Here is a 53,852-nt window from a genome sequence, read left to right on the forward strand (position 1 = left end):
TGCAAGGCAGCGGCTTCATGGCCCAGCGCAGCGGCAGCGGCTACGTGCTGCGCGCCGTACCGCAAGGCGACAGCTCGCTGGAACTGGCCCCGACCAGCGTGACCGGACGGGTGCTGGGCGCGACCACCGAAGGCACCGGCGCCTACACCACCGGTGCGACGGCGACCGCCACCAAGCTGCCGCTGTCCATCCGCGAAACCCCGCAATCGGTCAGCGTGATCACCAGTCAGCGCATCCGCGACCAGGACATGAACAGCCTCGAAGACGTGCTGGCCGAGGCGCCGGGCGTTCTCTACAAGAAGAAGAGCACCTCCTCCGACGAGGAAGTCGGCATCTTCTCCCGCGGCATGAAGATCGAGACCTTCCAGGTCGACGGCATCCCGACCATCTTCGAGCCGTCGATGAGCAGCCAGTCCAACGATCTGGCGGTCTACGACCGGGTCGAGATCGTGCGCGGTGCCACCGGCCTGCTCAGCGGCACCGGCAATCCGTCGGCCACCATCAACATGGTGCGCAAGCGCCCGACCCGCGAAGTCCAGGCCTCGATCCAGGGCACCGTCGGCTCCTGGGACAACTACCGCACCGAGTTCGACGTGTCCGGCCCGCTGAGCGAAACCGGCAACGTGCGTGGCCGCCTGGTGGGCGCCTACCAGACCGCCCACTCGTTCATCGATCGCCTCAGCACCGAGCGCCAGGTCGCCTACGGGGTCATCGAGGCGGACCTGAGCGAACGCGACACCATCAGCCTCGGCATCGACTACCAGGTGCGCAACTGCGACGCCTGCGCCTACTTCGGCTTCCCGGCGTTCTACAGCAACGGCGAGCGCACCGACTTCAAGCGCTCGTTCAACTCGGCGGCGGACTGGAGCTATGCGGACCGCCAGCGCACCTCGATCTTCGCCACCTACGAACACCGCTTCGACAACGACTGGCTGGCCAGGGTGGCCTACACCAACATGCGCGACGACAACGACGTCGAGTACGGCTGGTTCAGCAGCTACGGCTACCCCGACCCGCAGACCGGCGCGGGCAGCGGCCTGTTCATGGCCAAATGGCCGAGCAGGCCGGAGCAGAACTCGGTCGATGCCTATGCCACCGGCCCGTTCAGCCTGTTCGGTCGCGAGCACGAACTGGTGGTGGGCGTCAGTGCGAACAAGTACCGCAGCAACACCGGGGCCTATCCGCTGTGGTACGACTACAGCGGCAGCGGCTGGGACCCGGCGATTCCCAACGTCCACGACTGGCACGGCGACATCGAAAAGCCGCCGCTGGATCGCCTGGGCGACATCGAGTACGCCCAGCGCCAGTACGCCGGCTACACCTCGGCACGCTTCAGGCCGACCGACGATCTCTCGCTGCTTCTCGGCGCGCGGGTCAGCTACTACAAGGTCGAGCAGTCGCAGATCTACTACGGCGACCCGACCGACTACGCACCCGGTGACGGCAAGAAACAGGAGAATGGCGAGATCACGCCCTACGCCGGCCTGGTCTACGACCTGGATCGGCACCACTCGGTCTATGCCAGCTACACCAGCATCTTCAAGCCGCAATCGAGCAAGACCCCGGAAGGCGCCTTCCTCGATCCGACCGAGGGTGACAGCTATGAGATCGGGGCCAAGGGCGAGTACTACGACGGCCGCCTCAACGTCAGCGGCGCGCTGTTCGAGTCCAAGGTCGGCAACTACCCGGTCGGCACCGGCTTCTACTTCGACAATGGCGAGGAAGCGGTACGGGCCGCCGATCTCAAGGTGCGCGGCGTGGAGCTGGAGGTCACCGGCGAACTGCTCCCCGGCTGGCAGATGCAGGCCGGTTACAGCCACGTGAACACCTATTACCCGCAGGGTGTGGACGTCAACGTCGGCTTCCCGCGCAACAGCGTCAAGCTGTTCACCACCTACAACCTGCAGGGCGAATTGAACCGCCTGACCCTCGGTGGCGGTGTGCGCTGGGAGAGTGAAACCAGCTACGGCAACACCGAGGTCATCCCCGGCACCACGCTGGAAGCCACGCAGGGCAGCTACGCCATCGTCGACCTGCTGGCGCGCTACCGCTTCGACGAGCACTTCACCGGCACGCTCAACGTCAACAACCTGTTCGACAAGGAGTACTACGCCAGTACCAGCGTCTACAGCGACCTGTATGGCGAGCCGCGCAGCCTGAGTGCCACCCTGCGCTGGGAGTACTGAGGTCGCAGGGTGGACGGGAACAGCGGGGTGCGGGGTACCGTCTCGAAACAGCCGGTGATCGGCTTCCGTACCTGAGCGGAACCGGAGGCATAGATGGAGAGGCGTGGGCGCGGCGTGCGCCCGCCTCAGTCTTCCAGCCGGGGGAAGCGACTGGCGATCTCGTCGCCGGTGACCTGGGCCGGATTGTCGAACAGGCGGATCGCCACAAGGTGCGGGAACTCACCCATGTCGAACCAGTGGCGGGTACCGGCCGGCACCGAGATCAGGTCGTGCTTCTCGCACAGCACGGCGTACACGTAGTCGTCGATGTGCAGGGTGAACAGGCCGCGTCCGGTGACGAAGAAGCGCGCCTCGCCCTCGCCATGGTGCTCGTCGAGGAAGCTGGCGCGCAGCTCGTCCTTCTGCGGGTGGTCCTTGTTCAGGCTGACCACCTCGACGGTGGCGTAGCTGCGCTCGCTCATCAGCCTGTCGATCTGTGGGCGGCAGGCGGTGACCACCTCCTCCTGGCTGGCGCCCGGCCGGACCGGCACGTCGGCCTGCCAGCGCTCGAAGCGCACGCCGACCTCGGCGAGCGTCGCGGCGATGTCCTCGACATGGGTCAGCACCTTGTTCGGCACCTCGGGGCTGGACTGGTGGTAGACGGTCAGGCTGCTCATGGTCGATCTCCTACCCAATCGGGCTCTCATGTTCCGTGGGGTGCGCCATGCGCACCGTGCTGGCACCCCAGCGTTACAAGGCACGCATCTGGCGCCTGGCCTCGACGAGCTGTCGGGCCAGTCGCTCGCGGTTCATGCCCGCCGCTCGTGCAAACGGACGGCAATGATAAGAGCCGCGGCCAGCGCCACCAAGCTGGCGATGGCGAAGGTCCAGGCCGGGCCGAGGTCGGCCCAGCTGTAGCCGGCGTACAACGCGCCGAGGGCGCCGCCGGTGCCGGCCAGGGCGGCGTACAGGGCCTGGCCCTGGCCCTGCTGGTTGGGCCCGAAGCTGCGCTGGACGAAATGGATGGCGGCGGCGTGGAAGCTGCCGAAGGTGGCCGCGTGCAGCAGTTGGGCGAGCAGCAGCACGGCCAGGTGCTCGGCCAGGGTGCCCAGCAGCAGCCAGCGCAGCGCGGCCAGCAGGAAGCTGGCCGCCAGCACCTGGCGCACCGAGAAGCGGGTGAGGATGCGCGCCATGAACAGGAACAGCACGATCTCCGCCACCACGCCCAGCGCCCACATCTGGCCGATGAAGCCGCGCTCGTAGCCCAGGTGTTCGAGGTGCAGGGTGAGGAAGGTGTAGTACGGGCCGTGGGACAGCTGCATCAGGCACACGCAGAGGAAGAACGCCGGCACGCCCGGGCGCAGCAGCTGGGCGAGGAAACCGCCCTCGCCGCCCTGCCCGGCCCGCGCCTGCGGTACCGCGTTGGGCACCCACAGGGTGCCAACCAGGATGCCGGCGAGGATCAGCGCCACCATGGCGGGGAACAGCCCCGGGCTGAAGCGCTGGAACAGCTCGCCCAGGCCGATCACCGCGACGATGAAACCGATCGAGCCCCACAGGCGGATCTGCGAGTAGCGCGCCGTCTGCTCCTGCAGGTGGGCCAGGGTGATCACCTCGAACTGCGGCAGCACCGCGTGCCAGAAAAAGGCATGCAGCGCCATCACCAGGGCCAGCCAGGCGTAGCCCTGATCGACGAAGATCAGGCAGAAGCTGAGCAGCGTGCACAAGGCGCCGAAGCGCACGATGCGCAGGCGCTGGCCGCTGCGGTCGCCGAGCCAGCCCCACAGGTTGGGCGCCAGGCAGCGCATCAGCATGGGAATCGCCACCAGCTCGCCGATGCGCGCCGGCGAGAAGCCCAGGTGCTGGAAGTACAGCGGCAGGAAGGGCGCGGTGGCGCCCAGCATGGCGAAGTAGAAGAAGTAGAACGCGGACAGCCGCCAGTACGGCAGCGGCTGGTCGGTCACAGCTGCGGCAGTACCGGGGTGTCGACACGTACGCCGGCGTTCTGCGCGCGATGGCGCAGCAGGTGGTCGAGCAGCACGATGGCCAGCATCGCCTCGGCGATCGGCGTGGCGCGGATGCCGACGCAGGGGTCATGGCGGCCTTTGGTGATCACCTCGACCGGATTGCCGTCGACGTCGATGGAACGGCCCGGGGTGGTGATGCTGGAGGTCGGCTTGAGCGCCAGGTGGGCGACGATCGGCTGGCCGCTGGAGATGCCGCCGAGGATGCCGCCGGCATTGTTGCTCAGGAAACCGTCCGGGGTCAGCTCGTCGCGGTGCTCGGTGCCGCGCTGGGCGACGCTGGCGAAGCCGGCGCCGATTTCCACGCCCTTGACCGCGTTGATGCTCATCAGCGCGTGGGCCAGGTCGGCGTCGAGGCGGTCGAAGATCGGCTCGCCCAGGCCGGGCATCACGCCTTCGGCGACCACCGTGATCCTGGCGCCCACCGAGTCCTGGTCGCGGCGCAGCTGGTCCATGTAGGCCTCCAGTTCGGGCACCTTGTCCGGGTCGGGGCTGAAGAAGGCGTTCTGCTCGACGCTGTCCCAGGTCTTGAACGGGATCTCGATCGGGCCGAGCTGGCTCATGTAGCCGCGCACCCGGATGCCCAGGCCGGCCAGCACCTTCTTGGCGATGGCGCCGGCGGCGACGCGCATGGCGGTCTCGCGCGCCGAACTGCGGCCGCCACCACGGTAGTCGCGGATGCCGTACTTGTGGTGGTAGGTGTAGTCGGCGTGGGCCGGGCGGAACAGGTCCTTGATCGCCGAGTAGTCCTTGGACTTCTGGTCGGTGTTGCGGATCAGCAGGCCGATCGGACAGCCGGTGGTCCTGCCCTCGAACACCCCGGAGAGGATTTCCACCTCGTCCGCTTCCTGGCGCTGGGTGGTGTGGCGGCTGGTGCCCGGCTTGCGGCGGTCGAGGTCGCGCTGCAGGTCTTCCAGGGACAATTCGATGCCCGGCGGGCAACCGTCGACGATGGCGACCAGGGCCGGGCCATGGCTCTCGCCGGCGGTGGTGACGGTGAACAGCTTGCCGTAGGTGTTGCCGGACATGCAGGGCGCTCCGCGAAATCTGCCGCTAACAAAGGTCGGCGAGTATACCCCCGGCGCCCGGCCAGTTCACCTGCGCCGGGTAAATGGCCCGGGGCGATCAGGGAAGGCCCTCTATAGGACAAGGTCGGCAGGAAACCCACGTCATTCCCGCGCAGGCGGGAATCCAGGCGCTGACACCGTGTATCTGGGTCCCCGCCTGCGCGGGGACGACGGGCATTGGCGCAGAATCGCGGCCCCATCCCATCCGATTACCCTGGCAAATGACCCAAGCGGACTGCAGTTGCCGGCAAAGTTGCCGATAATGGCTTTACGTGCACAGAAGGACGCCGTGATGACCGATACCGACGCCCAGCCGACCGAAGAACAGGCCGAGCAGGCTCCGCCGCCGCCCCATCCCTGGGAGGGGCTGGAAGCAGAGCATTTCCAGCTGCTGCGCCTGGCGCCGCTGCCGGCGGACCGCAATACCGGGCTGCGCCCCCTGCGCTTCGTCCGCCTCGGCCGTGCCGAGCGCCAGGGCAGCGAGCAGAGCCTGCTGCGCCTGTCGGTGGACATACCGGGCCAGCGCCTGCGCCGCGAACAGAACCTGCTGGAAGTGTGGGCCGACCACCGCACCCGCGAGGTGCGCTTCGGCGCCGACAAGGGCCTGCTGGTCGAACCGCTCAACCGCGGCCTGGGCCGCTTCCTGCTGGCCCAGGGCATTGCCTGGGCGCGCCAGCGCTGGGGCAGCTACACGGTCGAGGGCGGCGTGCTGCCGAACAAGGACGTGCTCAACGAGGACGCCCGCCTGCGCCGCGACCATTTCCTGCGCATCCAGGGCTTCGAGGTGACCTACCAGGACCTGGCCCAGGTCAAGGCGACCTATGGCGCCAGCCGGGTGAGCGTGCTCAATCCGGAGTGGAACCGGGAGAAAGTGCAGGTCATCGACCTGCTGGACTGCGCCGCCATGCTGCAGCAGGCCGACCAGAACCTGCACGAGCAGGAGGTGAAGATCAGCAAGCTGGAGCGCCGCATCGACGCCTTCAAGCGCGAGGACAGCGGCCTGCGCTTCACCATCGCCTGCCTGGTGGCGCTGGCGCTGTTCCAGGCGGGGCTACTGATCTGGATCGCCACCCGGTAGCACGCACAGTGCCGGTGCGCGCGGCGCACCCTACGGCTTCAGCTCCCTAGGCGGGAACGGAACAGCTTCTGGTACTCGCGGCACTGGGCGGCGGCCAGCAGGAACACGCCATGGCCGCCCTGCTCGAACTCCAGCCAGGTGAAGTCCACCTCCGGGTACAGCGCCTCGACATGCACCTGGCTGTTGCCGACCTCGACGATCAGCACGCCCTGCTCCGTGAGGTGATCGGCGGCTTCGGCCAGCATGCGCCGCACCAGGTCCAGGCCATCGTCGCCGCAGGCCAGCCCCATCTCCGGCTCGTGATGGTATTCGGCCGGCATGTCGGCGAAATCCTCGGCGTCCACATAGGGCGGGTTGGATACGATCAGGTCGAAGCGCTGCTTCGGCAGGCCATCGAAGCCATCGCCCTGAATGGTGTAGACCCGCTCCTCCAGGCCATGCCGCTCGATATTGTGACCGGCCACCTCCAGCGCCTCGAAGGACAGATCGCCCAGCGCCACTTCCGCCTCGGGGAAGGCATAGGCGCAGGTGATGCCGATGCAGCCAGAGCCTGTGCACAGGTCGAGGATGCGCATGGGCTCCGCCGGCAGCCAGGGCTCGAAGCGTCGGTCGATCAGCTCGGCGATGGGCGAGCGCGGCACCAGCACGCGCTCGTCGACGATGAACGGCAGGCCGCAGAACCAGGCCTCGCCCAGCAGGTAGGCGGTCGGCACGCGCTCCTCGACGCGCCGGCGGATCAGCGCCAGCAGGTGCTGCTGCTCGTCCTCTTCCAGACGGCAGTCCAGATAGCCCTCGGCCATCTCGAACGGCAGATGCAGGGCGCCCAGCACCAGCTGCCGGGCATCGTCCCAGGCATTGTCGGTGCCGTGGCCGAAGAACAGGTCGGCTTCATGGAAACGGCTGACGGCCCAGCGGATATGGTCGCGCACGGTGCGCAGGCGGGATGGGGACACGGTTCGTACCTCGGAAAACGATGCGCGATTCTAGCAGGACAACGCGCAATGGCTCGCCCGGTGGCGGTTTCGGGCCAGCGAGCCCGGCCCGCTAACGCACAAAAGGTTCACAGATCGGGCCAGCGAGCAGAGAATAGACGCATCGCCGCCAAAGGAGCCCTCCCATGTCCGATCCGAAAACCCTGTTCCAACTGCTCGGACGCGGTTATGCCCCGGCCACTCTCGGCAAGGCCACCCTGCTGATCATCGACGCCCAGGAAGAGTACCGCAGCGGCGCCCTGCAGTTGCCGGACATCGAGCCGGCGATCGCGGAAATCTCCACCCTGCTCAACGCCGCCCGCAGCCTCGGCGCGCCGGTCGTGCATGTTCGGCACCTGGGCATTCCCGGTGGCCTGCTCGACCCGCAGGGCCCGCGTGGCCACTTCATCGATGGCCTCGCGCCACTGCCCGACGAGCAGGTGGTGGAGAAGCGCCTGCCCAACGCCTTCGCCGGCACGGAGCTGCATGAACACCTGCAGCAACTGGGGCACCTGGACCTGATCATCTGTGGCTTCATGACCCATTCCAGCGTGAGCACCACCGTGCGCGCGGCCAAGGACTATGGTTATCGCTGCACTCTGGTGGATGCCGCCTGCGCCACCCGCGACCTGCCCTACGACGGCGAACTGATCCCGGCCAGCGCCCTGCACCGCATGACGCTGGCGGCCCTGGCCGACAACTATGCGATGGTCGTGCCGCAGGTGCGCGCACTGATCTGACCGCCCCTCAGGAACCCGGGCCGACAGCGCCGGTCATAGCGCCGATAGTCAGGAGGAAGAATCGGGATGAAGTTGTCGGAAGATGGTTTCGATGCACGCCGCTTGCGGCCTCGCGGCTCCGGCGGTTGGCGCTGGCGCTGCCTCGGCGCGCTCGCGGCCCTGTGCGCGGCGCTGGGGGTGATGCTCGGCATGGCCGGGGCGGCCACCCTGCTGGGGCGCCCAACGGCCCTCGGCCCGTTGAACGACAGCATGGGCGCGGCCTTCATGCTGTTGCTGTTCGGCCTGTTCCTGCTGTGGGGCGGGGTCAGCGTCTGGCGGCGATGCCGGCGCCGCCTGCGTCGGCGCCATGGTGACGAGCTCAGCCTGTCGCCGCATCTGCTGAAAAAGCACGACTGAAGCCGGTAAACTGGTCTCTTCCGTGGAGGCCATTCATGCAAGACGACGATTTTTCCCTCTTCCAGTCCGCCGTGCGCGGGGTCAAGCCGATCAGCCATGATCGAGCCGACACCGGCAAGCCCAAGGCCGACCGCCAGCGCCTCCAGACCCTGCGCCAGGCGGCGACGGTCAAGACCGACGAGACCCGGGTGGATGGCCTGTCCGATCAGTTCGTCATCGACGTGGGTGCCGAGGACGAACTCTTCTGGGCCCGCGACGGCGTGCAGGACGGCCAGATACGCAAGCTCAAGGCCGGCCAGGTCGCCTTCGAAGGCAGCCTGGACCTGCACGGCATGAACGTCGAGAAGGCCCGCGAGACGCTGTGGAGCTTCTTCGCCGAAGCCGCCCGCATGGAAGTGCGCTGCGTGCGCGTCACCCACGGCAAGGCGGTGCGTACCGACGGCAAGCGACCGATGATCAAGAGCCACGTCAACACCTGGCTGCGCCAGCACCCGCAGGTGCTGGGCTTCACCTCCTGCCTGCCCAGGCACGGCGGCACCGGCGCCGTGTATGTGCTCCTCAAGCGCACCATGCTGGAAGGGCGTGACGAGTTCTAGGTAAATGCGGTGCACAAAAAAGCCGGCCACGAAGGCCGGCTTTTCTTTTTCTGTTCGACGCCCGGCCAGGAAGGCCATGACGCCGGAGATTGGTGCCCGAGGCCGGGGTCGAACCGGCACGACGGTTAGGTCGGGGGATTTTCGTACCACTTCGACTTTCGCCGCCAGCTTGCGCTGTTCGTGGTCTGGAGCACGCCTTCACCATAGCCACAGGCCGTAGGTGCCCGCCGTCTGCTCTCTACACCTTCCCGAATCGTTCGATCCAGGCTTGGCTCGGCGTTGGCTCGAATGCGGGGCACTCAGGGCGTTCGCCGAATTTGACGGGCTTCACCTCCGGGGTTTCCCCCCGAGGGCTCAAATTGATTCAAGTCCCCTGTGTCTACCAATTTCACCACTCGGGCATCTGCGTTGGCAGCCCTGCACGCCCCCGGAAACGGGAGCGGTGCAGCGAGGGCAGGACTATATACACCCTGCCCCGAGCGGGCAAGGTTATCGGCAGGCAAATAAAAACCTCAGCAGATCAAGGACATCCTGTGTGTAGGTGCAACGCCTCTGCGTGCGCATGGCTACAGACAAGACTTCGCGAGCAGAAACTCGCGTCTACCGGAAACGACAGGACAAAACACGCTCCGGAAAGAAAAAAGGCCCGCAATACGGTAATGCTGTTCACTTATGGCTGCCCCGTGGGGGCGGCCTTGGCCGCGAAGCCTTGCTATCAACCCCGTTCGCGGACAAGTCCGCTCCCACAGCCACAGGTCAATGGCGCTCGCCAACCATGGAAATGCCTTAACCGACTGGCATTACCGCGATGCGGGCCCTTTTCGATCAGCGGACCGTTACAGGCTCAGCTCGCGATCGGACGCCTTGAGGAACTCGCGCTTGAGGTCTTCGTAGGTGTGGACTGCCGGGAATTGCGGGAATTCGCGGATCACGTTGTCCGGCGCATGGAACAGGATGCCGGCATGGGCCTCGGACAGCATGGTGGTGTCGTTGTACGAGTCGCCCGCGGCGATCACGCGGTAGTACAGGCTCTTGAAGGCGATCACCGACTGGCGCTTCGGGTCCTTCTGGCGCAGCTGGTAGCCCACAACCCGATCGCTCTCGTCGGTGATCAGCCTGTGGCACAGCAGAGTCGGGAAGCCGAGCTGGCGCATCAGCGGCTGGGAGAACTCGTAGAAGGTGTCGGACAGGATCACCACCTGGAAACGCTCGCGCAGCCAGTCGACGAACTCCACCGCACCCTCCAGGGGCTTGAGGGCGGCGATCACCTCCTGGATGTCGCGCAGCTTCAGGCCGTGCTCATCAAGGATGCGCAGGCGCTGCTTCATCAGCACGTCGTAGTCGGGAATGTCGCGGGTGGTGGCCTTGAGCGCGTCGATGCCGGTTTTTTCGGCGAAGGCGATCCAGATTTCCGGAACCAGTACACCTTCAAGATCGAGGCAGGCGATTTCCACGGGCGTCTCCTAAATGCGATGGGGCTGTCGAGGGCCGGCACTCTAGCAGCATGGCGAGGCGCCGGTAAACCGGGCGGGCCGGTGGTTGAGGGCGTCACAGGCTGGTAACATCGTCGCCCTCGCATTCACTGCCCACAGGACCGCTCAGATGACGTTCGATCTGGCCACTATCAACGCCGAACTCGGGAAAGACGCCGAAAAGCTCGTGGAATGGGCCCTGGGACTGGGCAAGACGGCCATCTGCACCACCAACTTCCGCCCCTTCGAAGCGGTCATCCTGCACATGGTCACCCGGGTGAAGCCCGACACCCAGGTGATCTGGATGGACAACGGCTACAACACCGAGGCGACCTACAGGTTCGCCGACGAAGTGACCAAGCTGCTCGACCTGAACCTCAAGACTTACCTGCCGCTGCGCTCGCGCGCCCACCGCGAAGCCGTCGACGGCCCGGTACCGGCGCTGGACGATCCGCGCCATGCCGCCTTTACAGAGGAAGTGAAACTGGAGCCCTTCGCCCGCGCCCTGCGCGAAGCCGCCCCGCAGGTCTGGTTCACCGCCCTGCGCGCCAGCGACACCGCCGTGCGCGCGCAGATGGACCCGGTAAGCATCAACCCGGACGGCCTGATCAAGGTCGCCCCGCTGCTGCACTGGAGTTCCAAGGAGCTGTACCAGTATCTGGTGCAGCACAACCTGCCGAACAACTTCGACTACTTCGACCCGACCAAGGGCGAGGAAAACCGCGAGTGCGGCCTGCACCTCAGTCACTGAAGCAATAAAAGGCATCACCTCGAATGCCGTTCACCGGGCGCCGGTGAGCGGCATTTTTCTTATCGCCCTCAGAAAGCCTTCATCTATTGAAGAGGCTCAGAGCCCGTCCTTCGCCAGGTGATCGAAGTCCACCGTCTCGCCCGGCTTGGCGCCCAGCTTGTCGCGGATGTCCTCGAACATGCGGTCGAACTCGTTGTGGCCGCGCATGATCAGCGAATGGTTGGTGGGCAGGCCGTGCTTGGCGGCCATGCGGGTGGCCACGCTGGCGAAGTTGAAGGCGGTGTCGCGGTGCAGCTCGAACTCGTCCTTGAACGCCTTGCCGGCGATCTGCCCTTCCATCCGGAAGTGGATCATCTGACCCTCGCTGGGGTCATTGCGCACCTCGTAGAACAGGTCTACAGCGAAGTCGGTCTGGCCAGGCAGGCTGGCGCGGTGCAGATGGCCCGGTTCGAACATGATGGCTCTCTCCCTGCGGATCGGAAGCTGATTCTAGACCAGCTTCGGCGAAGCGATCTTGCCCTCGATCAGTGCATCGTCGCACCAGTGGCGCGCTCCTGGATCAGTACCCAGGGCGATACCACCACGGCCCACAGCTCGGGATCGCGCGCCAGGTAGTCCTGGGCGTGGCTCTCGTCGACCCTGGCCACCCGCCCCTCCTGCAGCCAGGCGGCGACCTTGCCGCTATCGTCGTCGGCCACGGCCAGCGCGACCTCCACTAGGTCCGTCGAGGATTCGACCCAGAGCAGCTGACCCCTGGCGAAGAAGGGCTGGAGTTCCTGCCAGGAAATCCTGGCCGTTTCGCCAAGTAGTTTGGCATAGAGGGTGCTAGTTTTTTCTTTCATGACTCGCTCTGTGTAGAAAGCACACACCGAAGGGCGGCCGCCATCATAGCGCCGCTCTTTTCGCAGGCAAGTCGAACCCTCCACCTCCCTTTCCTGTAGAAGGACTGCTTAGTAACCAAAAGACGCGCCGTTATTCTGTACGTTTATTTCAAACAAGCGACAAACACCCTTCAGGCTTCCCAATGTGCGCTTTCCAAGCCGCAAAACAGAGTTCTACACTGTGCCGGTACAGTTGCCGGGGGAGCATGACCGGGTACCCCTACCGGTCCAGCAGCTTCTGGCCGCATGGATTACAAAAACGAAAACACTATAAGAGTGGAGCACTATGAAACAGGCTACCAAGCAAGTGACCAAGCTGTTCGTCGCCATGGCCCTGGCTGGCGCCGCCAGCTATTCGATGGCCGCCGATACCATCAAGATCGCTCTGGCAGGCCCGGTGACCGGTGCCGTCGCCCAGTATGGCGAGATGCAGTTCATCGGAGCCCAGATGGCCATCGAGCAGATCAACAAGGCCGGCGGCGTGAACGGTGCGCTGCTCGAAGGCGTGAAGTACGACGACGCCTGTGATCCGAAACAGGCCGTGGCCGTGGCCAACAAGATCGTCAACGACGAAGTGAAGTATGTCGTTGGCCACCTCTGCTCCAGCTCCACTCAGCCGGCGTCCGACATCTACGAAGACGAAGGCATTCTGATGATCACCGCGGCTTCCACCAGCCCGGACATCACCTCTCGCGGCTACCAGCTGATCTTCCGCACCATCGGCCTGGACAGCCTGCAGGGCCCAACCGCCGGCAACTTCATCGCCGACCACATCAAGCCGAAGGCCGTTGCCGTCGTTCACGACAAGCAGCAGTACGGCGAAGGCATCGCCACCGCGGTCAAGCAGACCCTGGAAGGCAAAGGCACCAAGGTCGCCCTGTTCGAAGGCATCAACGCCGGCGACAAGGACTTCTCCGCCCTCATCGCCAAGCTCAAGCAGGCCAACGTCGACTTCGTCTACTACGGCGGCTACCACCCGGAACTGGGCCTGCTGCTGCGCCAGGCTTCCGAGAAGGGCCTGAAGGTCAAGTTCATGGGGCCGGAAGGCGTGGGCAACTCCGAAATCTCCGCCATCGCCGGCCCGGCCTCCGAAGGCCTGCTGGTGACCCTGCCGCGGTCCTTCGACCAGGATCCGAAGAACCAGCCGCTGGTCGACGCCTTCAAGGCCAAGAAGCAGGACCCGAGCGGCCCGTTCGTGTTCCCGGCCTACGCCGCCGTGCAGGTCATCGCCGACGGCATCAAGAAAGCCGGCGAGAACGATCCGGCCAAGGTCGCCGAAGCCCTGCGCGCCAACACCTTCGAGACCCCGACCGGCACCCTCGGCTTCGATGAGAAGGGGGACCTGAAGGACTTCAGCTTCGTGGTCTACGAGTGGCACCAGGACGGTACCAAGACCGAAGCAGCCCACTAAGAAGGGGCTTCCCGCCTGAACCCAAAGCCCACTGCGCGAGCAGTGGGCTTTGTTTTATCGAGTCTTTCCGGCCATCCGTCGCGTCACAAGCGCCGCTTCACGGACCGCGCCGAGGAGTTAGGTAATGCCTGAGCTCTATCACTACCTGCAACAGCTGGTCAACGGCCTCACCGTTGGCAGCACCTATGCCCTGATCGCCATCGGCTACACCATGGTCTACGGCATCATCGGCATGATCAACTTCGCCCATGGCGAGGTGTACATGATTGGCTCGTACGTAGCCTTCATCGTCATCGCCGGGCTGACCCTGATGGGTCTGGACAGCCTTCCCGTGCTGATCGTCTGCGCCTTCGCCGCGAGCATCGTCGTCGCCAGCGCCTACGGCTACAGCATCGAACGGGTGGCCTACAGACCGTTACGCGGCAGCAACCGCCTGATCCCGCTGATCTCCGCGATCGGCATGTCCATCTTCCTGCAGAACGAAGTGCTGCTGGCGCAGGACTCCAAGGACAAGGCCATTCCCAACCTGCTGCCGGGCAACTTCGTGTTCGGCGAGAGCACCATGAACGGCGTGGTGATCTCCTACATGCAGGTGCTCATCTTCGTCGTCACCATCGCGGTGATGTACGGCCTGACCATGTTCATCTCCAGGTCCCGCCTGGGCCGCGCCTGTCGGGCGTGTGCCGAGGACATCCGGATGGCCAACCTGCTGGGCATCAACACCAACAACATCATCGCCCTGACCTTCGTCATCGGCGCCACCCTGGCCGCCGTGGCCGCGGTGCTGCTGGGCCTGCAGTACGGCGTGATCAACCCGCACATCGGCTTCCTCGCCGGCATCAAGGCGTTCACCGCCGCCGTGCTCGGCGGCATCGGCAGCATCCCCGGCGCCATGCTCGGCGGCCTGCTGCTCGGCGTGGCCGAGGCCTTCGGCGCCGATATCTTCGGCGACCAGTACAAGGACGTGGTGGCGTTTAGCCTGCTGGTTCTGGTGCTGCTGTTCCGTCCGACCGGCATCCTCGGCCGTCCGGAGGTCGAGAAAGTATGATGACCAAGAACCTCAAGACCGCCTTCTTCAGCGCCCTGCTGGTGCTGGCCGTGGCCTACCCGGTGCTCGGCCTGAAGCTCACCGTGGTGGGCATCAAGCTGGAAGTGCACGGCGCCAGCCCGGCCGTGCTCTGGACCATCGCCGGTGCCGCCATCGCCATGTTCTTCTGGCAGCTGTTCCGCGACCGCCTGCGCAGTGCCTGGGCCGGCGCGCCCAGCCTGCCGAAGATGCCGGCCGGCGCCAGCAACTTCCTCACCCTGCCCTCCACCCAGCGCTGGGTCATCCTCGCCCTGGTGCTGGTCGCCCTGGCCTGGCCGTTCTTCGGCAGCCGCGGCGCCGTGGACATCGCCACCCTGATCCTGATCTACGTGATGCTCGGCCTCGGCCTGAACATCGTGGTCGGCCTGGCCGGCCTGCTGGACCTGGGTTACGTCGGCTTCTACGCCGTAGGCGCCTACAGCTACGCGCTGCTGTCGCACTACTACGGCCTGGGCTTCTGGGTGTGCCTGCCGATCGCCGGCCTGATGGCGGCCTTCTTCGGCTTCATCCTCGGCTTCCCGGTGCTGCGCCTGCGCGGTGACTACCTGGCCATCGTGACCCTCGGCTTCGGCGAGATCATCCGCATCCTGCTGCGCAACCTCACCGGGATCACCGGCGGCCCCAACGGCATCAGCAACATCGAGAAGCCGAGCCTGTTCGGCCTCTCCTTCGAGCGCCGCGCGGCCGAGGGCATGCAGACCTTCCACGAGTACTTCGGCGTCGCCTACAACTCGATCAACAAGGTGATCTTCCTCTACGTGATCGCCCTGCTGCTGGTCCTGCTGACCCTGTTCGTGATCAACCGCCTGCTGCGCATGCCGATCGGCCGTGCCTGGGAAGCGCTGCGCGAAGACGAGATCGCCTGCCGCGCGCTGGGCATGAACCCGACCGCGATCAAGCTCTCCGCCTTCACCCTGGGCGCCTGCTTCGCCGGTTTCGCCGGCAGCTTCTTCGCCGCCCGCCAGGGGCTGGTCACGCCGGAGTCCTTCACCTTCATCGAGTCGGCGATCATCCTCGCCATCGTCGTGCTGGGTGGCATGGGCTCGCAGCTGGGCATCATCCTCGCCGCGGTGGTGATGATCCTCATGCCCGAGCTGATGCGTGAGTTCAGCGAGTACCGCATGCTGTTCTTCGGCGCCCTGATGGTGCTGATGATGATCTGGCGTCCGCAGGGCCTGCTGCCCATGCAACGCCCGCACCTGGAGTTGAAGTCATGAGCCGCCCGATCCTCGAAGTCAGCGGGCTGACCATGCGTTTCGGCGGCCTGCTGGCCGTCAACAATGTCGCCCTCACCGTCCAGCCGAAGCAGGTGGTGTCGATGATCGGCCCCAACGGCGCCGGCAAGACCACCGTGTTCAACTGCCTGACCGGCTTCTACCAGCCCACCAGCGGCGTGATCCTGCTCAACGACGAGCCGATCCAGCATCTGCCGGGGCACAAGATCGCCCGCAAGGGCGTGGTGCGCACCTTCCAGAACGTCCGCCTGTTCAAGGAAATGACCGCGGTGGAGAACCTGCTGGTCGCCCAGCATCGTCACCTCAACACCAACTTCCTCGCCGGTCTGCTGAAGACCCCAGCGTTCCGCCGCAGCGAGAAGAAGGCCATGGAGTACGCGGCGCACTGGCTGGAAGAAGTCAACCTCACCGACGTGGCCAACCGCCCGGCCGGCACCCTGGCCTACGGCCAGCAGCGCCGCCTGGAGATCGCCCGCTGCATGATGACCCGGCCGAGCATCCTGATGCTCGACGAGCCGGCCGCCGGCCTCAACCCCAAGGAGACCGAGGACCTCAAGCAGCTGATCGGCCTGCTGCGCAACGACCATGACGTGACCGTGCTGCTGATCGAGCACGACATGCACCTGGTCATGAGCATTTCCGACCACATCTACGTGATCAACCAGGGCACGCCCCTGGCCGACGGTACGCCGGAGCAGATCCGCAACAACCCGGATGTGATCAAAGCCTATCTGGGGGAGGCGTAAGCATGCTGAATTTCAACAACGTCTCCACCTTCTACGGCAAGATCCAGGCCCTGCACGGCGTCAGCATCGAGGTCGAACAGGGCGAGATCGTCACCCTGATCGGCGCCAACGGCGCCGGCAAGTCGACCCTGCTGATGACCCTGTGCGGCTCGCCGCGCGCGGCCAGCGGCAGCATCCGCTACATGGGCGAGGAGCTGGTCGGCCAGGAATCCTGCGACATCATGCGCAAGAGCATCGCGGTGGTGCCGGAAGGCCGCCGCGTGTTCGCCCGCCTGACCGTCGAGGAGAACCTGGCCATGGGCGGCTTCTTCGGCACCAAGGAAGACAACCAGGAGCAGCTGGACAAGGTCCTGCACCTGTTCCCGCGGCTGAAGGAACGCTTCGACCAGCGCGCCGGCACCATGTCCGGCGGCGAACAGCAGATGCTCGCCATCGGCCGCGCGCTGATGAGCAAGCCCAAGCTGCTGCTGCTCGACGAGCCGTCCCTGGGCCTGGCGCCGATCATCATCCAGCAGATCTTCGACATCATCGAACAGCTGCGCGAGGACGGCGTGACCATCTTCCTGGTCGAACAGAACGCCAACCAGGCGCTCAAGCTGGCCGACCGCGCGTATGTGCTGGAGAACGGTCGGATCGTCATGCAGGGCACCGGCGAGGCGCTGCTCACCGACCCGAAGGTGCGCGACGCCTACCTCGGCGGCTGACCCATGCCGGCGTGAAGGAAACGGCCCTCACGGGCCGTTTTCATTGGTACCGACGGATGGCCAGCGGGCCTCTGTCCAGGGCTCCACGGAGCCACCTTTTTCATCTACGCCCACCGCAACCCGGAGGGCCAGGAACCGGTCGCCGCACCATCCGGCGACCGTCTCGCGGCCCGCGCCCACCGGCGCGCCGCGCACCACAGGAGAACCAGCATGACCCTTCGTCCCCTGCTGCAGCTGATCACGCGCACCAGCCTGGTCCTGCAGATCGCCATCGGCCTGATCGCCGGCATCCTCTTCGCCCTGCTCTTCCCGCAGGCCACCGCCAAGGTCGGCTTCCTCGGCGAGCTGTTCATCGCCGCGCTCAAGGCCGTGGCGCCGGTGCTGGTGTTCATCTTGGTGGCCTCGGCCATCGCCAACCACAAGCCGGGGCAGCCCACTCACATCCGCCCGATCCTGGTGCTGTACGTGATCGGCACCCTGTCCGCCGCCATCGTCGCGGTCATCGCCAGCAGCCTGTGGCCATCCACCCTGGTGCTGACCGAAGCCGCCACGGGCACCACACCGCCAGGAGGCATCGCCGAGGTGCTCAAGAGCCTGGCGCTGAACGTGGTGGACAATCCGGTCAACGCGCTGATCAAGGGCAACTTCATCGGCATCCTGGCCTGGGCCATCGGCCTCGGCATCGCCATCCGCCATGGCAGCGAGAGCACCCGGATGGTGTTCGCGGACCTGGCCCACGGCGTGACACTGATCGTGCGGGTGGTGATACGTTTCGCCCCGCTCGGCGTATTCGGCCTGGTCGCCACCACCTTCGCCGACGCCGGCCTCAAGGCCCTGCTCGGCTACGCCCACCTGCTCGCGGTGCTGGTCGGCTGCATGCTGTTCGTCGCCCTGGTGGTCAACCCGCTGATCGTGTTCAGCCAGATCCGCCGCAACCCCTATCCGCTGACACTCACCTGCCTGCGCGAGAGCGGCATCACGGCCTTCTTCACCCGCAGCTCGGCGGCCAACGTGCCGGTCAACATGCAACTCGCCGAGCGCCTGGGCCTGCACGAGGACACCTACTCGGTGTCGATCCCGCTGGGAGCCACTATCAACATGGCCGGCGCAGCCATCACCATCAGCGTGCTGACCCTGGCGGCGGCCCATACCCTGGGCATCGTCGTCGACCTGCCGACCGCGATACTGCTCTGCGTGGTCGCCTCGGTCTGCGCCTGCGGCGCGTCCGGCGTGGCCGGCGGCTCGCTGCTGCTGATCCCACTGGCCTGCAGCCTGTTCGGCATCCCCAGCGAAACCGCCATGCAGGTGGTCGCCATCGGCTTCATCATCGGCATCCTGCAGGACAGCGCCGAGACCGCGCTGAACTCCTCCACCGACGTGCTGTTCACCGCCGCCGTGTGCCTGGCACGGGACAAGGACTGAGCCAGGGCGCGTAGGGCGGGTGACACTCTCCCGAGAGAACGCACAAGGCTGTGCAGCTCTGGTGGGATTGACGGCACGATCTCCCGTGTACCGAGAACACATACTGTAGGAGCGGCTTTAGCCGCGAACCGAGATGGCACAGAAGGCTTCGCGGCTAAAGCCGCTCCTACAACTGCGCCTGTCTGCTGCTCTCGCGAGATCGTGGACGGATTCTCAGGCGTTGCCGGCCAGTTTCAGCCGCGCGGCCTGGGTGAAGTCGAGCATGCGCTTGAGCGGGCGTACCGCGCGCGGGATCAGCGCCGGTTCCACGAAGATTTCGTTGCTGCCCTCGCGCAGGCACTGCAAGGTGCGCTGCAGGGTGTTCATCGCCATCCACGGGCAGTGGGCGCAGCTGCGGCAGGCAGCGCCGTTGCCGGCGGTGGGCGCCTCGACGAATTTCTTGTCGGGGCACAGCTGCTGCATCTTGTAGAAGATGCCGCGGTCGGTGGCGACGATGAAGGTCTTGTTGGGAAGGGTCTGGGCCGCCTTGATCAGCTGGCTGGTGGAGCCCACCGCGTCGGCCAGCTCGATCACCGCCTCGGGCGATTCCGGGTGGACCAGGATGGCGGCCTCGGGGTGCAGCGCCTTCATGTCTTCCAGCTGCTTGGCCTTGAACTCCTCGTGGACGATGCAGGCACCGTCCCACAGCAGCATGTCGGCGCCGGTCTCGCGCTGGATGTAGCGCCCCAGGTGCTGGTCCGGCGCCCAGAGGATCTTCTCGCCGTTGTCCATCAGGCTCTCGACGATCTCCAGCGCGCAGCTGGAGGTCACCACCCAGTCGGCGCGCGCCTTCACCGCCGCCGAGGTGTTGGCGTAGACCACCACGGTGCGGTCCGGGTGCTGGTCGCAGAAGGCGGAGAATTCGTCGACCGGGCAGCCGAGGTCCAGCGAGCAGGTGGCGTCCAGGGTCGGCATCAGCACGCGCTTTTCCGGATTGAGGATCTTCGCCGTCTCGCCCATGAACTTGACGCCCGCGACCACTACCGTCTGCGCTTCGTGCTGGTTGCCGAAGCGCGCCATCTCCAGCGAGTCCGACACGCAGCCGCCGGTTTCCTCGGCCAGGGCCTGGATCACCGGGTCGCAATAGTAGTGGGCCACCAGCACGGCGTTCTGCTTCTTCAGCTCGGCGGCGATCTCGCTCCGGTAGAAGGCTTCCTCTTCCGGGGTCAGCACCCTGGGCTGCTTGGCGGCGAGGTGAGCCTGAACCAACAGGCGCTCGGAAATCTGGGTCATGTCATCAGGCTCTGAATATGCTTTCAGTGCGCCGATTATACGCGCCAACCACGCCGCCGAGCGAAGCCCGACGGAAAGAGCCCCGGCGCCAGGCGAAATCCAGGCAGGAAAAGGCCCGCCGCCCTCGCGGACGGCGGGCCGGGTGCCGCGTCAGGCCACTTTCAGGCTGTGGTCGTCGAGCAGGCCGTTGATGACGGTCGCCGCATCCGTGCTGCTGTAGTAGGCGGCGCTGGACAGGTCGATGCCGTCGACCACTACGGACATGTCGACCGAGCTGCCGCCCTCGGCGCCGTTCTTGTCGACGCTGATGGTGGTCGCGCTCGCCGAGAAGCTGAACGTCAGGTAGCTCGACAGCTCGTCGCCATCCGGGCTGTCAGACAGCCCGGTGAGCAGCTGCGACAGGTCCAGCACATCGGAGGTGACGCCATTGACGGCGAAGCTCAGATGATCGGCGACCGGGTTGTCGGCCCCCTGCTCGGCAAGAAGCACCTGATCCTCTTCCTGCTCCAGCGGAGCCGTGGACAGCGCAGGGTCGTCCTCGGCAACCAGGGCGACCAGTGTCTCGTCCCCTGCCGGGGCCTGAGGCTCGCCATCGTCGTCGACCACCGGCTGATCCTGCGGGCCCGCATCCGCCACGACCATAGCCCTGAGCGTGGTGCCCGTGGACTCGAGGCCGATCACCAGTTGCGCGGTATCGCTGTCGCCATCGGGCTGGGTCAGCTTGTAGCTGAACACGTCCTCCTGTCCAACGCCGTCGAGCGTGGGGTTCGGCGTGTAGGTGTAGGAGCCGTCCTTGTTGATCAGCAGGCTGCCCCAGTCCCCCGCGACCGAGGTACCAATGCCCACCTCGACATAGGCGGTGCCGTTCCAGATGCTGAGGACCGCGCCCTCGCTGCCCTTGTCGTCCACCGCGCCCAGGGGGTCGCTGCTGGAGGACCAGGTGTTGGGATCGGCCAGCACGTTGCCGGACACGGCGGTCACCTCGATCGTGGGGATGGCGGCCGCGATCGTCGTCAGCGTGATGTTGTCCACGCGGATACGGTAGCTGTTGCTGTTGTTGGTACGGTCGTTGGCCTCGAAGAACAGGCGGTAGACACCTTCGCCGAAGGAGTCGGTGGTCACCGTGGTAGCGCCGCTCGTCCCGTGGCTGCCGCTGTCCACCAGCGTCCACGAGGCACCGTCCTGCCGGTAGAGGACCCAGTTGAACTGGTCGTTGGTGGCGTGGTTGTTGATGCTGCCGAGCTGGAACGAGACGCTGCCCGTCTCCCCTGCCGCGATCTCGAACGTGGGTGTGGCGACCTTGCTGCTGATGCCGCCGTTGCTGCTGGTGTCTATCAGTTGCAGCGCGGTGCCCTGGACGCGCACCCCGTTGGCGTTGGTGCTGCCAGCGATGGCGGATACGCCCCACCTGTCGTCCGCGGCGGTCATCACATCGGCCAGGGTCGACACCGTCACGCCGCTGCCCTCCGTGTCGAAGATCCACGGGTTCGGCGACGAGGTGCTGTTGCTGGTCGTGGAGAAGTTGGCCAGCACTTCGCTGCCGGGCGGCGGTGTCACCATCGTCTCCTCGACCGAGGCCGAGCCGTGGTTGTCGTAGGCATACACCTCGCTGCTGTCAGTGGTGGTCAGGCTCAGGGTGGCCGATACCCCGTCGCCGTCGGCATCGACGAGGGTGTAGACGAAGGTCTCGGTCAGGTCGTCGGCCACGTCCTTGTTCAGGCTGTAGCTGTACTCGCCGGTCTGCAGGTTGATGCTGAAGCTTCCGCCTTCGGCGGTGGTGAAGACCAGCTTGTGGGTGGCGCCGTCGTATTCCGGCGAACTCGCGTCGTAGGTCTTCGCTCCATGCTGAATGGAAACCACCGGCAGGTCCGCCGGGCCATCCGCGCCGAAGCCGTTGGCGCCCTCCGCCAGCAGGTTGCCGGTGATGGTCGGCGCGCTGACGGTGCCTTGCAGGGTGGCGTCCAGCTGGCTCAGGTTGGTGACCAGGATGCCGTTGGTGTTGGTGCCTGTGCCGATGCCGTCATAGGCCACGGGGTTCAGCTGGGCCAGGTCGCCGGCGGTACCCTGCCCCATGCCCAAGGCGTAGGACTTGATCTCGTTGTTGTTGAGGAAGTTGGTCCAGACGGTCTCCTCGGCGGCGACGATGCCGTTGTTGCTGCCCGCGCCGATGCCCCAGCTGCTGCTGGTCGTCGGCTGGCCGTCGGAGAGGAAGTAGGAGACGTTCTGGACGTTGCCACCGCTGATCTTGCCGCTGCTGTCGAAGGCCGAGATCGCCCGGATCAGGGCCGCATCGTAGTTGGTGTTGCCGTCGCCGTAGGTGTTCGACAGGGCGCCGATCACCGACTTGGCCTGGCTCGCCGTCAGCCAGATCTCGCCCGAGCCACTGAGGTTGGAGGTGGCGCTGGCGTTGAAGGCCACCAGGCGCACCATCACGTCGCCCAGGCCGTCGTAGGCGTCGACCAGGTTCTGGATGGCACTCTTGGCCAGCGCCAGCCGGGTCGTGAAGCCGCTCACCCCGGGGTTGTTGTCCATGCTGCCGGACACGTCGAGGATGATCATCAGGTTGGTGTTGACTCCGGTCGGCTCGGGAGCGGACTTGGCGATGTCGTTGGCCGCGGCCGGGGAGTCGTCGTCCACGGTCACCGTCAGGCTGCCCGAGGCGGGCGCCGCCGACGGGTCGGCGTCCCAGACCTGGTAGCCGAAGCTCAGCGGCAGGTCGTTCTCGTCGCTGCCGCTGGCCGGCGGTTCATGGTCCAGTGGCTTGAACAGCTCGAACGTGTAGGCACCGGTCGCGGTATCGGTCAGTTCGAGGATGAACACGGCCTCGCCGCCCGCGCCGCCCACCATTGCAGTGAGCGTTCTGTCGCCGTTGCTCAGGTGGTAGCTCACGGCGCTTCCGCCCGAGGTCAGGCCGCTCGGCGCGGTGCCGTTCCAGGCGAACTGGCCGAAGGTGTCGACGCTGTAGCCCAGGGTGCCGCTCACGCTGACCGCCTGGCCCGGCAGGTCGTTCGGCCCGCCGGCCAGCCCCTGCGGCAGGCCGTCCTCGTCCACGGCATTGCTGGCCTGGCCACCCTCGGGGTCCTTGCCGGTCAGGGTGATCTCGAACGTGGCGGTCGCGCTGTCGCCGTCGCCATCGACGATGGAGTAGGTGAAGGTCTCGGTACCCGCCAGGGCGCCCGGCGCGGCCGTGTAGATCAGGTTGCCGTCGACATCGATGACGACAGTACCGCCCTGGCTGCCCGCCCCGACGATCTGGATCGGCGAGGTAGCCGAGGCGCCATCAGCGCCGTAGTGATCGTTGTCGAGGAGATCGTCCACCGTCCCGATGGTCACCTCGTGGGCGCCTCTCGACACCTCGCCGAGCACGTCGTCGGCGGCTTCGGGCGCGTCGTCGCGGAAGCTGATGCCCGGCCCGATGTCCACGCTGACGCTGCTCTGGTCGCCATCGCCGTCGGTCACGGTGGCCGTCAGCGACACCAGGTTGGAGCCCAGGGCGACGACTTCGTCGGGGTCGCTGGTGGGGTGTACGACGGAGCGGTCCTGATCCAGGGTGACGGTGCCGCCGGCATCGACGCTGAGGCTGAACACCAGCTCGTCGGAGATTTCCGTGCGCCCTTCCAGGACGCTACCGTTCATGACCAGCACGATGGCCTCGCCGGTCAGCGTATCCACCAGGCCGGACACCGGGTTGACCACGCTCAGGCTGTAGGCAATCGGGCCCTGCAACCCATCGGCGCCGGCCTGGGCATGGAACAGGCCGCTGAAATCGGCCGTGGCATCGACGCCGAAGTCCGACTCGTCGACCTGCAGCGACGCGCCCCAGGTCACGTTGGTGTTGACGTCGTTGTAGTCGTAGTCGGAGGTGTCGGTCTTGTCCTCCCAGTTCTGGTTGCCGGGGGCGGAAGTGTCCTGCAGGTGCGAGCCGCCCGGGTTGAGCGTGGCGTCGCTGAACAGGATGTTGGCCCCATCGGCTCCCGTCAGCGGCGTGCCGCCCGCCACCGCCTGCCATTTGCCGCCGACGAACTGGAAGGTGATATCGGTGCCGTTGGCCAGCACGGCGTTGGCCCCGCCATGGGGAATGATGAAGAAGCCCGTGCTGGCGGGGTCCAGCCCGGCCAGGTCGAAGGTGTCGCCGACCGCCTGGTGGTGCACGTTCGCCCAGATCACCTTGCCGGACAGCGGCGTGCCGTCAGCGGCCTTGGTGTAGTAGCCATAGCTGTTGGCGAAGTTCGCACTGGTGCCGTGGAAGGTCACGAACGAGGAGAAGGACAGGTCGCCGGCCTGGATGGTCGGCGAGTCGTCGTCCACCGTGATGCTCAGGCCGCCATTGGTGGTGGAGCCGTCGCCGTCCTGCAGGGTGTAGATGAAGTCGACGGTGATGTCGTTCTCGTCGCTGGTTCCGGGAGTGGCGGGCGCCTCATGGTCCAGCGGCGCACTCAGGGTGAAGCGATAGTCCCCGGTGCCGACATTGGTCACCTCCACGGTGAACACCGTAACGCTGCCAGCCGTGGCGGTCAGCACCAGCCCGTCCGGGCTGACGCCGTAGGCCAGCGCGACACCGCCGGAAGTGAGCCCCAGCCCCGACAGGCCAGTGGTGTTCCAGGTGAACGCGCCGGTCGTGGCCGCGCCGTCCGGCCCGAAGTTGTAGCCGAGGTTGCCGGTCACGACGGTTTCGTTGTCGGGCAGGTCGTTCGGGCCACCGGAAATACCGCCGCTCAGCCCATCCTCGTCGACCGCGTTGCGCGCCTGGCCGCCGACCGGCACCGCGGCGTCGATGATGGCCAGGGTGATGCTGTCGCTCAGGGAGTCGCCGTCGTTGTCGGTGATCTGGATCGAGAAGGTCTGGCTGCCCGCCGCCCCCTGGTCCAGCTCGGCGCTCGCCTGGAAGCTCCACGAACCGTCGCTGCCCACATGCAGCGTGCCGGTCGGCAGCGAGATGTCGGTATCCAGATCGTACTCGCCTCCGTCGACCACCACCTTGATGGTGCCGGGGCCGTCGCCGCCATGGCTGCCGGTCCAGCTGCCGCTGTAGGTCGCGCCCTCTTCCACGCTGGGAGGCGCGCCATCCGGCAACAGGTCGATGACCGGCACGTCGTCCTCCACGTTGATCACGAAGCTGCCGGCCGGGATGCTTCCCACCAGCGGATCGCCATCACCATCGGTGGCGGTCAGCACACCGGAGAAGTCGATGCCCAGGCCCGGCAGCAGCTCGCTGTCCAGGGTCCCGTCATGGATGGGATGATCGACCGGCCCTTGCAGCTCGAAGGCATAGCTGCCGTCGGCGCCGACCGTCAGGGTGAAGATCGGCGTGCCACCCGCCGTCGCGGTCAATACATTGCCGGAGACGCTGTAGCTCAGGGCGGTGCCGCCGGACGTCAGCCCTTGCAGCTGCAGCGAACTCACATCGCTCGACAGCCCGAACGCTCCCGGACCATCGCTACCGAAGGCGACCAGTCCCGATAGCGCCCCGGCCGGGCCACTGGCGGAGGTGGTTTGCCCACTCTCGGGGTTTCCGGTGCTCAGCGCATCTTCATGCACGGTGCCGCCTACCGGTACGAAGCCCTCGCCCTGCTCGGCGATTACCGGCACGTCGTCTTCCACGTTGATCACGAAGCTGCCGACCGGGAAACCTCCCACCAGCGGGTCGCCGTCGCCATCGGTGGCGGTCAGCACGCCGGAGAAATCGATGCCCAGCCCTGGCAACAGCTCACCATCGTTGCCATCGGCCAGGGGATGATCCAGCGGTCCGAGAAGCTCGAACGCATAGCTGCCATCGGTGCCGACCGTCAGGGTGAAGATCGGCGCACCACCTACCGTAGCAGTGAGCACATTGCCCGAAACGCTGTAGCCCAGGGCAGTCCCACCAGACGTCAGCGCCTGCAGTACCAGCGAACTCACATCGCTCGACAGCCCGAATGCTCCCGGACCATCGCCGCCGAAGGCGACCAGTCCCGATAGCGCCCCTGCCGGACCACTGGCGGAGGTGGTTTGCCCACTTTCGGGGTTTCCGGCACTCAGCGCATCCTCATGGACTGTGCCGCCCACTGGTACGAAACCTTCGCCCTGCTCCGCCACCACCGGCACATCGTCTTCCACATTGATCACAAAGCTTCCGGCCGGAATGCCTCCTGACAACGGGTCACCATCGCCATCGGTCGCGGTCAGCACGCCCGAGAAGTCGATCCCCAGCCCTGGCAACAACTCACCGTCGTTACCATCGGCCAGGGGATGATCGATCGGCCCTTGAAGCTCGAAGGCATAGCTGCCGTCGGCACCAACCGTCAGGGTGAAGATCAGCGAATCGCCCGCCGTCGCGGTCAGCACGTTGCCCGAAACGCTGTAGCTCAGCCCGACACCGCCAGAGGTCAGCGCCTGCAGTACCAGAGAACTTACGTCACTCGAAAGGCCAAAGACTCCCGGGCCATCACCGCCGAAAGCAACCAGTCCGGACAAAGCGCCAGCCGGACCACTGATCGATGTGGTCTGCCCACCCTCTGCATTTCCGGCGCTCAGTGCATCCTCATGCACGGTGCCACCCACCGGTACGAAGCCCTCGCCCTGCTCCGCCACCACCGGCACGTCATCCTCGACGTTGATCACGAAGCTGCCAGCCGGAATACCTCCTACCAGCGGGTCGCCGTCGCCATCGGTCGCCGTCAGCACGCCTGAGAAATCGATGCCCAGTCCCGGCAGTAGCTCACCATCATTGCCATCGGCCAAGGGGTGATCCAGTGGCCCTTGGAGCTGGAATACATAGCCACCGTCAGCATTGACTGTCAGGGTGAAGATCGGTGCTCCACCCGCTGTGGCAGCCAGCACATTGCCCGAAACGCTGTAGCTCAGCCCGACACCACCAGAAGTCAGCGCCTGCAGTACCAGCGAACTCACATCGCTCGACAGCCCGAACACTCCCGGACCATCGCCACCAAAAGCAACCAGCCCGGACAACGCTCCAGCCGGACCACTGATCGAGGTCGTCTGCCCACCCTCTGCGTTCCCGGTACCCAGCGCATCCTCATGCACGGTGCCACCCACCGGCACGAAGCCCTCGCCCTGCTCCGCCACCACCGGCACATCGTCTTCCACATTGATCACGAAGCTGCCGACCGGGAAACCTCCTGCCAGCGGGTCGCCGTCGCCATCGGTCGCGGTCAGCACGCCGGAGAAGTCGATGCCCAGCCCGGGCAGAAACTCACCGTCGTTTCCATCGGCCAGGGGATGGTCGATCGGCCCCAGGAGTTGGAACGCATAGCTACCGTTGGCGCCGACCGTCAGGGTGAAGACCGATACACCGCCCGCCGAGGCGGTGAGCACATTGCCGGACACGCTGTAGCCCAGGGCGGTCCCGCCAGACGTCAGCGCCTGCAGCACCAGCGAACTCACATCGCTGGACAGCCCAAACGCTCCCGGGCCATCGCCACCGAAGGCAACCAGCCCGAACAACGCACCGGCCGGACCACTGATCGAAGCGGTCTGCCCGCCCTCTGCGTTCCCGGCGCTCAGCGCATCCTCATGGACGGTGCCGCCCACCGGCACGAAGCCTTCGCCCCGCCCGGCCAGTACCGGCACGTCGTCTTCCACGTTGATCACGAAGCTGCCGGCCGGGAAGCCTCCCGCCAGCGGGTCGCCGTCGCCATCGGTCGCGGTCAGCACGCCGGAGAAGTCGATGCCCAATCCCGGTAGGCGCTCGCCATCGTTGCCGTCGGCCAGCGGGTGATCCAGCGGCCCCAGCAGCGAAAACGACCAGCTGCCGCTGGCATTCACGGTCAGGGTGAAGATGGTGGCGCCGCCGGCGGAGGCGGTCAGCACGTTGCCGGACACGCTGTAGCTCAAGGCCGCCCCGCCGGAGGTCAGCCCCTGGGCCAGCAGCGAGCCCACCGCGCCGTTCAGGCCGAAGGCGCCCGGACCATCGGCGCCGAAGCTGACCAGGCCGGCCAGGGAGCCGCCCGTGGCGCTGCTCAGCGTGGAGGTCTGACCCCCGCCTTCCGGGTTGCCGCCAGGCAGCACGTCTTCGTGCACCACGCCGCCGATGACCGGACGCGCGCCACCCACCAGCACCGGGACATCGTCCTCGATGTCGATGGTGAAGCTGCCGACCGGGAAGCCCGCCAGCGGGTCGCCATCGCCGTCCGTGGCGAACAGGATGCCGGAGAAGTCGATGCCCAGGCCCGGCAGGTCCTCGCTGTCCACGCCGTTGGCCAGGGGATGATCGATCGGCCCGCGCAGCACGAAGGACCAGCTGCCGTCGGCGCCCACGGTCAGGGTGAAGATGACCTGCGCGCCCGCCGAAGCGGTCAGCACGTTGCCGGCCTGGCTATAGGTCAGGGCGATGCCGCCGCTGGAAAGGCCCTGCACCGCCAGCGAGGCGAGATTGCCGCCGATGCCGAAGCTGCCCGGGCCGTCCGCGCCGAAGTTGACCAGCGCGGTGAGCGAACCCGGTCCGCCACTGGCGGACACGGTCTGACCGCCCTCTAGGTTGCCCTGGTGAGGTGCTCCCGCGCCCAGCGTCAGGGCATCCTCATGGACCCGGGCGGCCACCGCCCCGGCGCCCGCGCCGAACTGCGGCACGTCGTCCTCCACATTGATCACGAAGCTGCCGGCGCCGAAGGCCCCGACCGAATCACCGTCGCCATCCACCGCGGTGAGCACGCCCGAGAAGTCGATGGGCAGCGGCAGCAGCTCGTTGTCATCGCCATTGGCGAGCGGGTGATCGAGCTGGCCGACCAGGGTGAACACGAAGCTGCCGTCGGCGCCCACCTGCAGGGTGAAGATCACCGCGCCGCCGGCCGAGGCCGTGAGCACGTTGCCGGCCACGCTGTAGGCGAGCGCGCTGCCGCCGGAGGTCAGCCCCTGGGCCTGCAGGCTGGCGATGGCCGCCGGGCTGCCGGAAAGGCCGAAGCCGCCGGGGCCGTCCGCGCCGAAGTTGACCAGCGCACCCAGGGTGCCCGGCCCGCCGGTGGCGACGTTGGTCACCGCGTCGTTGTCGGTGATGCCGTCGATGGTCTCGTCCTCGTCGACCTGGGCGACCACCTGCGCACCACCCAGCGCCAGTTGCGGGCCATCGTCGTTGGTCAGCACGTTGAGCAGCACGGTGGGCGATACGTCGCCGTCCAGGTCGAACACCCGGACCGGGAAGCTCTCGCCGACCTGATCCGCCTCGCCGGTCGCGTTGGGATTGCTGTGATCGAGGGTGTTGGCGGTCAGGGTGTAGGTCCAGTTGCCCGCCGCGTCCACGACCAGGATGCCGTACTGCCCCACCACGGTGCCGCCGTTGGTGACGTCGACCCAGACGCCGTCGAAGCCCTGGATCTGCAGCGAGGAGATGCCGTCCGGCGAGTTCACCACGATCCGCCCGCTGGCCTGCTCGGCGTCGCTGGCGGGGTTGGTGCCGTTGGCCAGGGCCTCCTCGTCGACCAGTGCCGGGCCCACGAAGAGGCTGCCGACGGCGTCCAGGTATTCCACGTCGAGCAGCGGCGCGAAATCCGGCTCGGGATCGTCGGTGGCCAGGGGCTCGGCATCGGGGAACAGCGGTCCGCCGGGGATGCCGGCGGTGGGGAAGCCGATCACCGGATCGAGCGCGCCGCCGACCTCGCCCAGCAGCACGAAGCCATGACCGCTGCCCGCGCCGCCGGTGCCACCGGCACCCACACCAGGCCCCGCCGCGGTAGCCTCGCCGGCCACGGTCGGGTCGACGCCGGCCTCGATGGCGGCCTGCAGTCGCTCGACATCCGTCAGGTCGGCATCGGTGGGCGCCACCGCATCCTGGGCCTGGGGCGCGCCGGTCCGTTCGCCACCCGCGGCCAGCATCTGTTCGCTGAGGTTCAGGTTGCTGTCGCGCCCCAGCGTGAGCACATCGCCGTTGGCAAGGCTGATCGCCACCGCCCCGCCCGCTCCGGTCACCAGCTGCTCGCCGGCATAGACGCGATCACCTTCCACCAGCGGTCGGCGCGTTCCATCGCCGGCTACCGCGAAGACCTCGCCGACAACCTGACTGACGACACCCATCAAAGTAGCCATGTCCCATTCCTCCGCACTGCCACCGGCCACCGCCGGCGCGTTTCAAAAGGGCCAGACCGCCTTTCGAACCCGGGCTCAGTGCGAAGAAAGCTCCGCGAGACGGAGCAGTACAGAAGGTAGATTCTTTAAAACGACAGAAAAATGTCGCATCAACTGTACTGCTTCATTTCCGCAAAAATATCCCCGCCCCTTATGCTCCAAACTGCGATCGACCATTCGCTTTAACTGCGAAAAAGCCTGAAAGGCTTGATTTTCGCGGCATTGAGAAGAAACAATGTGCCCGATCTCACAGAGTGCATAAGACTTTTTCCGCATAACCCTTGTGAAGAATTTTTCTTAACCATTCTCCGAGATTGTTCTTATCTGTGATGTTACAAGCGCAAAGCGCTCCATCTGCCAATAAACGCCATAAAATTGGCGACAGGAACAAGATTCACACATCAAGGAGAAAACCCTCATGCGTGCCCTCACACCGCTGTGCAGTAGCATTTTGCTGGCCATGGCCTGTTATCAGGCCCAGGCCATGACACTCTCGGAAGCCATCCAGAGCACCATCGACAATCATCCCGAGCTGCACGCCAGCATGAATGATCGTCTGTCCGCGGATGAGGAAGTGAAGATGGCCAAGGGCGGCTATCTGCCTACCGTCGACGTCCTCATGGGCTATGGGCGCGAACGGACGGACAGCCCCAGCACCCGCGCGCTGGGTGACCACAACAAGGAAACCCTGAACTACCGCGACGCCGAGCTGCGCCTGCGGCAGATGCTGTTCGACGGCTTCAACACCCCCAACGAGGTGGCGCGTACCCGCTCCGTGGTCGACTCCCGCGCCTACTACGTGCAGGGCACGTCCCAGAGCCTCGCCCTGCGTACCGTCGAGGTCTATCTGGAAGTGCTCAAGCGCCGCGAGATGGTGACCCTGGCCAGGAACAACCTGCAGGCGCACCAGCGCATCAACGACCAGATCGGCCTGCGCAGCGAGCGCGGGGTGGGCAGCACCGCCGACCTGGACCAGTCCGTGGCCCGCCTGGCGCTGGCCGAGAACAACCTCTACACCGAGCAGGTCAACCTGGCCGACGCCGAAGCCAACTTCTTCAGCGCCACCGGGCGCATGCCGGACGAGCTGGAACCGCCGGCCTCCATCCGCGGCGAACTGCCGGCGGACGTCCAAAGCGCCCAGCAGGCCATGATGGACAACAACCCCTTCCTCAAGTCCGCGCAGGCCGACGTGCATGCCGCCGAGAAGCAGTACGAGGTGGCGAAATCGCCCTTCTACCCGCGCTTCGACCTCGAACTGGCCACCACCGCCGACGACAACGTCCAGGGCGACGAGGGTCACTACAACACCTGGCGGGCCGCGGTGGTGATGAACTACAACCTGTTCAACGGCATGCGCGACAAGGCCCGCCTGCAATCGGCGGCGCACCAGATCAACCAGTCCATGGACATCCGCAACAACGCCCTGCGGGTGGTCAACGAGAACCTGTCGCTGGCCTGGAACGCCATGGAAAACGCCCGCCTGCAGACGCCGAAGGCACGCGAATACGCGGAATACACTTCCCGCGTGCGCGAGGCGTACCAGCAGCAGTTCAGCCTGGGCCAGCGCTCGCTGCTCGACCTGCTGGACAGCGACAACGAACTCTTCACCGCCAACCGCCGCTACGCCGAGGTGCGCTACACCGAAGAGTTCTCCATGTATCGCGTCATCGCCGCCATGGGCGAACTCCTGAAGAAACAGAACGTCGTGGCCCCGGCCGAAGCAGTCGCCCTCACGAACGTGAAGAGCGAGGCCCGCCTGCCGGAACTGAAGTAGTCCCCCGGCGAAGCGATCGCCCACGCCGCCGGCCTGGGCGATCTCTCAGGAGGAGCAACCTTGACCAGCATGGAACGGAGACTCCCCGAAGACCAGCGCCAGAGTCACGACGATCCGCTGCTGGACGGGCTGCTCATCCTCTGTAACCTCCACGATTGCTCGGCCAGCCGCGCCAGCCTGTCGGCGGGCCTGCCGATGCCCGAGCAGCGCCTGAGCGCCGACCTGCTGCCGCGCGCGGCGGCCCGGGCCGGCCTGCAGGGGCGCGTGCTGCGGCGCGAGCTGGGCGCCATCTCGCCACTCAACCTGCCGGTACTGCTCCTGCTCAAGGACGGCCGCAGCGCGGTGCTGCGCAAGATGGGGCCGAAGAACCAGCTGCTGATCCTGCCCTGCGAGGCCGATGGTGGCGAACAGTGGGTCAACCGCGACCACCTGGCCATCGAGTACAGCGGCCGGGCCTTCTTCGCCAAGCCGCAGCACGACCTGGAAGAGGCGCGCACGCCGCTGGTGCCACGGGTCGAGGCGTGGTTTCGCGACACCCTGAAGCTGTCGCGCTGGCTGTACACCGACGCGGTGCTGGCCAGCCTGCTGATCAACCTGCTCGGCCTGATGGTCCCGCTGTTCGTCATGCAGACCTACGACCGGGTCGTGCCCAACCAGGCCACCGCCACGCTCTGGGTCCTGGCCATCGGCCTGTTCGTCGGCACCGGCTTCGAACTGCTGCTGCGGGTGCTGCGCGCCTACCTGCTGGACGTGGCCGGCAAGAAGACCGACGTGGTGCTGTCCGCCACCCTGTTCGAACGCATCACCGGCATGTCCATGGCCGCCCGGCCCGCTACGGTCGGTGGCTTCGCCCAGAGCATCCACGACTTCCAGGGGCTGCGCGAATTCCTCACCGCGGTGACCCTGACCAGCCTGATCGACCTGCCCTTCTCGCTGCTGATGATCCTGGTCATCGGCCTGCTCGGCGGCTGGCTGGTGATGATTCCGCTGCTGGCCTTCCCCATCACGGCGATATTCGCCCTGATCATCCAGGCGCGCCTGCGCGACACGGTGCAGAAGAGCCTGGCCCTGGGCGCCGAGCGCCAGGCCCTGCTGATCGAGACCCTCGGCGGCCTGGAGACGCTCAAGGCCTGCGGCGCCGAGAGCGAGCGCCAGCACCGCTGGGAGAAGACCCACGGCGCCCTCACCCGCCTGGACAGCCACGCCCGCTTCCTCGCCGCCCTGGCCACCAACGGCACCCTGTTCCTGCAGCAGTTCGCCGGCATGGCGACCATCGTCGCCGGCGTCTACATCATCATCGCCGGCAACCTCAGCGTCGGCGCCCTGGTCGCCTGCTACATGCTCGGCAGCCGCGTGCTAGCCCCGCTCGGGCAGATCGCCGGGCTGATCACCCGCTACCAGCAGGCGCGCCTGACCATGACCAGCACCGACGCGCTGATGAGCCTGCCCCAGGAGCGCCAGGCGAAGCAGCGGCCGCTGGAGCGCACCCACCTCAAGGGCGCGCTGGACCTGCGCCAGGTCAGCTTCGCCTATCCCGGCCAGAGCACCCCGGCGCTGAACCGGATCAGCCTGCACCTGGCCGCCGGTGAGCGGGTCGGCATCATCGGCCGCAGCGGCTCGGGCAAGAGCACCCTGGCGCGCCTGCTGATGAACTTCTACACCCCGGGCGAAGGCCAGATCCTGCTCGACAACCTGGACCTGCGCCAGCTGGACGTGGCCGACCTGCGCCACCAGATGGGCTACGTCGCCCACGACCTGCCGCTGCTGGCGGGCAGCCTGCGCGACAACCTCACCCTCGGCGCCCGCTACGTCAGTGACGCGCGCATGCTGGAAGTGGCCGACCTCACCGGCGTCTCCGAACTGGCCAGGCAGCATCCCCAGGGCTTCGACCGGCCGGTGGGCGAGCGCGGCCAGCTGCTCTCCGGCGGCCAGCGCCAGGCCGTGCTGCTGGCCCGCGCGCTGCTGCTCGACCCGCCGATCCTGCTGCTCGACGAGCCCACCAGCGCCATGGACAACACCAGCGAGGACATCCTGCGCAACCGCCTGCACGGCTGGTCCCAGGGCAAGACCCTGCTGCTGATCACCCACCGCAGCTCCATGCTCAGCCTGGTGGACCGTCTGATCGTGCTGGACTGCGGCCACATCGTCGCCGATGGTCCGAAGGAAGCGGTGATCGAAGCCCTGCGCCGCGGCCGCGTCGGCCCGGCGGCCGTCTAGCGGAGAGGCGACCATGGAACTGACCCAATCCCTGCGCGACTACTTCGGCGGCCTGCGCCAGCACAGGCAGGACACCGAGTTCATGCCCGAGGTGGACGGCGCCGTGCTGGAAGACTCCCCCTGGCTGGCCCGCGCCACCCTGTGGGCGGTCGGCGGCTGCCTGCTGGCGGCGCTGGTCTGGGCCCGGCTGGCGGTGCTGGAGGAAGTCACCACGGGCGAAGGCAAGGCCATTCCCTCCAGCAAGGTGCAGGTCATCCAGAACCTGGAAGGCGGCATCGTCACCGAGATCTTCGTCCGCGAGGGCCAGGTGGTGAACAAGGGCGACGTGCTGCTGCGCCTCGACGCCACCCGTTTCATCTCCAACAAGGGTGAGACCGAGGCGGACCGCCTGGCCCTGCAGGCCCGGGTCGAGCGCCTCGGTGCCGAGGCCGAGGGCCGGCCGCTGGCCCTGTCGGAAGAGCTGACCCGACAGGCGCCGCAACTGGTCGAAGACGAAATGGCGCTGTACCGCTCGCGCCAGCAGCGTCTGGACAGCGAGCAGAACACCCTCAGGGAACAGCTGCGGCAGAAGACCCAGGAACTGGCGGAATTCCGCGCCAAGGCCCAGCAGTACCGCTCCAGTCTGGGCCTGGTCCAGCAGGAGCTGAACATGTCCCAGCCGCTGGTGGCCGCGGGGGCGATCTCCGAGGTGGAGATCCTTCGTCTGCGCCGCAGCGCGGTGGAGATGCGCGGCTCGCTGGACGCCACCAACCTGGCCATCCCCCGCGCAGAGGCCGCCATGCAGGAGATCAGGAGCAAGCTCGAGGAGTCGACCCTGGCCTTTCGCACCGAGGCGCTGAAGGAACTCAACGAGGTGCGTACCGAGCTGAAGAAGATCACCTCGACCAGCATGGCCATCGAGGACCGGGTCAGCCGCACCACCATCAGCTCGCCGGTGCACGGCGTTATCAAGCAGCTCAAGGTCAACACCATCGGCGGCGTGGTGCAGCCCGGCGACCCCATGGTGGAAGTGGTGCCGCTGGAGGACAACCTGCTGATCGAGGCGCGCATCCGCCCGCAGGACGTGGCCTTCCTCCATCCGGGCCAGAAGGCCATGGTCAAGTTCACCGCCTACGACTACACCATCTACGGCGGGCTCAAGGCCAGGCTCGAACTGATCGGCGCCGACACCATCACCGACCAGGACGGCAACAGCTTCTACTTGATCCAAGTGCGCACCGACCGGAGCCACCTGGGCAGCGACGAGCACCCGCTGCTGATCATCCCCGGCATGGTCGCCACGGTGGACATCGTCACCGGCGAGAAGAGCGTGCTCGACTACCTGCTCAAGCCGGTGCTGAAGGCCCGCGCCGAGGCCATGCGCGAACGCTAGGCCCGGGTCAGGGCCTGCTCGGTCTGGGCCTGGTCTATCGAGTTCACCAGCATCAGGGTCACCACGGCCAGCACCAGATAGGCCACGTCCGACGCCTGATACACCAGGTTGGCGTTCTTCAGCGCGGGGATTTCCTCCGCCGCGAGCGTCAGGCGCATGGCCGCCTGGCTGATGAAACCGTTCGCCAGCCAGGCGCCCCACCACCACGCCAGGATCGAGTTCTGCCCGGCCTGGCTCGGGTCGTCGGGGCTGTCGCTGGCCCTCCAGATTTCCGCCATGGCCTGGTAGGGCTTCCACAGCGAGAAAATGGGGACGAAGAACCAGCCGACCGACCACCCCGGCGTGAACTTCATGGCGCTGGCGCCAAGCTGCCGGGCGTTGTAGTTGGCCCGATGGATCCACTTGAGGATCAGCACCCCGGAAATCACGAACACGATCATGTAGAGGATCGCGATGACCTGCTGCCGCCTGTCGTTCGCCTCGCCATCCGCCACCGCTTGCTCCTGCGAGGCGTACACGCCGTTCTCGTAGTCCTGCAGCAGCTGGTATTCCATGTTGCCGGAAACGATGGAAACGACCGCGACGAGCATCTGGACATAGATGAAGCGCTTGACCCATTGCGTCAGGGTGGTGGGGTCGATGAAGCCATTCCTGGCGAGAGGCATCTGTTCTTCTCCTTGAACGTGAGTCAGACCGAATCTCGAAGCGGCGTTGTTCTGGCAGAGTGGCCGGAGCCGAGGGCTCGCAACATCAGCCAGAAACTCAGGCCACTCACGGCACCGAGAATACCGAAGAAGAACACTCCCTCGGCGTAACGCAACCAACCGGCTGCTGTTGGCACCCCATCTATCAGGTTCCAGACACCGTTGAAACTGGAGCTTGTCCTGAACTCCGAATAACGCAATGGCCACGTCCCGATCGCGACAGGCAGAGCCGCCATGACGAAGCCGCCCGTGATACTGGACCACCACCGGACCAGGTTGCGCCAACGCAAGATCAGGTAGGCGGGAACGCCCAGCAGAAAGACGGAGCCCAGAGAAATCAGCCAGCAGAAAATGAAGAACTTCTGGGTATTGATCCAGATATAGGGGTCACCCGGCGAGAAGGTGGTGAACTGGCCATACAGATACCAGAGTGTCATCAGGCAGGTCGGTACAAGCGCTGCCACGAGGAACGCGAGCACAGGCTTCATACGGGCTGGACTTCATACGTCATCGTCGATCTCCACCTTCAGCCCGGACGCGAGCAGATGGTCGGTAAAGCGGCGGATGATCTGCACACCGGCATGGTTATGCGCCAAGGCGTAGATACGGGTGGGCGTCTCGAGCAGCAGGTCGCAGCAGTGCGGCCACTGGCTGTCGATCGTCTCCCGGGTGGCGACGGCGACCCGCTCCGGGGATTCGACCCGCAGCGATGATTCGACAAGGAACTCGTCCGGCCCCAGGACCGGCGCCATGGCCTCCGCAAGGCTGCCGGCGCAGGGTTTTTCCAGATGGATATACAGCTCATGGCCCATAGGATGTCCTGAACGAGCGGGGCAAAAGAAGGCTATGTACTAATGCCAGTCAGTTAAGAGAAACGCCGCGATTCCCTGCTGGATCACGGCGTTTTTCCTTAGCTATGCCTGAGTCGGCTGCGCCGAACAGACCAGGCCTTTGTGGGAGCGGCTGGGCGGCATTCCGATTGGCCGCGATGCTTCCCATTCGCGGACAAGTCCGCTCCCACAACGCATGCTCGGCGCAACAGAGCAGGCGCCTGTTCTATTCATGCTGGCCTGGAAGCCGGGGAAACTCAGCACTGGAGATCACGGCGGAGAATTCGTGCTTGAACTCGTAATCGCCGACGTAGGCCTGGGCGATCATGCCGCTCCAGACGATCCGGAATTGCAGGGAGTCGCCGATCCGCTCGAATCTGATCCGGTGCCGGGCGACCGCATCGTGGCCGAGCAGGTAGATGTGGAACGCCAGGTCGTCGAAGTCCTCGATGGCGTCGGGGTCCGGGTCCACGATCAGTTCGAGGCCGTCCAGCAGCTCGGGGGTGTAGTCCGCCTTGGCACAGACCCGGAATCCGCCTTCGTGCCAGTTGTTCGAAGACAGGGTGCACGCGTGGTAGTTGCCCCACACGATGGGCGCCGCCCAGTCGGACGGATAGTCCACCTCTTCGTCATCTTCTATGTCGCGTTCGGCGTAGTAGTTGGCCGACTCCAGATGGAAGTCGAACCATACGTCTCCATCGACCTCCCTCGCCGACCAGACGAACGCCTTGATCGGGTGCCCTTCGGGCCAGGGGTTGTCCTTGAAATAGATTCTGTCGGGTTTCATCTGTCATTCCTTTGAAGTCATAAGCAAACCGGCACGGCCACGTGCCCTATATCCAATCGAAATACCGCGTCCACCAGCTATCGAATAGCTTCCTGTCGGGCATCACGCCATCGTATGCGCCACTCAGCTCGGCCTCGGGAATGAATGTGAAACCGCACGCCTCCAGTTCCTGAACGGTTCTTTCCAGGTCGGAGCCGGGCAGCAGCTCACTCCAGGTAAGCGAAACGAGGTTGCCGAAATTGCTGAAGCGAATGGTGGGGCAGTGGGTCAACCGGTCTTCGGCCCGCTCATAGTCGTGCAGCAGGATGGCAATGCTGAAGCTGGCGTCCTGGTTGTAGATCGCGCCTTCGAACGTCAGCCGGTTGCCGTTGGTCTCCAGCCTCCGGGCCACCTCGTTGGCCCTCGCCTCCATGTCCGGGTAATCGAATGCGCTGTGGAACTCGTACGATCCGAGTTCGTCGTAACGCTCCAGCAACTGCCGCGTGCTCGGTTTCACTCTAGCTGGCGCCTCTGTCGGGCCGCACCGGGAAACGGTGCCGGCTTGAATGAACCATCAGGCCTTTCTCCAGCCTGCCGTGATGGCTGCAAGCCCCATAGCTTACGTAATTCCCCGTTTCGTTCCTGCGCGCTGGCGCAGAAACCGCGAACGCAGCGCAACTGTCAGTCCCCATCCGCCCAATGCGCCCCCGGCCCCTGCTCCGCCAACTGGTCGCCGGGATTGCGCAGCGGGCAGTCCTCCAGCGACAGGCAGCCGCAACCGATGCAGCCATCGAGCTGGTTGCGCAGCATCTCCAGCTTGGCGATGCGCTGGTCCAGGTCCTCGCGCCAGCGCGCCGACAGGGCCGCCCAGTCCGCCGCCGTCAGGGTGCGTCCCTGGGGCAGGGTGCCCAGCGCCGCGGCGATCTCGGCCAGGGGGATGCCCACGCGCTGCGCCACCTTGATCACCGCCACCCGGCGCAGGGTCTCGCGCGGGTAGCGGCGCTGGTTGCCGGCGCTGCGGCGGCTGCCGATCAGCCCCTTGGCCTCGTAGAAATGCAGGGCCGAGACCGCCACGCCGCTGCGGCTGGCCAGCTCGCCGACGCTCAGGTCACGCGGGGATTGCGGGTGCTTGTTCATGGGTATTGACCTCAACTTAAGTTGAGGTTTTACCCTCGCCCGGTGTTCGAGTTCAAGATCAGGAAGCCAACGCCATGCTCATCTGCACATCCAAGGAAGATATCGGCCGGAACCGCTTCGCCCTGTTGATCGACATTCGCGTGGGAGATACCGGGCGGGCGGCGATCGCCCGGCACCTGGAAGACTACCTGCAGCAGTTGCGCCAGTTGTTCGCCGAGGACAGCGGCTACCTGGGCGCAGAACTGCACAGCCGCGACGACGGCCACCTGCTCGGCTACCTGAACTGGCGCCGGCGCGAGGACTGGGAAGTCGCCTGGGACTGCCACGGCACCCAAAGCGACCTGTTCGCCGACAGCCTGCTGCGGCTCGGCGCGCGGAGCATCCGCTTCGACAGCGTGCTGATCGCCGGCTGACGGCTCAGCCGCCGTGGTTGCGCCGGTAGGTGTCCTCGCCCATCGCCGCGATCTGCCCGTCGATGAGCGCCTCGAAAGGCCGCAGCAGCGCGTCGAAGCGTTTCGGCGCCTCCTGCAGCTCCAGCGCCGCGACGATGGCCTCGACGGTCGCCAGCGCGCCCTCGGCAGGCGCCTTGCGCAGGCGGTAGCGCGAACGCATGCCGGCGGGCAGGCACACCCGCGGCAGCCCGGCCAACTGCGGATTGAGGTGGAGCAGCTTGCGCGCCTTGCGCCAGGTGCCGTCCGGGACGACCAGCAGCAGCGGGCGGCCATCCTCCGCCACCGGCAGCGCCTGTGCCGTCTCGCCGGGGAACAACAGGCAGGTGCGGTACGCCGGGTCCGGTTCCAGGTCGAAGCGCTCGCCCACTCGAAGCTCGGCGTTCTCCAGCCCGAGGGCGGCCAGGCGCGCGGTGTTCAGCGCATGCCCCGCCTCGTCCGGGTGCTGCAGGATCAGCACCCGCGTGCGACTCGGCAAGCGCGGGATCAGGTGGCAGAGACAGTGGCTCAGGGGGCGTGTGCAGCGCTCGCAACGCGCTCGGGACATGGTGGGCTCCTCCGGCCGCGCAGTGTGCCACAGGCGGCCGGGATCACCGACTTCAGCGGTTGAAGCGCTCGGCCAGGCTGTGCAGGTACTCGGCCATCTGCTCCAGCTCCTGGCTGATGCCGGCGCCCTGCTGGGCCTGGATGGCGCTGTGGTCGGAGAGCTGGGCGATGCGGGTGATCTGCTGGCTGATGTCCTCGGCCACGTGCGCCTGCTGTTCGGAGGCCGCAGCCATCTGCTGGCTCATCCCGGCGATGCGCGCCACCGCCTGGGTGATGCCGTCCAGCGCCTCGCGCACCGCCTCGACGCTGCGCACGCTGTCGCGGGAAATCTCCGTACCGCGGCTGGCGGTGTTCACCGCCTTGTCGGCGCCGCTGCGTAGGGAGGAGATGATCTGGTGGATCTGCTCGGTGGATTCGCGGGTGCGCCCAGCCAGCGCGCGCACCTCGTCGGCCACCACGGCGAAACCCCTGCCTTGCTCGCCGGCCCGCGCGGCCTCGATGGCCGCGTTGAGCGCCAGCAGGTTGGTCTGCTCGGCGATGGAGGTGATCACGTCGGCCACGCTGCCGATGGACTGGGTGGACTCGGCCAGCTCGTTCACCGCCACGCCGATTTCCTGCACCGCGCCCACCATCTGCTGCATGGCCTGCAGGCTGCCGCCGGCCAGGTCGCGGCCCTGCAGCGCCAGGCGATCCGCCTCTTCCGCGGCGTGGGTGGTGTTCTGCACGTTGTGCGCGACTTCCTGGATGGTCGCCGTCATCTGGTTGATGGCGGTGGCGGACTGGTCCGTCTCGCTGCGCTGCTGCTCCAGCAGGGCGGCGCCGGAACGCGACAGCTCGGCGGACTGGGCGGCCCGCTGGCGCACGTTCTCGCCGGCGTCCTCCAGGCGGGTCAGCGCGGTTTGCAGGCGCGCTTCCTCGCTGATCATGGCCATGTCCAGCAGGGCCTGGGCACCGCGGTTGTCGGTGTAGGTCAGTGCCACCAGCGCGCTGGTGAAGGCCCTCGGGTGCTCAGCCAGTGTCTTACGGATCAGCTGGCGCTTGCTGTACAGCTGGTAAGAACCGAGGGCGAACATCACCGCGACGATGAACACGGGGAACCAGAGCTGGGGCAGCAGCCAGTGGCCCGCCAGGATCGCCAGCGCGGCGACCATCAGCGGCCAGGAACGGAGGATGTCGTGGGTCCAGTACTGCAGCCGCGACACCGGCGGCTTGCCCGCCCGCAGCCGCGCGTAGAGCGCGTCGGCGCGACGCTTCTGCTCCTCGCTCGGCACCGAGCGCACCGACTCGTAGCCGATCATCTTGCCGTTCTCGTAGACCGGCGTGACGTAGGCGCTCACCCAGTAGTAGTCGCCGTTCTTGCAGCGGTTCTTGACGATGCCCATCCAGGGCTTGCCCTGCTTGATCGTCTCCCACATGTGGGCGAACACGCCCGGGGGCATGTCCGGGTGGCGGACCAGGTTGTGCGGCTGTCCGATCAGCTCCTCGCGACTGAAGCCGCTGATGGCCACGAAGGCATCGTTGACGTAGGTGATCTTGCTGTGCAGATCGGTGGTGGAAATCAGGCGCTCGGCGGCGGTGAAGGTGCGTTCGCGCTGGGTCACGGGAAGATTCTGGCGCATGGGCGACCATCCTTGGGCAATGGGAGGAGATGTCCTGACCTTGTCCTATTCGGTCTAGCACCCGAAGCGAAACGGCACAAGGCCAGTATTCGCCCTCCCCGTGGCGAACGCCCCTCTGCTACACGATCAGGTCCGCCTTGCGCCGATAGGGGAACACGTCGATCACCTTGCCGGCGCGTATCGCCTCCTGCAGGCTCTGCCAGTACTCGGCGGTGAACAGGTCGCCGTGCAGCTGGTTGAAGAGGCGGCGCTGGCCGAGGTCGACGAACAGGAAGCGCGGGAATTCCTCCGGGAACACGTCGTTCGGCCCCACCGAGTACCAGGGCTCGCCGGACATCTCGTCCTCCGGGTAGCGCGGCGGCGGGATGCGGCGGAAGTTCACCTCGGTCAGGTAGCTGATCTCGTCGTAGTCGTAGAACACCACCCGGCCGTGGCGGGTGACGCCGAAGTTCTTCAGCAGCATGTCGCCGGGGAAAATGTTGGCCGCGGCCAGCTGCTTGATGGCCAGGCCGTAGTCCTCCAGGGCCTCGCGCACCTGGGCCTCGTTGGCGTGTTCCAGGTAGATGTTCAGCGGGGTCATGCGGCGCTCGGTCCAGCAGTGGCGGATCAGCACGGTGCCACCGTTCTCGATCTCCACGGTGGACGGCGCCACTTCCAGCAGCTCGGCCAGGCATTCCGGGTCGAACTTGGCCAGCGGGAAGCGGAAGTCTGAGAACTCCTGGGTATCGGCCATGCGCCCTACCCGGTCGACGCTCTTCACCAGACGGTACTTCTCGATAACGGTGTTGTGGTCGACGTTCTTCGACGGCGAGAAGCGGTCCTTGATGATCTTGAACACGGTATTGAAGCCCGGCAGGGTGAACACGCTCATCACCATGCCGCGCACGCCGGGGGCCATGACGAACTTGTCGTCGGTATTGGCCAGGTGGTTGATCAGCGACCGGTAGAACTCCGACTTGCCGTGCTTGTAGAAGCCGATCGAGGTGTACAGCTCGGCGATGTGCTTGCCCGGCAGGATGCGCTTGAGGAAGCCGATGAATTCCGCCGGGATCTCCACCCGCACCATGAAGTAGGAACGGGTGAAGGAGAAGATGATCGAGACTTCCGCCTCGTCGGTGATCAGGGCGTCGATCTGGATGCCCTGGCCCTCGCGGTGCAGCAGCGGGAACACCAGCGGCCACTGCTCGTCGGGGGTGAAGATGCGCCCCACCAGATAGGCGCCCTTGTTGCGGTACAGGGTCGAGGAGAACAGCTCGATGGTCAGGTCCTGGTCCTTGCACACCCAGTCCGGCAGGTTGGCGCGCAGCTGCTGCTCCAGCTTGTCCAGATCGCGCTCCAGGTCCTCGAACGGCACGTGGTAGCTGTAGTCGGTGAAGATCTGCCGCAGCGCCAGGTTGAGGTCGCCGCGCGGCTGGTAGTTGCGCGTCTGCGGTGTGCGCTCGTGAGCGCGCAGCGAGGGCCGGGTGGTGTGGATGAACATGCAGCCGTCGCTGATCTGGTCATGGCTGAACAGGCCGCAGAAGATCGAGTTGTACCAGGTCTCGGCCAGCTCATCGTCGTTGCGCAGGTCGATCAGGCCGATGTAGGCGCTCTTGGCCAGCGGCCACAGGTCGATGTCCAGCAGTTGCTCGTCGCTGAAGGTCTGGCGCAGGCGGCCGGTGACTTCCGCCACCTTTTCCTCGTAGAGGCTGATGCGCGCGGCCGAGGCCCGTTGGGTTTCCTGCCACTGGGCCTGCTCGAAGCGGGCGCGGGCGCCGTTGGTGATCTCACGGAAGTGGTCGCGATAGTCATCGAAGCCATCGAGGATCATCTGGGCGATATCGGCGGCAGGCCGTTGCTGCGACATGGGAAAGCCTCTGCTGCATGTGCGGAACCGGGAGCTTATCCACAGCCGGCGCCGAGGGAAAGACGACCATCGGGTTATTATCCGAGCGCGCCAGGGCCATGCCCGCTTTTAATGGCTGGTGAAAAGGCGATGTCCCCGTTACATGTTGTGACTTCTTCTGGGTCCCCGCCTGCGCGGGGATGACGAGGAGGTAGGGGTGGAGTTTCTTCCGGAACCCGTCATTCCCGCGCAGGCGGGACAGCAGCTGTATCGCTGAACAGCGCTTGCGCTGGCCCGAAGGGGAATAATCCAGGGCAGGCAGCCGCAGCGTCCAGATAGAGGGGCTTGACCGCGCAACGCATAGAGTGGGTCAGCCGCTTGCCGGCGTAACCCATCAGCGGTGCCATGGTCGATTGCGCTGATGGGTTACGGCCTGCGGCCCAACCACCCTACCGGCTCCCAGGCAGGCCGCTTCCGCAGGGCAGCTGCAGCGTCTGCAACACGCAACGGGGACATAGACAAAAAAGCCCGTCGCAGAGGACGGGCGGGAGAGACCGCCGGCGGGACCGGCGGTGAGGAATGGCTCAGACGATCTCGGCGCTGGCCGGCACCTGCGGCTGGGACTTGCCGCCCTCGGCCAGTTCGCGCTTGAGGGTATCCTCGTCCAGCTGCTTGCACCACTTGGCGACCACGATGGTGGCGACGCCGTTGCCGATCAGGTTGGTCAGCGCGCGGGCCTCGGACATGAAGCGGTCGATGCCGAGGATCAGCGCCAGGCCGGCGACCGGCAGATGACCGACCGCGGACAGGGTGGCGGCCAGCACGATGAAGCCCGAGCCGGTGACGCCCGCCGCGCCCTTGGAGGCGATCAGCAGCACGGCCAGCAGGGTCAGCTGGTGGGTGATGTCCATGGTGGTGTCGGTGGCCTGGGCGATGAACACCGCGGCCATGGTCAGGTAGATCGAGGTGCCGTCCAGGTTGAAGGAGTAGCCGGTGGGGATCACCAGGCCGACCACGTTCTTCTTGGCGCCCAGCTTCTCCATCTTGTTCAGCATGCGCGGCAGAGCCGACTCGGAGGACGAGGTGCCCAGCACGATCAGCAGTTCCTCGCGGATGTACTTGATGAACTTGAGAATGCTGAAGCCATGGGCGCGGGCGATGCCGCCGAGGACGATCAGCACGAACAGCGCGCAGGTGATGTAGAAGCACAGCATCAGCTGGCCGAGCTGCACCAGCGAGCCCACGCCGTACTGGCCGATGGTGAAGGCCATGGCGCCGAAGGCGCCGATCGGGGCGACCTTCATGATCATGTTGATGATGCCGAACATGACGTGGGCGATGCGGTCGATGAACTCCAGCACCGGCTTGCCGTAGTCGCCCATGCGCTGCAGGGCGAAGGCGAAGATCACCGAGAAGAACAGAACCTGCAGGATGTCGCCGCTGGCGAAGGCGCCGACCACGGTGCCCGGGATCACGTTGAGCAGGAAGTCGATGGTGCTCTGCTTCTCGCCGGCGGCGGCGTAGGCGGCGATCTTGCTGGTGTCGAGGGTGGCCGGATCGACGTGCATGCCGGCGCCCGGCTGGACGACGTTGACCACGACCAGGCCGATGATCAGCGCCACGGTGGAGACGATCTCGAAGTACAGCAGCGCGTAGCCGCCGGTCTTGCCCACCGCCTTCATGTCCTGCATGCCGGCGATGCCGCTGACCACGGTACAGAAGATGATCGGCGCGATGGCCATCTTGATCAGCTTGACGAAGCCATCGCCGAGCGGCTTCAGCGCCACGCCGGTCTCGGGGTAGAAATGGCCGAGCAGGATGCCGACGGCGATGGCCACCAGCACCTGGACATAGAGGCTCTTGTAGAAGGGTGTGCGAGTCATGGCAGTTCCTCGTTCGCGACATCCGTCCGGCTTTCCCTGGCCGACGATGCAGCGGCTGATGCGCTTGCCCTCCTTGCCGGAGGGTTTTGTTGTTGGGTGACCCGAATCGCGGGTTGCCCTCCCCATGGCAAGCGCTGTGCCAGACCTCTTTCCGAATTAAAAACCTTTCATATCAGTGACTTGATAAAAAACCGGATACCAGACTCCGGCGAAATTGGCGGGAATCCGCCAGGCCCGAGGCGGATTTCCCCCGTGCGGTAGGGTGCGCCATGCGCACCGCTCCTCAGTACACGTCGCGCAGGTAGCGCTTCTGCTCGGCCAGGCCGCGGATGTACTCGGCGGCCTTGTTCTCGGAGAGACCGCCGTGGTCGCGGGCCACTTCGCGCAGGGCCGTGTCCACATCCCTGGCCATGCGGCTGGCGTCGCCGCAGACGTACAACTGCGCGCCCTCCTCCAGCCAGCGCCAGAGTTCGGCGCCCTGCTCGCGGATGCGGTCCTGCACGTAGACCTTCTCGGCCTGGTCGCGGGAGAACGCCAGGCTCAGGTGGGTCAGCAGGCCGTCGCGCTGCATCGACTCCAGCTCGTCGCGGTAATAGAAGTCGGTGGCCGCGTGCTGCTCGCCGAAGAACAGCCAGTTGCGCCCCGTGTCGCCCCGCGCGCGGCGCTCGTGGAGGAAGCCGCGGAACGGCGCCACGCCGGTGCCCGGGCCGATCATCACCATCGGCACGTCGCCCTGGGCCGGCACCCGGAAGTGTTTGCCGCTCTGCACGAACACCGGCACCTCGCCCTCGCCCGCGCGGTCGGCGAGGAAGGTCGAGGCCACGCCCTTGCGCCGGCCGTAGCGCACCGCCGCCACGGTCAGGTGCACCTCGCCAGCGTGGGCCTTGGGGCTGGAGGAGATCGAATACAGGCGCGGCTGCAGGCGCTTGAGGCTGCCCAGCAGTTCGCCGGCTGCATGCTCGGCGGGAAAGGCCTGCAGCACGTCGGCCAGCTGGCGGCCCCACAGCCAGTCCTTCAGCTCTTCCTTGCGTTCGAGCAGCCCGCGCAGCTCGCCACTGCCACTGCGCTCGGCGATCAGCGCCAGGGCCTCGGTGCTCGGCCGGGCGATCTCGTAGTGGGCCGCGAGCGCCTCGCGCAGCGGCAGTTCGCCGACCTTGGCCACGCTGACCGGCTGCTCGCCATCCAGGCGCGCCAGTTCGAGCACCTCGCCGACCAGCTCGGGGCAGTTGCGCGGCCATACGCCCAGGGCATCGCCGGCCTCGTAGGTCAGGCCCGAGTCGCCCAGGGCAAAGGCGAACTGGCGGGTGTCCTTGCTGGCCCCGACTCTGTTCAGGCGCAGGTTGACCACCAGGCGCGAGGCGGCCGGCTGCTCCTTGCTGACCGTCGCCGTCGTGGCGCTGGCCAACGGCACCACGGGCGCCTCGACCGCCGCCGGCTCGGGCTTGAGCAGCGGCAGCAGGCTGGCCAGCCAGGCCGCGGCCGGCTCGTCGAAATCGGTGTCGCAGTCCACCCGCTCGACCAGACGGCTGGCGCCCAGTTCGGCCAGGCGGGCGTCGAGGTTCTTGCCGTGCCGGCAGAACTGGTCGTAGCTGGGGTCGCCCAGGGCCAGCACGGCATAGCGCAACGCGCTCAGGTCTGGCTGGCCGGCCTTGAGCTGGTCCCAGAAGCCCTGGCCGTTGTCCGGCGCGTCACCGTCGCCGAAGGTGCTGCTGAGCAGAAGCAGGTTGCTCGCCCGGGCCAGCTTCTCCAGCGGGTAGCCGGCCATGGCGGCCAGCTCCACGGCGCAGCCAGCCTCGCCCAGGCGCTTGGCGAAGCGCTCGGCCAGGTCCTCGCAGTTGCCGGTCTGCGAAGCCCACAACAGGGTCACGGGAACGGCCGCCGACGCTGGCGCGGCGAGGCTGGCCTGCACTTCGCCACCCAACTGCAGGGGTGCGCCCAGGGCCACCCGGCTGAACATGCCGGCCAGCAGGCCGTCCAGCCACAGGCGTGTGGGTTCGGCCAGCGGTGCATGGGGTGGCAGGCTGGGCACGCCGCCCGCGGGATTGGCGCGCAGGCCGCCGATGAAACCGGCCATGTAGGTGCGCTCGGGCTCGCTCAGGGCCGGCGGCGCGCCGGCGGCGACGCCGAGCAGGCTGGCGAACGCGTCGATATGGGACATATCGAGTTCCTCGAAAAAGGGTTCGGAAGAGGTCGAGTCGCCCGCCGTGGCGGGCGTCTCCAGAAGCTGGTGGTCGATCAGATCGACGCGGCGCAGGCTGACGGCGCAGAACTTGAATTCCGGCTGCTGCGAGATCGGGTCGATGGCGTCGCTGGTCACCGCATTGATCGCCAGTTGGTCGCCGTATACGTCGTTCCAGTGGAACGGCGCGAAGCAGCCGCCGGGCAGCACCCGGTCGCTGACCACCACCGGCAGCACGGCCACGCCGCGCCGCGAACGGATCTCCAGCTGGTCCTTGTCGCGCACGCCGAGGGCCTCGGCGTCCTCCGGGTGAACCTCGACGAAGGGCCCGGGGTTGAGCTTGTTGAGGGTGGCGACCTTGCCGGTCTTGGTCAGGGTGTGCCACTGGTGCTGGACGCGGCCGGTGTTGAGCACGAAGGGGAAGTCGGCGTCGGGCATCTCCGCCGGGTCCAGGTGCGGGCGGGCGAAGAACTGGCCCTTGCCGCTGGGCGTGGCGAAGGCGAGGCTAGGCGCGGCGCCGTCCTCGCCGACCTTGAGCTTCTGGCTGACACCATCGTTGAGGTAGCGGATCGGCGAGCGGTCGTCGCCCTCCGTGCTCGCGCAGGGCCACTGCAGCGAGGTCTGGCGCAGGCGTTCGTGGCTGGCGCCACGGATGTCGTAGCCAGTCTTGGGGTTGTGGAAGCGCTTGATCTCCTCGAACACCTGCGCCGCCGACTCGTAGCTGAAGGCGTCGGCGAAGCCCATGGCACAGGCCACCTCGGCGATGATGCGCCAGTCGGCCATGGCCTCGCCGGGCGGCGCCACGGCCTGCTGCATCAGGGTCAGGTTGCGTTCGGAGTTGATCATCACGCCCTCCGCCTCGGCCCACAGGGCGCCCGGTAGGAGGATGTCGGCGTAGCGGTTGGTCTCGGTGTCGAGGAACACATCCTGGGCGATCACCAGGTCGGCGGCTTCCAGTCCCTGGATGACCTTGGTGCGGTTGGCGACGCTGGCCACCGGATTGGTGCAGATGATCCAGCAGGCCCTGACCTTACCGGCGGCCATGTCCTCGAACAGCGCCACGGTGCCGCCGCCCAGGCGCGTGTGCAGGGTGCCGGCCGGCACGCCCCAGGCGTCCTCGACGAAGGCGCGGTCGTCTTCCACCAGCACGCTGCGCTGGCCCGGCAGGCCGGGGCCCATGTAGCCCATCTCGCGGCCGCCCATGGCATTGGGCTGGCCGGTGAGGGAGAACGGCCCGCTGCCGGGGCGGCAGATGGCGCCGGTGGCCAGGTGCAGGTTGCACAGGGCGTTGCTGTTCCAGGTGCCGTGGGTCGACTGGTTCAGGCCCATGGTCCAGCAGCTCATCCACTCCCCCGCCTCGCCGATCCAGCGGGCGGCCTGGCGGATGGCATCCTCGGACAGGCCGGTCAGTTCGGCGACCCGCGCGGGCGTGTACTCGGCGAGGAAGTCGGGCATCGCCTCCCAGCCTTCGGTGAACTGCTCGATGAAGGCCGCGTCGGTGTGGCCATTCGCGTGCAGCAGGTGCAGCAGGCCGTTGAGCAGCGCCAGGTCGGTGCCCGGCCTGATCTGCAGGAACAGGCCGGCCTTGTCCGCCGTGGCGCTGCGCCGGGGGTCGACGACGATCAGCCTGGCCCCGGCCTTGACCCGGTCCATCATGCGCAGGAACAGGATCGGGTGGCAGTCGGCCATGTTCGCGCCGATGACGAAGAACAGGTCGGCCTGGTCGAAGTCCTGGTACGAGCCGGGCGGGCCGTCCGAGCCCAGTGACAGCTTGTAGCCGCTGCCGGCGCTGGCCATGCACAGGCGCGAGTTGGACTCGATCTGGTTGGTGCCGATGAAGCCCTTGGCCAGCTTGTTGGTCAGGTACTGGGCCTCCAGCGACATCTGCCCGGAGACGTAGAAGGCGATGGCGTCCGGCCCGTGCTCGTCGAGGATCACGCGCAGGCGCCGGGCACTGGTGGCGATGGCCTCGGCCATGGGCGCGCGCGCCGGGTCGCGGGCACGCTGGGCGCGTACATAGGCGTGCTCCAGGCGGCCGGATTCGGCGATGGGCTGGTGGCAGCTGCTGCCCTTGGTGCACAGGCGGCCGAAGTTGGTCGGGTGCTGCTTGTCGCCGGCCACCTTCACCACCCGGCCGCCCTCGACCTGCATGACGATGCCGCAGCCGACGCCACAGTAGGGGCATACGCTCCGTATCGTCTTCTCCACCATCGCCATACCCCCGAAAAAACGAAAGCGCCATGCCACCCTCCGCCTGAGCGGGGGCGACACGGCGCCTTTGTCGTGAGGAGCGATCGACATTGACCGCTCGTGGGCATGGCCAAGCAACGGACGCGCCAACTTGCCGGCAAGCGGCGCAACGCCTGATCCAGACAGGGTTGCGGCCGTAGCGGTGGCGACGCAGGGCTGGCCTCGGGCTCGCCCGATGCACCAGAATACGGCGGCAGGGCCCCACGCCAGGGCCGCCACAGGGAAACACCCATGCTCTACATCGTCATGCTGGGCGGCAGACATCCCCGCGCCCGGATCGAAGTCCACGACGTGCTGTTCGCCGTCGCCGACAGCCTCGAGGACAGCTACGCGCAACTGCGCGCAGACTGGTTCGGCAGCCCGGAAGGCCTGCACATCGACTCCTGGCTGGAAGTGGACGGGATCGGCGACTACAAGCTCGAACTGAGCAGCCAGGCCCCGGCCGCCGGCGACCCGCGCCTGTACTTCATCAACCTCGGCGGCTACGAGGAAGGCACTTTCGGCGAGGCGCACCGCTACCTGCTGGTGACCGCCCGCGACAAGGCGGAAGCCAAGGCCAAGGGCAAGCAGCGCCTGCGCCAGGACTGGGTCAAGCCGCACACCGACGCGCTGTTCGACATCGACGACTGCCTGCCGGTGGACCTGGTCGGCGGCCGCTACGTACACTTGGTAAGCGGCCCGCACCGCGGCATCGTGCAGCGCAGCGACTACCTGCTGCTGTAGCCGTCGCCGGCATCAGGTCGGGGCAGGACGACCACGAACGCACCATTCTGGGTCCGCCCGCCCCGTACCTGGCCAGCCCTCGCCCCGCGCCAAGGCCGATAAAACCTGGCGCGCGAGCCTCCCGAGGAAAACTGGCACAAGCGCTGCATAGCCTCCTCCGAGCCCGCTAGACCCGGGCCGCCCATTCGATCAATGGCGATCATGCGATGGGCGACGAAGCACCCACGAAGGTGCTGGACAGAACAGGCAAAGGCGCCTGAGACCGCAAGGTTTCAGGCGCCTTTTTATTTGCCGCGGAAAAACCTGATGAGCTTTGGCCGGGAAACGCCATGAACAGCACAGACCTCTCCACTGACAAGCAACGGCTGATCGTCGTCGGCAACGGCATGGTCGGCCACCACTGCGTCGAACAGCTGCTCGCGGGCGGCGCCCTGGCGCACTACCGCATCGATGTGTTCGGCGAAGAGGCACAGCGCGCCTACGACCGCGTGCACCTCTCCGAATACTTCGGCGGCCGCGACGCCGAGTCCCTGGCCATGAGCGCGGCTTCCCTCTATGAAGAGGACGGCCTGACCCTGCACCTCAGCGCCCAGGTGCTGGAGATCGACCGCGACAAGCGCGAAGTGGTCACCGCCGGGGGCCGCTTCGGCTACGACAAGCTGGTGCTGGCCACCGGCTCCTACCCCTTCGTGCCGCCGATCGAAGGCGCCGAGGGCGACTCGCGCCTGGTCTACCGCACCCTCGATGACCTCGACGGCATCCGCGCCGCCGCCAACGGCAAGCGCCGTGGCGTGGTGGTCGGCGGCGGCCTGCTCGGCCTGGAAGCGGCCAACGCGCTGAAGTCCCTGGGCCTGGAAGCCCACGTGGTGGAGTTCGCCCCGCGGCTGATGCCGGTGCAGCTGGACGACTTCGGCGGCGCCGCCCTCAAGCAGCGCATCGAGGACCTGGGCGTCGGCGTGCACCTGTCCAAGGCCACCCAGAGCATCGGCGCCGGCAGCGAGTACCGCTACCGGATGAACTTCGCCGGTGACGACTTCCTGGAAACCGACCTGATCGTGTTCTCCGCCGGCATCCGCCCGCAGGACGCCCTGGCCCGCGCCTGCGGCCTGGAGCTGGGCGCCCGCGGCGGCATCAACATCAACGACCAGTGCCTGACCAGCGACGAGCGCATCTACGCCATCGGCGAGTGCGCGGCGTGGAACGGCAGCGTGTTCGGCCTGGTCGCCCCCGGCTACCAGATGGCCCGCCTGGTGGCGGCCCAGCTGTGCGGCCAGGAAGGTTCGCCGTTCCTTGGCGCGGACATGTCGACCAAGCTCAAGCTGCTCGGCGTGGACGTCGGCTCCATCGGCGACGCCCACGGCGCCATGCCGGGTGCCAAGAGCTATCGCTACATCGATGAAGCCACCTCCAGCTATCGCCGCCTGGTGGTGTCCGCCGACGGCAAGCAGGTGCTCGGCGCCGTGCTGGTCGGCGACAACAGCTACTACGACACCCTGCTGCAGTACGCGCAGAACGGCATCAAGCTGCCGGAAGACCCGGCCAGCCTGATCATGCCCGCCAGCGAAGGCGCCCCGGCCCTGGGCGCCGACGCCCTGCCGGACACCGCCACCATCTGCTCCTGCCACAACGTCAGCAAGGGTGCGATCTGCGCGGCCATCGACGGCGGCTGCACCGACATCGCCGGGGTCAAGGCCTGCACCAAGGCGGCCACCGGCTGCGGCGGCTGCGCGGCGCTGCTCAAGCAGGTGTTCGAGCACGAACTGACCGCCCGTGGCGTGGAAGTCGACAAGAGCCTGTGCGAACACTTCGCCTACACCCGCCAGGAGCTGTACCACTTCGTCCGCATCGAACAGATCGAGAGCTTCGAGGAGCTGCTGGCCAGGCACGGCCGGGGCCACCTCGGCTGCGACATCTGCAAGCCGGCGGTGGGCTCGATCCTCGCCTCCTGCTGGAACAAGCCGATCATGAACCCGGCGCTGGTGCCGCTGCAGGACACCAACGACACCTTCATGGCCAACATGCAGAAGAACGGCACCTACTCGGTGGTACCGCGCATTCCCGGCGGCGAGATCACCCCGGAAGGCCTGATCGCCATCGGCGCGGTGGCGAAGAAATACGACCTCTACACCAAGATCACCGGCGGCCAGCGCATCGACCTGTTCGGCGCCCAGCTGCACGAACTGCCGGACATCTGGGGCGAGCTGATCGCCGCCGGCTTCGAGACCGGCCACGCCTACGGCAAGTCCCTGCGCACGGTGAAGAGCTGCGTCGGCAGCACCTGGTGCCGCTACGGCGTGCAGGACAGCGTCGGCATGGCGCTGCTGCTGGAGGACCGCTACAAGGGCCTGCGCTCGCCGCACAAGATCAAGTTCGCCGTCTCCGGCTGCACCCGCGAATGCGCCGAGGCGCAGAGCAAGGACATCGGCGTGATCGCCACCGAGAACGGCTGGAACCTCTACGTGTGCGGCAACGGCGGCATGCGCCCGCGCCACGCCGAGCTGTTCGCCACCGACCTGGACGACGCCACCCTGGTGCGCTACATCGACCGCGTGCTGATGTTCTACATCCGCACCGCCGACAAGCTGCAGCGCACCTCCGTGTGGCGCGAATCGCTGGAAGGCGGCCTCGACTACCTGAAGGACGTGATCATCCACGACAGCCTGGGCCTGGGCGCCGAACTGGAAGCGCAGATGCAGCTGGTGGTCGACCGCTACGAATGCGAGTGGGCCAACGTCCTCAAGGACGAGGAGAAGCTCAAGCGCTTCCGCACCTTCGTCAACGAACAGGGCAGCGACCCGGACATCCGCTTCGTCCGCGAGCGCGGCCAGCGCCGGCCGGCGCGTACCCACGAACTCGAACTGATCCCCGTGACCGAGGAGGCCGTCTGATGAGCCCGTCCAACACCGCCCTGAACCTGACCCTCGACAACGCCACCGACTGGCAGCCGCTGTGCGCGCTGAACGACCTGGTGGCCAACTCCGGCGTGGTCGCCCGCTGCGGCGATCACCAGGTGGCGCTGTTCTACCTGCCGGCCGAGGACGGTCAGCAGGTCTTCGCCATCGGCAACCGCGACCCGAAGTCCGGCGCCAACGTGATCGGCCGCGGCATCGTCGGCCAGCTCGGCGGCGACCTGGTGATCGCCTCGCCCCTGTACAAGCAGCACTTCCGCCTGAGCGACGGCAGCTGCCTGGAATACCCGGAGCAGCAACTGCCGGTATGGCCGGTGCGACTGCGCGGAGAGCACGTGGAAATCGGCCTGGGCTGAAAGCCCCGCACGGCCAGGCGGCCTTGACCATGGTCAAGGCCGTTTTTCCATCGACCGTTATATATGAACGAACATAGCGCTACACTCAGGCCCCGTTGCGCGGAGCGCAACGATCGGCCGGGACACTTTCCCCCCCTAGGAGCCACCCCATGAGAATGACCACCCTCGCCCTGGCCATCGCCCTCGGCGTGATCGCCCAGCAGGCTTCCGCCGCCGGCTTCATCGAAGACAGCAAGGCC

Annotated in this window: 39 protein-coding genes (1 of these 39 only partly in view); 19 read left to right on the forward strand and 20 right to left on the reverse strand. The window is 66.6% G+C overall.

Annotation, left to right across the window (positions count from 1 at the left end):
• Positions 1 to 2,186 carry the 3' portion of a TonB-dependent siderophore receptor gene (locus tag N7640_RS12240; RefSeq protein WP_279904501.1) on the forward strand. 280 nt of this gene lie to the left of the window's left edge, so only the last 2,186 of its 2,466 coding nucleotides appear in the window; the start codon falls outside the window, past its left edge; the stop codon is at positions 2,184 to 2,186.
• A 125-nt stretch (positions 2,187 to 2,311) separates the two neighbouring features.
• Here the strand turns inward: N7640_RS12240 and N7640_RS12245 are convergent, their stop codons facing one another.
• The 3 genes from N7640_RS12245 to aroC all read right to left on the reverse strand — a co-directional run bounded on the left by N7640_RS12245 (position 2,312) and on the right by aroC (position 5,217).
• Positions 2,312 to 2,842 carry an acireductone dioxygenase gene (locus tag N7640_RS12245; protein WP_279904502.1) on the reverse strand — a complete coding sequence of 177 codons (531 nt, stop codon included), beginning with the start codon at positions 2,840 to 2,842 and terminating at the stop codon, positions 2,312 to 2,314.
• A gap of 132 nt (positions 2,843 to 2,974) precedes the next feature.
• Complete coding sequence (locus N7640_RS12250) at positions 2,975 to 4,129, reverse strand: MFS transporter (protein WP_220816026.1); 1,155 nt, start codon at positions 4,127 to 4,129, stop codon at positions 2,975 to 2,977.
• A complete protein-coding gene (gene aroC, locus N7640_RS12255) occupies positions 4,126 to 5,217 on the reverse strand; it encodes a chorismate synthase (protein ID WP_279904503.1) in 1,092 nt (363 codons plus the stop codon). The genes N7640_RS12250 and aroC overlap by 4 nt, the downstream gene beginning before the upstream one ends.
• Positions 5,218 to 5,548: 331 nt before the next feature.
• On the opposite strand from aroC, the gene N7640_RS12260 reads away from it, so the two are divergent.
• The gene (locus tag N7640_RS12260) at positions 5,549 to 6,334 is read left to right on the forward strand and encodes a hypothetical protein (protein ID WP_220816028.1); all 786 of its coding nucleotides are present in this window, start codon (positions 5,549 to 5,551) and stop codon (positions 6,332 to 6,334) included.
• Between the two features lie 38 nt (positions 6,335 to 6,372).
• Here N7640_RS12260 and prmB read toward each other — a convergent pair whose 3' ends face one another.
• Positions 6,373 to 7,287: a 50S ribosomal protein L3 N(5)-glutamine methyltransferase gene (prmB, locus tag N7640_RS12265; protein WP_279904504.1), complete on the reverse strand. Its 915-nt coding sequence runs from the start codon at positions 7,285 to 7,287 to the stop codon at positions 6,373 to 6,375.
• A gap of 164 nt (positions 7,288 to 7,451) precedes the next feature.
• Here prmB and N7640_RS12270 point away from each other — a divergent pair, with 164 nt between their 5' ends.
• The 3 genes from N7640_RS12270 (at position 7,452) to N7640_RS12280 (ending at position 9,037) form a co-directional block, all read left to right on the forward strand.
• Complete coding sequence (locus tag N7640_RS12270) at positions 7,452 to 8,045, forward strand: cysteine hydrolase family protein (RefSeq protein WP_279904505.1); 594 nt, start codon at positions 7,452 to 7,454, stop codon at positions 8,043 to 8,045.
• A 66-nt stretch (positions 8,046 to 8,111) separates the two neighbouring features.
• Entirely contained in the window at positions 8,112 to 8,441 is a 330-nt protein-coding gene (locus N7640_RS12275) for a hypothetical protein (protein ID WP_220816031.1), read from the forward strand.
• A gap of 35 nt (positions 8,442 to 8,476) precedes the next feature.
• A complete protein-coding gene (locus N7640_RS12280; protein WP_279904506.1) occupies positions 8,477 to 9,037 on the forward strand; it encodes a Smr/MutS family protein in 561 nt (186 codons plus the stop codon).
• Positions 9,038 to 9,873: 836 nt separating this feature from the next.
• Here the strand turns inward: N7640_RS12280 and thrH are convergent.
• Entirely contained in the window at positions 9,874 to 10,491 is a 618-nt protein-coding gene (thrH, locus tag N7640_RS12285) for a bifunctional phosphoserine phosphatase/homoserine phosphotransferase ThrH (RefSeq protein WP_279904507.1), read from the reverse strand.
• A gap of 148 nt (positions 10,492 to 10,639) precedes the next feature.
• Here thrH and N7640_RS12290 point away from each other — a divergent pair, with 148 nt between their 5' ends.
• Positions 10,640 to 11,260 (forward strand): phosphoadenosine phosphosulfate reductase family protein, encoded by a 621-nt coding sequence (locus tag N7640_RS12290; protein WP_279904508.1) that lies wholly within the window; start codon positions 10,640 to 10,642, stop codon positions 11,258 to 11,260.
• A gap of 96 nt (positions 11,261 to 11,356) precedes the next feature.
• Here the strand turns inward: N7640_RS12290 and N7640_RS12295 are convergent, their stop codons facing one another.
• Positions 11,357 to 11,716: a DUF5064 family protein gene (locus tag N7640_RS12295; protein WP_279904509.1), complete on the reverse strand. Its 360-nt coding sequence runs from the start codon at positions 11,714 to 11,716 to the stop codon at positions 11,357 to 11,359.
• A gap of 68 nt (positions 11,717 to 11,784) precedes the next feature.
• Positions 11,785 to 12,102, reverse strand: a complete 318-nt coding sequence (locus N7640_RS12300; RefSeq protein ID WP_279904510.1) for a DUF2288 domain-containing protein — start codon at positions 12,100 to 12,102, stop codon at positions 11,785 to 11,787.
• 325 nt (positions 12,103 to 12,427) lie between these two features.
• On the opposite strand from N7640_RS12300, the gene N7640_RS12305 reads away from it, so the two are divergent.
• The 6 genes from N7640_RS12305 (at position 12,428) to sstT (ending at position 18,746) form a co-directional block, all read left to right on the forward strand.
• A complete protein-coding gene (locus N7640_RS12305; RefSeq protein ID WP_220816037.1) occupies positions 12,428 to 13,552 on the forward strand; it encodes a branched-chain amino acid ABC transporter substrate-binding protein in 1,125 nt (374 codons plus the stop codon).
• Positions 13,553 to 13,676: 124 nt separating this feature from the next.
• Complete coding sequence (livH, locus tag N7640_RS12310; protein WP_220816038.1) at positions 13,677 to 14,600, forward strand: high-affinity branched-chain amino acid ABC transporter permease LivH; 924 nt, start codon at positions 13,677 to 13,679, stop codon at positions 14,598 to 14,600.
• Complete coding sequence (locus N7640_RS12315; protein ID WP_279904535.1) at positions 14,600 to 15,856, forward strand: high-affinity branched-chain amino acid ABC transporter permease LivM; 1,257 nt, start codon at positions 14,600 to 14,602, stop codon at positions 15,854 to 15,856. Before livH ends, N7640_RS12315 begins: the two co-directional genes overlap by 1 nt.
• Positions 15,853 to 16,620, forward strand: a complete 768-nt coding sequence (livG, locus tag N7640_RS12320; protein ID WP_279904511.1) for a high-affinity branched-chain amino acid ABC transporter ATP-binding protein LivG — start codon at positions 15,853 to 15,855, stop codon at positions 16,618 to 16,620. The genes N7640_RS12315 and livG overlap by 4 nt, the downstream gene beginning before the upstream one ends.
• 2 nt (positions 16,621 to 16,622) lie before the next feature.
• The gene (locus N7640_RS12325; protein ID WP_220816040.1) at positions 16,623 to 17,324 is read left to right on the forward strand and encodes an ABC transporter ATP-binding protein; all 702 of its coding nucleotides are present in this window, start codon (positions 16,623 to 16,625) and stop codon (positions 17,322 to 17,324) included.
• Positions 17,325 to 17,534: 210 nt separating this feature from the next.
• On the forward strand, positions 17,535 to 18,746 hold the full coding sequence (gene sstT / locus N7640_RS12330; RefSeq protein ID WP_279904512.1) for a serine/threonine transporter SstT: 1,212 nt from the start codon (positions 17,535 to 17,537) through the stop codon (positions 18,744 to 18,746).
• Positions 18,747 to 18,959: 213 nt separating this feature from the next.
• On the opposite strand, the gene nadA is transcribed toward sstT, so the two are convergent.
• Positions 18,960 to 20,018, reverse strand: a complete 1,059-nt coding sequence (gene nadA / locus N7640_RS12335) for a quinolinate synthase NadA (RefSeq protein WP_279904513.1) — start codon at positions 20,016 to 20,018, stop codon at positions 18,960 to 18,962.
• A gap of 150 nt (positions 20,019 to 20,168) precedes the next feature.
• Complete coding sequence (locus tag N7640_RS12340) at positions 20,169 to 30,035, reverse strand: retention module-containing protein (protein WP_279904514.1); 9,867 nt, start codon at positions 30,033 to 30,035, stop codon at positions 20,169 to 20,171.
• Between the two features lie 457 nt (positions 30,036 to 30,492).
• Between N7640_RS12340 and N7640_RS12345 the strand changes: the two genes are divergently transcribed.
• The 3 genes from N7640_RS12345 (at position 30,493) to N7640_RS12355 (ending at position 35,437) form a co-directional block, all read left to right on the forward strand.
• Positions 30,493 to 31,848, forward strand: coding sequence for a TolC family outer membrane protein (locus N7640_RS12345; protein ID WP_279904515.1), 1,356 nt, complete (start codon positions 30,493 to 30,495; stop codon positions 31,846 to 31,848).
• A 69-nt stretch (positions 31,849 to 31,917) separates the two neighbouring features.
• The gene (locus tag N7640_RS12350) at positions 31,918 to 34,065 is read left to right on the forward strand and encodes a type I secretion system permease/ATPase (protein ID WP_279904516.1); all 2,148 of its coding nucleotides are present in this window, start codon (positions 31,918 to 31,920) and stop codon (positions 34,063 to 34,065) included.
• 13 nt (positions 34,066 to 34,078) lie between these two features.
• Positions 34,079 to 35,437 (forward strand): HlyD family type I secretion periplasmic adaptor subunit, encoded by a 1,359-nt coding sequence (locus N7640_RS12355; protein ID WP_279904517.1) that lies wholly within the window; start codon positions 34,079 to 34,081, stop codon positions 35,435 to 35,437.
• Here the strand turns inward: N7640_RS12355 and N7640_RS12360 are convergent.
• The 6 genes from N7640_RS12360 to soxR all read right to left on the reverse strand — a co-directional run bounded on the left by N7640_RS12360 (position 35,434) and on the right by soxR (position 38,874).
• Positions 35,434 to 36,102: a DUF4328 domain-containing protein gene (locus tag N7640_RS12360; RefSeq protein WP_279904518.1), complete on the reverse strand. Its 669-nt coding sequence runs from the start codon at positions 36,100 to 36,102 to the stop codon at positions 35,434 to 35,436. The two genes, N7640_RS12355 and N7640_RS12360, sit on opposite strands and share 4 nt — an antisense overlap.
• A gap of 23 nt (positions 36,103 to 36,125) precedes the next feature.
• Positions 36,126 to 36,629 (reverse strand): hypothetical protein, encoded by a 504-nt coding sequence (locus N7640_RS12365; RefSeq protein WP_279904520.1) that lies wholly within the window; start codon positions 36,627 to 36,629, stop codon positions 36,126 to 36,128.
• Positions 36,630 to 36,641: 12 nt separating this feature from the next.
• Entirely contained in the window at positions 36,642 to 36,953 is a 312-nt protein-coding gene (locus N7640_RS12370; RefSeq protein ID WP_279904521.1) for a hypothetical protein, read from the reverse strand.
• 244 nt (positions 36,954 to 37,197) lie between these two features.
• Positions 37,198 to 37,758: a hypothetical protein gene (locus N7640_RS12375; protein WP_279904522.1), complete on the reverse strand. Its 561-nt coding sequence runs from the start codon at positions 37,756 to 37,758 to the stop codon at positions 37,198 to 37,200.
• Between the two features lie 46 nt (positions 37,759 to 37,804).
• Positions 37,805 to 38,254 (reverse strand): hypothetical protein, encoded by a 450-nt coding sequence (locus N7640_RS12380; protein ID WP_279904523.1) that lies wholly within the window; start codon positions 38,252 to 38,254, stop codon positions 37,805 to 37,807.
• Positions 38,255 to 38,418: 164 nt separating this feature from the next.
• The gene (soxR, locus tag N7640_RS12385) at positions 38,419 to 38,874 is read right to left on the reverse strand and encodes a redox-sensitive transcriptional activator SoxR (RefSeq protein ID WP_279904524.1); all 456 of its coding nucleotides are present in this window, start codon (positions 38,872 to 38,874) and stop codon (positions 38,419 to 38,421) included.
• Between the two features lie 74 nt (positions 38,875 to 38,948).
• On the opposite strand from soxR, the gene N7640_RS12390 reads away from it, so the two are divergent.
• On the forward strand, positions 38,949 to 39,287 hold the full coding sequence (locus N7640_RS12390; protein ID WP_279904525.1) for an antibiotic biosynthesis monooxygenase: 339 nt from the start codon (positions 38,949 to 38,951) through the stop codon (positions 39,285 to 39,287).
• A 4-nt stretch (positions 39,288 to 39,291) separates the two neighbouring features.
• Here the strand turns inward: N7640_RS12390 and N7640_RS12395 are convergent, their stop codons facing one another.
• From N7640_RS12395 to N7640_RS12415, 5 genes are all read right to left on the reverse strand, one after another.
• Positions 39,292 to 39,870: a DTW domain-containing protein gene (locus N7640_RS12395; protein ID WP_279904526.1), complete on the reverse strand. Its 579-nt coding sequence runs from the start codon at positions 39,868 to 39,870 to the stop codon at positions 39,292 to 39,294.
• 52 nt (positions 39,871 to 39,922) lie between these two features.
• Positions 39,923 to 41,488 (reverse strand): PAS domain-containing methyl-accepting chemotaxis protein, encoded by a 1,566-nt coding sequence (locus N7640_RS12400; RefSeq protein ID WP_220813995.1) that lies wholly within the window; start codon positions 41,486 to 41,488, stop codon positions 39,923 to 39,925.
• Positions 41,489 to 41,606: 118 nt separating this feature from the next.
• Positions 41,607 to 43,334 (reverse strand): bifunctional isocitrate dehydrogenase kinase/phosphatase, encoded by a 1,728-nt coding sequence (gene aceK / locus N7640_RS12405; protein ID WP_279904527.1) that lies wholly within the window; start codon positions 43,332 to 43,334, stop codon positions 41,607 to 41,609.
• A gap of 563 nt (positions 43,335 to 43,897) precedes the next feature.
• Positions 43,898 to 45,196, reverse strand: a complete 1,299-nt coding sequence (locus N7640_RS12410; RefSeq protein WP_279904528.1) for a dicarboxylate/amino acid:cation symporter — start codon at positions 45,194 to 45,196, stop codon at positions 43,898 to 43,900.
• Between the two features lie 283 nt (positions 45,197 to 45,479).
• Positions 45,480 to 49,586, reverse strand: coding sequence for a bifunctional nitrate reductase/sulfite reductase flavoprotein subunit alpha (locus N7640_RS12415; RefSeq protein ID WP_279904529.1), 4,107 nt, complete (start codon positions 49,584 to 49,586; stop codon positions 45,480 to 45,482).
• 270 nt (positions 49,587 to 49,856) lie between these two features.
• Here N7640_RS12415 and N7640_RS12420 point away from each other — a divergent pair, with 270 nt between their 5' ends.
• From N7640_RS12420 to nirD, 3 genes are all read left to right on the forward strand, one after another.
• A complete protein-coding gene (locus N7640_RS12420) occupies positions 49,857 to 50,348 on the forward strand; it encodes a DUF1543 domain-containing protein (protein WP_220813991.1) in 492 nt (163 codons plus the stop codon).
• A 329-nt stretch (positions 50,349 to 50,677) separates the two neighbouring features.
• Positions 50,678 to 53,236, forward strand: a complete 2,559-nt coding sequence (nirB, locus tag N7640_RS12425; protein ID WP_279904530.1) for a nitrite reductase large subunit NirB — start codon at positions 50,678 to 50,680, stop codon at positions 53,234 to 53,236.
• On the forward strand, positions 53,236 to 53,613 hold the full coding sequence (nirD, locus tag N7640_RS12430) for a nitrite reductase small subunit NirD (protein WP_279904531.1): 378 nt from the start codon (positions 53,236 to 53,238) through the stop codon (positions 53,611 to 53,613). Before nirB ends, nirD begins: the two co-directional genes overlap by 1 nt.
• Positions 53,614 to 53,852: the final 239 nt, after the last annotated feature.

This window comes from Pseudomonas sp. GD04015 (genome assembly GCF_029837675.1).
Classification (GTDB): domain Bacteria; phylum Pseudomonadota; class Gammaproteobacteria; order Pseudomonadales; family Pseudomonadaceae; genus Aquipseudomonas; species Aquipseudomonas paralcaligenes.

Bases quoted from the DNA above. Each gene is read 5' to 3' on its own strand.
- N7640_RS12245 (WP_279904502.1), bottom strand. From the start codon at position 2,842: ATGAGCAGCCTGACCGTCTACCACCAGTCCAGCCCCGAGGTGCCGAAC.
- aroC (WP_279904503.1), bottom strand. From the start codon at position 5,217: ATGTCCGGCAACACCTACGGCAAGCTGTTCACCGTCACCACCGCCGGC.
- N7640_RS12260 (WP_220816028.1), top strand. From the start codon at position 5,549: ATGACCGATACCGACGCCCAGCCGACCGAAGAACAGGCCGAGCAGGCT.
- N7640_RS12270 (WP_279904505.1), top strand. From the start codon at position 7,452: ATGTCCGATCCGAAAACCCTGTTCCAACTGCTCGGACGCGGTTATGCC.
- N7640_RS12275 (WP_220816031.1), top strand. From the start codon at position 8,112: ATGAAGTTGTCGGAAGATGGTTTCGATGCACGCCGCTTGCGGCCTCGC.
- N7640_RS12280 (WP_279904506.1), top strand. From the start codon at position 8,477: ATGCAAGACGACGATTTTTCCCTCTTCCAGTCCGCCGTGCGCGGGGTC.
- N7640_RS12290 (WP_279904508.1), top strand. From the start codon at position 10,640: ATGACGTTCGATCTGGCCACTATCAACGCCGAACTCGGGAAAGACGCC.
- N7640_RS12295 (WP_279904509.1), bottom strand. From the start codon at position 11,716: ATGTTCGAACCGGGCCATCTGCACCGCGCCAGCCTGCCTGGCCAGACC.
- N7640_RS12300 (WP_279904510.1), bottom strand. From the start codon at position 12,102: ATGAAAGAAAAAACTAGCACCCTCTATGCCAAACTACTTGGCGAAACG.
- N7640_RS12305 (WP_220816037.1), top strand. From the start codon at position 12,428: ATGAAACAGGCTACCAAGCAAGTGACCAAGCTGTTCGTCGCCATGGCC.
- livH (WP_220816038.1), top strand. From the start codon at position 13,677: ATGCCTGAGCTCTATCACTACCTGCAACAGCTGGTCAACGGCCTCACC.
- N7640_RS12315 (WP_279904535.1), top strand. From the start codon at position 14,600: ATGACCAAGAACCTCAAGACCGCCTTCTTCAGCGCCCTGCTGGTGCTG.
- livG (WP_279904511.1), top strand. From the start codon at position 15,853: ATGAGCCGCCCGATCCTCGAAGTCAGCGGGCTGACCATGCGTTTCGGC.
- N7640_RS12325 (WP_220816040.1), top strand. From the start codon at position 16,623: ATGCTGAATTTCAACAACGTCTCCACCTTCTACGGCAAGATCCAGGCC.
- sstT (WP_279904512.1), top strand. From the start codon at position 17,535: ATGACCCTTCGTCCCCTGCTGCAGCTGATCACGCGCACCAGCCTGGTC.
- nadA (WP_279904513.1), bottom strand. From the start codon at position 20,018: ATGACCCAGATTTCCGAGCGCCTGTTGGTTCAGGCTCACCTCGCCGCC.
- N7640_RS12340 (WP_279904514.1), bottom strand. From the start codon at position 30,035: ATGGCTACTTTGATGGGTGTCGTCAGTCAGGTTGTCGGCGAGGTCTTC.
- N7640_RS12345 (WP_279904515.1), top strand. From the start codon at position 30,493: ATGCGTGCCCTCACACCGCTGTGCAGTAGCATTTTGCTGGCCATGGCC.
- N7640_RS12350 (WP_279904516.1), top strand. From the start codon at position 31,918: ATGGAACGGAGACTCCCCGAAGACCAGCGCCAGAGTCACGACGATCCG.
- N7640_RS12355 (WP_279904517.1), top strand. From the start codon at position 34,079: ATGGAACTGACCCAATCCCTGCGCGACTACTTCGGCGGCCTGCGCCAG.
- N7640_RS12360 (WP_279904518.1), bottom strand. From the start codon at position 36,102: ATGCCTCTCGCCAGGAATGGCTTCATCGACCCCACCACCCTGACGCAA.
- N7640_RS12365 (WP_279904520.1), bottom strand. From the start codon at position 36,629: ATGAAGCCTGTGCTCGCGTTCCTCGTGGCAGCGCTTGTACCGACCTGC.
- N7640_RS12370 (WP_279904521.1), bottom strand. From the start codon at position 36,953: ATGGGCCATGAGCTGTATATCCATCTGGAAAAACCCTGCGCCGGCAGC.
- N7640_RS12375 (WP_279904522.1), bottom strand. From the start codon at position 37,758: ATGAAACCCGACAGAATCTATTTCAAGGACAACCCCTGGCCCGAAGGG.
- soxR (WP_279904524.1), bottom strand. From the start codon at position 38,874: ATGAACAAGCACCCGCAATCCCCGCGTGACCTGAGCGTCGGCGAGCTG.
- N7640_RS12390 (WP_279904525.1), top strand. From the start codon at position 38,949: ATGCTCATCTGCACATCCAAGGAAGATATCGGCCGGAACCGCTTCGCC.
- N7640_RS12395 (WP_279904526.1), bottom strand. From the start codon at position 39,870: ATGTCCCGAGCGCGTTGCGAGCGCTGCACACGCCCCCTGAGCCACTGT.
- N7640_RS12400 (WP_220813995.1), bottom strand. From the start codon at position 41,488: ATGCGCCAGAATCTTCCCGTGACCCAGCGCGAACGCACCTTCACCGCC.
- aceK (WP_279904527.1), bottom strand. From the start codon at position 43,334: ATGTCGCAGCAACGGCCTGCCGCCGATATCGCCCAGATGATCCTCGAT.
- N7640_RS12410 (WP_279904528.1), bottom strand. From the start codon at position 45,196: ATGACTCGCACACCCTTCTACAAGAGCCTCTATGTCCAGGTGCTGGTG.
- N7640_RS12415 (WP_279904529.1), bottom strand. From the start codon at position 49,586: ATGGTGGAGAAGACGATACGGAGCGTATGCCCCTACTGTGGCGTCGGC.
- N7640_RS12420 (WP_220813991.1), top strand. From the start codon at position 49,857: ATGCTCTACATCGTCATGCTGGGCGGCAGACATCCCCGCGCCCGGATC.
- nirB (WP_279904530.1), top strand. From the start codon at position 50,678: ATGAACAGCACAGACCTCTCCACTGACAAGCAACGGCTGATCGTCGTC.
- nirD (WP_279904531.1), top strand. From the start codon at position 53,236: ATGAGCCCGTCCAACACCGCCCTGAACCTGACCCTCGACAACGCCACC.